Below are 55,426 nucleotides of genomic sequence, written 5' to 3'. Positions count from 1 at the left end.
GCCACGACGAGGTAGCAGGACGCCCGGCCGACGCGTTCCGGGCCGGCGAACGGATTGGCTTCCCGCACGGAACCGAACATCACGCCGCCCGTCTCGCGCCAACGGAGCTGGGCGTGCTCGATCACGCTGGGATCGTCGGCACTGGGCACCACGAGCACCTCGGTGAAGCCCAGCGCTGTGAGGAAGGTGCGGGCACGTCCCGCATCGGCGAAGGTCAGGGAGTGGAAGAGCTGAGGCTTGGTCTGGGTCATGGCGCCGAGGCTACGGTGCGGCACGCCAGGACTTCTTGAAGATTTGGGAACTCCTCGGCTGAGGCCTTCGGCGTGCGGCCAGCCATCGCCGACCATTCCCGGGTGAAGTGCGCCTGGTCCGCGAACCCGGCGCGATGAGCCGCTTCGCTGAAGCTGACACCCTGCTGCACCAGCTCGCGTGCGCGATCGAACCGTCCCAGCCGGTTCAGCTGCTTGGGCGGGAGCCCCGTCTCCGAGCTCACTCGTTGGTGGAGGTGACGGCGGGACCATCCCACCTCTGCGGCCACCGCGGTGACCGACCATCCGTCAAGAAGCAGGCCGGTTGCGTGTCTGATGTCGGAGGCTGGAGCGTCGTCGGTGATGCGCCTCAGCAGCAGCTCCTCGAGCAGGGCCAGCCTGGCGGGCCAGCCAGGGGCTGCATCGAGGCGCTGGTGCTCGCTCTCGCTGAGACCGCGAGGGAGGTCATGCAGCGAGACCGTGTCGCCGACCAGTGCGGCCAGCGGCAGCCCGAAGAGGGCCCGGACCCCTGTTGGCGTCAACGAGACGTGGATGCCGCGCTGCAGACCGTGGGTCCTGACCAGTGCCGGACGGAGATGAAGGCCACTGATCGAGCACCACTCGCGGCGGGAGACGGAAGGCTCGTGCAACCATCCGAGGTCGAGCGGCTCGTCGAAGGAGATGATCAGCGTGGCCGCTGGACTCGGAAGACCGAGATGCACGGATTGAGGGTCCAAGGCGTAGTCATAGGCCACCAGCGGTCCCGCCAAACAGGCGCGCAGCGCCCGATGGACTGGGCGCAGGACGGTCGGCACGCGACTAGACTAGGTCGCCGTGATCCTCCAGGACAGATCACTCCACCCGCGTGGATCCTCACGCGCAGGCACAAGCCAGGAACGGAGCTGCGAGGTTTGAGGCATGGATCACGGCACTGTGGAGTGGCAGATCAGTCCTGATGTCTACCACACCGAGCTCGATGCTCGGCACTCCGCCGCCTTCGGCGGACAGCCGGACGGCACCGCGTGGACGGCACGACTCAGGCGCCACAGCCTGTTCTGGGTCGTGGCCCGGTACCGAGGACGCCCGGTGGGCTTCGTCAGCTGACTACGAGCCACACCTTGTTCCCTTCTATGAGGGCCGGTGCGGGATGAGTCCAACATCCGCGGGCCTGATCGAACTCGTGTGGCTCCAGCGCCTGGCTGCCGCGGCGGCCAGTCCCCCGCAACCCTGAGGGTCGCGACGTCGATCGCGAATTTGGCCGACTTTCGGGCATTTTCCGGATCGACGGCACGGATTTCAGGGTTGGTCGCCTGTCCCAGGGGTGCTGGGCGCCAGACCCGAGCGGCGCGCTCGGCCTGTACGAGTCCTTGGGCTACCGCCCGACAGCCAGCACGTGCATCCACCAGCTCCAGGAGCCGGGCGCCTGACCCGGGGCCAGCCCAGCAGGCAGACCGCGACCCCGTGAGTCCGCGCGCAGCCTCATGTGCATGCTCCGGAAAAGCAGAAGGACCCGGATCAATGATCCGGGTCCTTCTGCTCAAGTAGCCCCGACGGGATTCGAACCCGCGCTACTGCCTTGAGAGGGCAGCGTGCTAGGCCGCTACACAACGGGGCCCCAGCTGCTCGTTTCCGAGCGGTGACGAGTCTAGCAAGAAATTCCTGTGACCAGCAATTTCACCTCGTCAGCAGGGGTACCAGGACTCGAACCTGGACTAACTGAACCAGAATCAGTCGGGCTGCCAATTACCCCATACCCCTTCGTCTCCCCCTGAGGGGCAACGACGTGAAACTCTAGTGGACCTCAGGCCCCAACGCCAAATCGGCTGCGGCCCCTGAGCTGCGAGGTACGGGTGGCCAGGTTCAGCCGCCCACCCAGCCACCAGGCCAGGGCCGCGAAGATGGCGAAACCGGTCAGGTCGCTGGCGGCCTGGGCCCAGCCGATGGACTGCACCGCACGGGCCTGCGCGACGCCCCCGAACAGGGCCGCCCAGCCGAAGGCGAAGACATTGTTGGCCACATGGCAGGCGATCCCCGCCTCCAGACCACCGGTGCGCAGCACCAGAAGCCCGGCCAGCAGCCCGAAGCCGAAGCGGTCCACGAACAGGGCCGGGTTCTGCACGCCATGGAAGAGCGCGAAGACCAGCGCCGAGCCGATCACCGCCACCCACCGGCCGTCGATGCGCCAGCGTCCGGCCGGGATGGCCAGTCCGGCCGCCATGGCCCCGAAGGCCTGCATCAGGTAGCCGCGGAAGAAGTACTCCTCCCCCGCCGCCTGCAGCGGTGCGGTCAGGCAGACCACCAGGATCCACAGCCAGGCCCGGTGCTGCGGATCGGGCTGCCAGGGCTGGCCGAGGCGGCCCAGCAGCACGATGGCATTGAGCACGACGGCGGCCACCGGCAGACAGAGCAGCAGGTAGCGCCAACGCATCCCCGGCTGCACGCTGGTGACCCAGTGCGGTGCCCGGCCGTGCAGGAAGCGCACCAGCGCCATGGTGATCAGCACCAGGCAGGCGATGCCCAGGTGGGCGCCCACCAGGCCCGCCAGGTGGTGATAGGCCAGCGCCTCGCGCGACCAGTCGATGAAACGTCCGGGGCTGTCGGCCAGCGACCAGCCGATCCGCACCACGAGCTGGGCCACGAGCTGGGCCACCAGGCCGTAGAGCACGATGCCCAGCAGCACCCCGACCAGGGGGCGCACCGGGACCTGGCCCGGCTCGGTGAGCACCTGGGAGTAGTCGACGCCCGGCAGCGGGTCCTCACCGGTGGCCGGCGGAGCGCCCCCGGCGCGCCGGGAGGGCTGGCTCACTGCTCGGCCACGACCGGGTTGCCCAGCTCACCGATCGACTGGATGCTGACCACGACGCGCTGGCCCGGCTCGATGGGCCCGACACCGGCCGGGGTGCCGGTGAGCACCACGTCGCCGGGCAGCAGGGTCATCGACTGGCTGATGTGGCTGACCAGCTCGGAGATGCCGCGCACCATCAGGGCGGTGGAGTCGTCCTGGCGGGTCTCGGCGGCGTCCATGTCACGGGGATCACCCACGACGGTGGTGACCTGCAGGTCGCCGGCCTCGGCCAGGTCCAGGTGGGTCACGATCCACGGGCCCAGCGGGCAGAAGGTGTCGGAGCCCTTGGCGCGGGCCCACTGCCCGTCGCTGGCCTGCCAGTCGCGGCAGGTGACGTCATTGGCGATGGTGTAGCCGAAGACCACCTCGTGCACCCGCTCCACCGGTACCTGCTTGCAGATCCGGCCGATCACCACGGCCAGCTCGCCCTCGTGGTGCAGCTCCTGGGCCCCGGCGGGCTTGACGATCGGGTCGTCGGGGCCGATCACCGAGGTGTTGGGCTTGAGGAAGATCAGCGGGTTCTCCGGCACCTCGCCACCCATCTCCTGGGCGTGGGCGGCGTAGTTGCGGCCCACCGCGACGATCTTGCTGCGGGGGATCACCGGGGCCAGCAGCCGCACCTCGTCGAGCGCATGGCGCTCGCCGGTGTAGTTGACCGGGCCGGCCAGCGGGTCACCGGTGATGGCGGCGACGGTGTCAGGGTGCTCACCGTTGTCTTCGGCGAGTTCCACGATGCCGAACTGCGGCTCGGAGGCGTCCAGGGCGTAACGGGCAATGCGCATGCGGCAAGGCTATCGCTCCCCCGCCCGGACCCGGCAGAGCGCGGGGCGCGGGGCGGGCAACCAGGCCGGGCGCGCCACCACGACCGGCCGCCTGCGATACTGCCTGCATGGCCACCTTTGACGCGAATGCCTTCAGTGCCGTCGAGCTGATCCGCACCAAGCGGGACGGCGGAGTGCTCTCCGACGAGCAGATCGACTGGTTGATCACCGCCTACACCGAGGGTGTGGTGGCCGACGAGCAGATGAGCGCCATGGCGATGGCGATCCTCTTCCGCGGCCTCGACGCGCGCGAGCTGCCGCGCTGGACCCAGGCCATGATCGACACCGGCGTGCGCCTGGACTTCTCCTCGCTCAGCCGCCCCACCGCCGACAAGCACTCCACCGGCGGCGTCGGCGACAAGATCACGCTGCCGCTGGCCCCGCTGGTGGCCGCCTGCGGCGTGGCGGTCCCCCAGCTGTCGGGCCGCGGCCTGGGCCACACCGGCGGCACCCTGGACAAGATGGAGTCCATCCCGGGCTGGCGCGCCACGCTGGGCAATGACGAGATGATGCGCCAGCTGGAGGATGTGGGCGCGGTGATCTGCGCCGCCGGCGACGGCCTGGCACGCGCCGACAAGAACCTCTACGCGCTGCGCGACGTCACCGGCACCGTCGAGGCCATCCCGCTGATCGCCAGCTCCATCATGAGCAAGAAGATCGCGGAGGGCACCGGCTCGCTGGTGCTCGACGTGAAGGTGGGCACCGGCGCCTTCATGAAGACCCGCGAGGACGCCACGGAGCTGGCCCGTCGCATGGTGGAGCTGGGCCAGGCCGCCGACGTGCGCACCGTCGCCCTGCTCACCGACATGTCCACCCCGCTGGGCCTGACGGCCGGCAATGCCCTGGAGGTCACCGAGTCGGTGGAGGTGCTGGCCGGTGGCGGTCCCGCCGACGTGGTGGAGCTGACCGTCGCCCTGGCCCGCGAGATGCTGCAGGCCGCCGGCTCGGACGCGGACCCGGCCAAGGCCCTCAAGGACGGCTCCGCGATGGACGTCTGGAAGCGGATGGTGCGTGCCCAGGGCGGCGATCCCGACGCGACGCTGCCCGTGGCCAAGCACTCCGACGAGGTGCTCGCCAGCGAGGACGGCGTGCTCACCCGGCTCGACGCCATGGCCGTGGGCGTCGCCGCCTGGCGACTGGGGGCCGGCCGCGCCCGCAAGGAGGACGCGGTGCAGTTCGGCGCCGGCGTGGTGATGCACGCCAAGCCCGGCGACCGCGTCACCAAGGGCCAGCCGCTGCTCACCCTGCACACCGACACTCCCGAGGCCTTCGACCGGGCGCGCCAGGCGCTCGAGGGTGGCATCGAGGTGGGCCCGGAGCCGGTGGAGCGCCAGCCGCTGCTGATCGACCGGATCGGCTGACCTCCTCGCGCTGTCGCCGTCCCGGCGGGCCACCGGGGCCGCCGGGCCCATGCTCGACGACCTGCCCGCCGGCGCCCTGCCGCTGAAAGGCAATGCCACCCAGGACCTGGTGCGCCAGCTGACGCGCCGACGCCGCGACCTGGAGCAGTGACGCGCGCTACTGCTTCGGCTGGTGCGTGCCGTAGCCGTTCACGAGACCGTGGAGGTAGGCATCGGCCAGCGCCTCCCAGCTGGACTCGATGACATTGCCGCCGACGCCGACGGTGGTCCAGGTGCGGGAACCGTCGGACATGTCGATCAGGGTGCGAGTGACGGCATCGGTCCCGCCGGTCTCCATGATCCGCACCCGGTAGTCGAGCAGCTTGAAGCGTTCCACCTGCGAGAAGACCGGGGCCAATGCCTGGGTCAGCGCGTCGTCCAGGGCATCGACGGGACCATTGCCCTCCCCCACCACGGCCAGCCGCTTCGGCCCCGTCTCGGGATCCTGGGCGACCAGCTTCACCGTCGCCTCGGAATAGGTCTCCCCCTCGGCCTCACCGGGACGGTGCTCGGTGAGCACCCGCCAGCTGCTGATCTCGAAGGGGGCCTCCAGCTCGCCCAGCTGGGAGCGCAGCAGCAGCTCGAAGCTGGCATCGGCCGCCTCGTAGGAGTAGCCGGCGGCCTCGCGTTGCTTGACCGCCTCGGTCACCCGCGCGGCGAGCTCGCGGTCGGACAGGTCGAAGCCGAGCTGTTCGCCCTTGATCTGGATGTTGGCGCGCCCGGACATGTCGCTGATCAGCATCCGCATGTCATTGCCCACCACCATCGGGTCGATGTGCTGGTACAGGTCCGGGTCCACCTTGATCGCGGAGGCGTGCAGACCGGCCTTGTGCGCGAAGCTGGAGTGGCCCACATAGGGCTGACGCGCGTGGGGCGCCTGGTTGGTGATCTCCGCGACGGCATGGCTGGTGCGGGTCAGCGAGGCGAGCTGGCGCTCGCTGAGCAGGGGCCAGCCGAACTTGAGCTGCAGGTTGCCGATCACGGTGGTCAGGTCGGCATTGCCGGTGCGCTCGCCGTAACCGTTGATGGTGCCCTGGACGTGCATCACCCCGGCCTCCACCGCCGCCAGCGAGTTGGCCACGGCGCAGCCGGTGTCGTTGTGGCAGTGGATGCCCAGGTCGACGCCGATGGCGCCGGCCGCGGAGACCACGTCGCCCATCTGGCTGGGCAGCATGCCGCCATTGGTGTCGCACAGCACCACCACCTCGGCGCCGGCCTCGGCAGCGGTGCGCACCACGTCCAGGGCGTAGCCCGGATTTGAGCGGTAGCCGTCGAAGAAGTGCTCGCAGTCGACGAAGACGTGGCGGCCCTGGGAGACCAGATGGCTGACCGTGTCCTGCACCATCGCCAGGTTCTCCTCCAGCGTGGTGCGCAGGGCGTCGGTGACGTGGCGGTCGTGGCTCTTGGCGACGATGCAGACGTATTCGGTGCCCGCGTCCAGCAGGGCCTGGGTGAGCGGATCGGTGGCGGCGCTGCCACCGGCCCGACGCGTGGAGCCGAAGGCCACCAGGTGGGCGCTGCGCAGCTGCAGCTGGTCGCGGGCGGCGGCGAAGAAGGCGGTGTCATTGGGATTGGCGCCCGGCCAGCCACCCTCGATGAAGCTGACCCCCAGCTCGTCGAGCAGCCCCGCGATGCGCAGCTTGTCGGCCACCGAGAGCCGCAGACCCTCCTGCTGGGCGCCGTCGCGCAGCGTCGTGTCGAACAGGTGGAAGGTCTCGGGTGCCAGCGGCAGCACCTCACGGCTCGTCATCCCAGGGTCCTCTCGCGGGGGTCCGCCCCAGTCTGATGCCACCCGCCACACGAGACGCGAGGTCTCGCGTGATGGACTCAGCAGACCTTGCGGGTCCAGCCGAAGGGGTCCTCCGCGCGCCCGTACTGGATGTCCAGCAGGGCCTCGCGCACCGCCAGTGCGCGGGGCTGGTCGAGTTCGGGCAGGGTGTGCACCTTCTCGTCCACCTTCAGGCTGTTGATCGGGGTGACGACAGCCGCGGTGCCGCACGCGAAGGCCTCGGTGACGCTGCCGTCGGCGATCCCGGCCAGCAGCTCGTCCAGAGTGATGCGACGCTCCACCGGCTCCAGGCCCAGCTGCGGGGCGAGCTTGAGGATGGAGTCGCGGGTGACGCCGGGCAGGATCGAGCCGGTCAGCGTCGGGGTGACGAGCTGACCGTCGGCGGTGACCACGAAGAAGTTCATGCCGCCCAGCTCGTCGATGTGGCTGTGGTCGGTGGAGTCCAGGAAGAGCACCTGGCTGCAGCCGTTGGCATAGGCCTCACGGGTGGCCTGCAGGCTGGCGGCATAGTTGCCGCCGCACTTGGCCGCGCCGGTGCCGCCCGCCCCGGCGCGCGAGGAGGTGCGGCTCACCCAGATGTCCACCCGGCTCACGCCGCCGGAGAAGTAGGCACCCACCGGGGAGGCGATGATGCAGAAGGTGGCTGTGTGGGCGTCGCGCACGCCCAGGAAGTTCTCGTTGGCGATCATGAAGGGCCGCAGGTACAGGCTCTGCTCGTGTCCGCCGGGCACCCAGCGCTCGTCGGCGCGGACCAGGGCCTCGACGCTGGCCACGAAGTCCTCCTCGCCCAGCACCGGGAGCGCCAGCCGCTCGGCCGAGGAGACGAAGCGCGCGGCATTGGCCTCGGGGCGGAAGAGCCAGACCGAGCCGTCGGCGCGACGGTAGGCCTTGAGCCCCTCGAAGATCTCCTGGGCGTAGTGGAAGACGGCACTGGCCGGGTCGAAGCTCATCGGGGCGTAGGCCACCAGCTTCGCGTCGTGCCAGCCCTGCTCCACGGTCCAGGTGGCCAGCACCATGTGGTCGGTGAAGTGGTTCCCGAAGCCGGGGTTCGCGAAGACCTCGTCCAGGTGGGACTGGTCGGCGGGCGCGATGTCGGGGGCTGCTGCGAAGTCGAAGGCCATGGGCTGAAACTACTACGACCGTCCCTTGCTGAGACCGCGCTTCCGGGCTGTGGGCGCTCCACTAGCCTCGAGGCCATGACTGACGCACAGACCCCCACCATCGCCGTCATCGGCGGCGACGGCATCGGCCCCGAGGTGACGGCAGAGGCGCTGAAGGTGCTCAAGGCCGCCGCCGGCGAGCAGGCCTTCAGCTTCGTGGACTACGACCTGGGCGCCGAGCGCTGGCTGCGCACCGGCGAGGTGCTGCCCGACTCCGTGCTCGACGAGCTCAAGGGCGTCGACGCCATCGTCCTCGGCGCGGTGGGCGCAGCGCCCGGTTCCACCCAGATTCCTTCGGGCCTGCTGGAGCGCGGCCTGCTGCTCAAGCTGCGCTTCGCGCTGGACCACGCCGTGAACCTGCGGCCCAGCAAGTTCTACCCGAACACCTCCACCCCGCTCTCGGCCGCGGTCACCGACCAGGGCCCGATCGACTTCGTGGTGGTGCGCGAGGGCACCGAGGGCCTCTACTGCGGCAACGGTGGCGCGGTGCGCGTCGGCACGCCGCAGGAGATCGCCACCGAGGTCAGCGTGAACACCGCCTACGGTGTGGAACGCGTGGTCCGCGACGCCTTCGAGCGCGCCACCCGCCGTCGCAACAAGCTCACCCTGGTGCACAAGCACAACGTGCTGGTCAACGCCGGTGGCCTGTGGCGCCGCATCGTCGAGGAGGTCGGCGCCGACTTCCCCGGTGTGGAGACCGACTACCTGCACATCGATGCGGCCACCATCATGCTGGTCACCAACCCGCAGCGCTTCGACGTGATCGTCACCGACAACCTGTTCGGCGACATCCTCACCGACGAGGCGGCTGCCGTGACCGGTGGCATCGGCCTGGCCGCCAGCGCCAACATCAACCCTTCGCGGGAGTACCCGAGCATGTTCGAGCCGGTCCACGGCTCCGCGCCCGACATCGCCGGGCAGGGCATCGCGGACCCGACCGCCGCGATCAGTTCGATGGCGCTGCTGCTCGACCACCTGGGCCGGGAGCAGGACGCGCGACGCATCGAGCAGGCCGTCGAGGCCGACATCGCGGCCCGCACCGGCAAGCGCTCCACCAGCGAGGTGGGCGACGCCATCGCGGCCGCCCTGTGAGCCGCCACTGAGGCACGGCCACGAGAGACCGCACAAGACACAAGCACGAGGCCACGATCCAGCACGGATCGTGGCCTCGTGGCGTTGCGGGCCGGTGTCCTCAGGGCACTCGGTCCAGGGCGACGGCGGTGGCGACGGCCGCCAGGGCGGCCTCGTGGCCCTTGTCCTCCGACGATCCGGGCAGCCCGGCGCGGTCCAGTGCCTGCTGCTCGTCGTCGCAGGTGAGCACCCCGAAGCCGACCGGACGCCCGGTGCGCACCGCCACCTCGGTGAGCCCGAGGGTGGCGCCCTGGCAGACGTAGTCGAAGTGCGGGGTGCCGCCACGGATCACCACGCCCAGCGCCACCAGCGCGTCGAAGCGGTCGGCCAGCGCGCTGCAGGCCCCGGCCAGTTCGAAGGTGCCGGGCACGCGCACCAGCTCCACCTGGGTCACGCCGCAGTCGGCCAGGCCACGCAGGGCGCCGTCCACCAGGCCGTCCATCACCGTGGTGTGCCAGCTGGCGGCCACCACCGCCACTCGCAGGCCCGGGGCCTGCACCTCGATCGTCGGTGCTCCGCTTGCGCTCATGCCGTCTCCTCCTGGATCTGCTCGGTCTGGTCGTGCTGTGTCTGGTCATGCTGGGTCGGGTGGTGCGGGCCCTGGTCCACAGGGTCACAGGACCCCTGCCCGGTGCCGATGCGCGCCGGGAGCTGGTGACCCATCCGGTCGCGCTTGGTGGCCAGGTAGGCCAGATTCTGCGGGGTGACGCCCACCACGACGCCCTGCACCCCGGCCACCTGCAAGCCGGCCCGGCGCAGCGCCTCGGCCTTGTCGGGATTGTTGCTGAGCAGGGTGATCGGGCCCACGCCCAGGGCGTGGAGCACCGCGGCCGCGGCGCCGTACTCGCGGGCATCCACGGGCAGGCCCAGCTCGGTCTGGGCGTCGACGGTGTCGCTGCCCTCGTCCTGGCAGGCATAGGCGCGCAGCTTGTCCAGCAGACCGACACCGCGCCCCTCATGGCCGCGCAGGTAGACCAGCACGCCGGGCTGCTCGGCCAGCATCTGCTGGGCGGCCTCCAGCTGGGCGCCGCAGTCGCAGCGCGTCGAGCCCAGCGCGTCACCGGTGAGGCATTCCGAGTGCACCCGCACCAGGCTCTGCTCGCCGAGCCCGTGCGGACTGACCAGGGCGACGTGCTCCGCACCGGTGAGCAGGTCCCGGAAGCCGACGGCGGCGAAGTCGCCGTGCCGGGTGGGCACCACGGTGCGGGCCACCTCGGCCACCCGGTCGTGCACCTGCCGCCACCTGGCGAGCTGCTCGATGGTGACCACCGGCAGCTGCTCACGGCGGGCCAGCTCGTGCACCTCGGGGGCCCGCATCATCGCCCCGTCGTCGCGCACCAGTTCGGCGATCACGCCCACCGGCGCCAAGCCGGCCAGCCGGCACAGGTCGACGCAGGCCTCGGTGTGGCCCCGGCGCACCAGCACTCCCCCGTCGTGGGCCCGCAGCGGGACGACGTGGCCGGGCCGGGTGAAGTCCTGCGGACCGGCCTCCGGGTCGGCCAGCAGCCGCGCGGTCAGCGCCCGGTCGTGGGCGCTGATCCCGGTGCTGGTGCCGCGGGCGGCATCCACGGTGACGGTGTAGGCGGTGCGCAGCCGGTCGGTGGAGTCGGGCACCATCAGGGGCAGCTCCAGCCGGTCGGCCCAGTCCTGCGGCATCGGGGCGCACAGGTAGCCGGAGCTGTGCCGCACCGTCCAGGCCACCGCCTGCTCGGTCAGCGTCTCGGCGGCCAGCACCACGTCGCCCTCGTTCTCGCGGTCGTCGTCGTCCAGCACCAGCACCGGACGCCCGTCACGCAGTGCCGCCAAGGCCTGCTCGATGCTGCTCATCGGTTCGCCTCCAGCTGCGCCAGGCGAGCCTCGAGGCCGGCCAGTAGCGCGTCGAGCTGGGCGGCCAGGTACTTGGCCATCACGTCGGCCTCCAGGTTCACCACCGTGCCCACCGGACTGTCGCCCAGCGTGGTCACCTCCAGCGTGGTGGGGATCAACGAGACCTCGAACCAGTCCCCACCCACCGCGGAGACGGTGAGCGAGACGCCGTCGACCGCAATGGATCCCTTCTCCACCACGAATCCGGACAGGGATTCGGGCAGGCTGATCCGCACCACCTCCCAGCGGTCACCGGGGCGCCGCTCCAGCACGACGCCGGTGGCGTCGACGTGGCCCTGGACGACATGGCCGCCCAGCCGCGCGTCGGCGCGCAGCGCCCGTTCCAGGTTGAGCGGCGAGCCCTCCTGCAGCCGCCCCAGGCTGGAGCGCGCCAGGGTCTCGGCCATCACGTCGACGGCGAAGCTCTGACCGTCGTGCTCGACGACGGTGAGGCAGACCCCGTTGCAGCTGATCGACTCGCCGGGGGCGGCATCGGCCACCACTTGCGGCCCGCTGATCCTCATCACCATGCTCTGTTCGCCGGGGCGTACCTCCAGCACCCGGCCCTTCTCCTCCACGATTCCCGTGAACATCAGTCCTCCTTGGTTCGCTGCCCCGTCGGCAGCCCTGGCGTGTGGTCCGTCGTCTTCTCGTCGTGCTTCGTGCCGTCCCGCGGCGCCTCCGGTGGCGCTGGATCGCCGTCAGCCCGGGGCCGCAGCACCAGCAACAGGTCCTGCTCCACCTGCTCCACCCGCTCCAACCGCAGCCGGGCAGCCTGCTCGATACCGGCGATGCCCAGGTCCGCGACGGCCGCGGTCCCGGCGCCCAGCAGGACCGGCGCCAGGCAGGCCAGCACCTCGTCCACCAGCCCGGCGCGCCAGAAGGCGGCCGCCAGTCGGGGCCCTCCCTCCAGCCAGACGTGGTGCACCCCCTCGGCGGCCAGGGCGGTGAGAGCCTGCTGGGGATCTCGGGTGGCCAGGTGGCGGAAGCGGCCGTCCGCGCCGCGCACCCGGGCCTGCCCGGGCACCTCGGCCAGGCCCATCACCGCTCGCAACGGCTGGTGCTGCAGCAGCTCTCCGGCCGCGTCACGGGCGGTCAGCCGCGGGTCGTCGCGCTGCAGGGTGCCGCTGCCCACCACGACCGCACCGCAGCGGGAGCGCAGCTCACCGACGCGCGCCCGCAACGCCGCACCGGTGATCCACTGGCTGCTGCCGTCGGCCGCCGCACTGCGCCCGTCCAGCGTGGCGGCGAACTTCCAGGTCACGAAGGGCCTGCCGTGGCGGGCGAGGTGGGTCCAGGTGCGGTTCAGGGCATGGGCCCGATCAGCCAGCAGGCCGCCCTCCACCACCAGTCCCGCCCGACGCAGCCGCTCAGCACCGCCGGCGGCCACCGGATTGGGGTCGTGCTGGGCGTGCACCACGCGGGAGATGCCGGCGGCGACAAGGGCGTGACTGCAGGGCCCGGTACGGCCGGTGTGGTCGCAGGGTTCCAGGGTGACGTAGGCGGTGGCGCCCCGCGCCGCCGCCCCGGCCTGCTGCAGGGCCACCACCTCGGCGTGGGCCGTGCCGGCTCCCCGGTGCCAACCACGCCCCACCACCTCCCCGTCGGGGGTGGCCAGCACGCACCCCACCCGGGGATTGGGATCGGCCTCGGGGCCCTGGCGCGCGAGCTCCAGGGCCATCGCCATCAGGGCATGGTCGGTCTGGTGCGGGATGGTTGGCTGGTGCATCGGGCCTCCGGTCGTCGTCCTCGACGTGCACCGGGGCGCGCGCGGCATGCACCGACCTGGCAGTCGGGCACCGGCCCCTCACCCCACGGCAGCAGCCGCGGGCGCAGGGACGCGCCGTCGCAGGGGTCGCCCATGGACGACCCCACGTGTTTCCTCCCATCCGGACTTTCACCGTCGGTCCTGGAATTCCACCAGGTCAACCGTGCGCTGGCTGCGCACGGGTCGCGGACTCTCACCGCCGGTTCGGACTTGCACCGACCCCGGAACACGTTGCGGCCAGCATGCCACGTGACCGGGCCGCCGGGCGGGTGGTTCGGGGAACGGGACTAGCGGCCCTTGGACTGCGAGGGCCAGGCATTGATGGTGCAGCCGTCCAGCCGGATGCTCTGCTGCATCATCACCGGGGCGACGCTGCCGGAGGCCGGACAGCCGACGTGGCCCAGGCCGATGTAGTGGCCCACCTCGTGGTTGACCATGTAGGCGCGGTACTCGTCACTGCCCGCCTGCTGCCAGGTGGGAGTGCGGTAGCGCCATCGGTCGGCATTGAGGATGACCCGCTTGCCGTTCTGGCAGCTCCACGTCGTGCGGACGTCGAGCGGCTTGCACATGGCGTCGGTGGTGTCCGGGCTGGCCAGGAAGATGGTCAGGTCGGCCGTGGACTCGTCGGAGACCAGGCTGAAGGAGTTGCCGGTGGTGCCCACCCAGCTGCGCTCGTCGTCGAGCACCCGCTCCACCTGCCGCGCCACCTCGGTGACGTCCAGGTCCAGGTTGGTCTCCAGCTTCACCACGTAGCGGTGCGGCCTCGCCCTGCCCGCATGGGTTGTGGGCACGTCGAGCGAGGCCGTCCGCCACTCACGGCTGCCCCTGTCCTTGCTCGTGACGATGCCAGCCATGCTCGGGGTCCGGCTGGGCGAAGCGCTCGATGAGGAGGAGGCTCCCGACGACGAGGGGGCTCCCGCTGACGATGGCGTCGCAGAACTGGACGCAGAGGTCGCGGGTGCGAGGGTCTGGGCCGGTGTCGTGCTGGCCTCGGCCGCGGGCACCGCCGCGTCCGGCTCGTCGGCGCCGCAGGATCGCAGCAGCGAGAAGAGCAGCAGCAGGGCCAGGACGACGGTAGCGGCGAGCACCACCTTGCCGCGCTGGGTCAGTCGCAGCTGCGCATCGCCCGACGTCGGGCGGGGTCCGTTCTGGGGCACGCCGCCAGCCTAGGACCCGGGGAGCGGACCCGCAGACGACGCGCGGGCCGCCTCCGATGGGAGGCGGCCCGCGCGAGATGGCTCGTGCGGCCGGACGGTCAGGCCCGGTCGGACTCAGGCCCGGGCATGGTCCTGCTGACCGGGGAGCTGGTCCTCGGTGCGGCGGCTGATCATGTCGGACAGGTCCACACCGGTGGTGTCCTTGATCAGCTGCATGGTCTGCACGATGTTGTTGGTGACCTGCTTCGGCACGGCGCCCGCACCATCGGTGGAGATCACCGTCAGCTTGTCGATCCCGGCCATCGGGGAGGCCACCTCGCGGGCCACCTGCGGCAGCACCTCGACCAGCATCTGCAGCACGGCGGCCTCGCCGTAGCGGGCATAGGCCTCGGCCTTCTTGTCCATCGCCTCGGCCTCGGCCTGGCCGGTGGCCAGGATGGCAGCCGCGCGGGCCTCGCCCTCGGCGCGGACGGCCTCGGCCTCGGCGATGCGTCGGGCCTTCTCCGCCTCACCCTTCTTGGCACCCTCGATGGCCTCCGCCTCGGCCAGCGCGGTACGGCGGGACTTGTCGCCGACACCCATCAGGCGCGCCTTCTCCGCCTCGGCCTCCGCGGTGGCGATGGCCTGGGCCTTGGCGGCCGCGGCCTGGAAGAGGGCGGAGTTCTTGTTCGCCTCGGCCTCGGTCTCGCGACGGTAACGGTCGGCGTCGGCGGGCTTGCGCACCTCGGTGTCCAGCTGGCGATCCTTCAGGGCCGCCTGGCGCACGGCCACCTTCTCCTGCTCGGTGAGGATGGCCTGGTCACGGTCGGCCTGGGCCAGCGGACCGGCGGCGGCGGCCTGCGCGCGGGCGGCATCGGTCTCGGCCTGGATCTCGGCCTGCTTCAGGGCCAGCTCGCGGTTGGCGATCGCCACCTGCTGCTCGGCGGCCAGCCGGGCCTGCTCGGCCTCCTGGCGGGCGGCGGCCTCGGCGACCGCGGCCATCCGCTGCACCTTGGCGGCCTCGGGGCGGCCCAGGTCGGTCAGGTAGGTGCCGTCGTCGGTGATGTCCTGGATCTGGAAGGTGTCCAGCACCAGGCCCTGGCCGGTGAGCGAGGTCTCGGACTCGTCGGCCACGCGCTGGGCGAAGGCGGCCCGGTCGCGGATGATCTGCTCGACGCTCAGCGAGCCGACGATGGAGCGCAGGGCACCGGCGAGGGTCTCCTGGGTGAAGGTCTCCACCTCCTCCTGCTGGGTCATGAAGCGCTGCGCGGCGGCGCGGATAGAGTCCTCGTTGCCGCCCACCTTGACGATGGCGACGCCGTCCAGGTTCAGCTTGATGCCCTGGCCGGAGACGGCACCGCGGATCTGCACCGGGATGCGACGGCTGGACAGGTCGAGCACGCCCAGGCGCTGCACGAAGGGGATCACGAAGACGCCGCCGCCCATCACCACCTTCTGGCCGGACAGGTCGGTGGAGACGACGCCGGTCTCCAGGTTGCGCACCTGCTTGCCCTTGCGACCGGTGACGATGTAGGCCTCGTTGGGGCCGGCCACCTTGTAGCGGCTGGCCACCAGCAGGCCGAGCAGGACCAGCAGCACCACCAGGCCGACGGTGGCCAGGGCTGCGATGGAGATTCCGAACATGTTCTTCCGTTCCTCGTGTGGTCTGGTGGGTCGTGTGGTTCAGGCCTCGAGGGCCTCGACGGGCCGGACCTCGACGGCCGTCGCGGATAGGACGTCGCTGACCCAGACCCTGGTTCCCTCGCCGAGCGGCTGCTCGCAGCGGGCATTGATCTTGAGCGGATGTCCCCCGGCATGGATGCGCACCTCGCCGTAGCCGGCGGCAGGAACGGCGGAGATCACCACGCCCTGCGCACCTCGCAGCGAGGAGGTGGAGGGGACGCCGCCCTCGCCCTGGTTCTTGAGCCGGCCGGTGGCCCAGCCGACCAGCGCACCGATGGCCAGGCCGGCCGCCAGGCCTCCGCCGATGGCGATGGGCTGGCTGTGCAGCAGGTCCAGCAACAGCGCTCCCGTGAAACCGAAGGCCCCGATGAAGCCGGCCAGGGCGGCGGTGGAGAAGAACTCGCTGTCCAGCACCCCGAGGTGGAGGCCGTCGAGCAGGTCACCGAGCAGCAGTGAGAGCACCAGCAGCACGATGCCGAGCGCGCCCACCAGCAGGAATCCAGTCATCGAGCCACCTTTCGCCTCTGATCATCCCACCGCTCGGGTCAGGCGGCCAGGAAATGTCGAGCCGGGCTGGAGGTCTCAACTGGTGACCTCGGCAGGGGGCCTGACCCGCCGCCTGCAAGACTGGCGCAATGAGCACCCCCGACCAGGTTCCCGAGCTTGTCAGCAGGGCTTTGCGGACCTCGCTGAGCAGTGGTTGGCAGCAGACCACCCGGCACGAGTCGGGGCGGCTGCTGGCCACTCTGGCGGCCTCCCGTCGTGGGATCGTGGCGGAGATCGGCACCGGCTCCGGGGCCGGGGTGGCCTGGCTGCGCAGCGGTGCTCCCGCGAGCACCCGGGTGGTCTGCGTGGAGCAGGACCCGCAGCAGGCAGAACGGGCCGCGCAGGCCCTGGCGGGGGCCGAGATCGACGTGCTGGTGGGCGGTTGCGAGGTGCTGCGGCGCCACGCCCCCTTCTCCCTGCTCTACTTCGACCGTGGCGTGGCCGAGACCGTGGGCCTGGACCTGGCCTGGGAGCTGGTGGCCGACGGCGGCATGGTGGTGGTGGACGACTTCCTGCCCGACACCAAGGCCGGCCGCTCCACCGAGTGGTCCTGCACCCCGATGGCCGCCGCGGACCCGGTGCGCCAGGACTGGCTGAGCGATGCGCGCTTCACCTCCACCGAGGTGAGCGTGGCCGCCGACGTCTCCATGGTGATCGCCACCCGACGCGCGGCCGCCTGACCCTTCAGCCCTGCGGCACCGACCAGCGGGCCCGGGTGAGCAGCAGCACGGCCAGCCCTCCCACGACGAGCACCCCCGGCACGCCGACGATGGTGCCCCAGGCCCAGCGCAGCTCACCGGGCGCCACGAAGAGCGCCGGCAGGCCGGCCGAGGCATTCAGCGCCCCGTGACCCACCGCCGCGGTGAGCACCGACCCGGTGCGCAGCCGCAACCAGGCCATCAGGACCCCCAGCGCAGTGCAGAAGCAGGTGAACAGGAGCACGCCGGCCAGGAAGGGGACCTGGTGGGAGTACTCGTAGCCCATCGCGATCAATGGGGCGTGCCACAGCCCCCAGATGGCGCCCACCAGCAGCACCGCGCGGCTGCGGCCCAACGGCATCAGAGCGTCCAGCAGCCATCCCCGCCAGCCGACCTCCTCCCCCAGGGCGAACAGGCCGTTGATCGTGAAGGCGGCCACCGGAATGCTGGCCAGCTGCAGCGCCAGCAGCACCCAGGCCGGCGGACGGTCCTCGCGCGGCAGCTGGTCCATCACCGGGCCCAGGCCCGGCAGACCGGCATCCAGCGGCAGCCAGCCGGCCAGGTCGGCCAGTGTGACCACCAGGCCGCTGGCGAGCAGGAGCAGCAGGATGCTGGCCAGCCCGAAGCCGAGGATCCGTCGGGCGGCAGCATCACTGAAGGACTCCCGACCCAGGCCCACGCTCCGCGCCCAGGGGCGGCGCCGCATCCGGCAGGCCACCAGGCTCGCCACCATCGGGGTGAACATGATGACGGGCAGGGCGATGGCAGCAGCCTTCTGCTGCAGGCCTCCGGTGAGGGCCAGCACCAGCTCACCGGCCCAGGCCAGTCCGAAGGCGACGGCCAGGAAGACGGCGACCGCCCGGCGATCGACCCGTCCACCCTCCACGCCGTGTTCCGGGCGCCCCTGGGCCAGGTCCGTGGCCGCGGCGCTCATCGCGCGCTCCGCGAGATCAGGGTGTTGACGACGCCGGCGGCCTCGCGGGCGCGGTCGACGGTCACGTAGAGCGGGCCCTTGCCGGCGCGCTCCAGCACCAGCGCCTCGCCCTCGGCCGTCACCAGTCCCCAGGCACCGCTGCCGTCCAGCCGGCCCCGGTAGCCCCAGCCACCGAAGTCGCCCATCGGCGAGGCGGTGCCGATGGTGGCCTCCTCGATCTGTTCCAGGGGCAGTCGCACCCAGGGCACGAGCCCCAGGCCCATGGCCCGCACGCCGCGCGCGTCGATGGTGACCCGGCAGCGCAGGGCGCTGAGCAGCAGCGCCATCGGCACCTCCAGGGCGAGCATGAACAGGCCCATCGAGCGGTTGCCCATGGCCCAGAAGACCGCGCCCATCACCAGCATCGGCAGCAGGCCCAGCACGGCCGAGACCCAGACCCCGGTGCTCGCCCGGGTGCTGCCGGTCCAGGCCAACGTGGTCCCCGGGGCCACCCGGATCCGGGGCGCGTCGACCGCGGGCGTGGCGGTGGCGACGTGGTGGGCCGTGTCGCGGGTGGTCAGCCAGACCAGCAGGCCGCAGAGCAGACCGGCGCCTGCCCCGGCCCAGGCCGGCCAGTTCACGTCCGTGGCGGTGGCGGCCTGCTGGCCGCGCTGGGCCCAGGTGCTGCCGAAGAGCACCACCGACACGAAGGCGGCCAGGCCGGCGGCCACCGGCCCGAGGGCGCGCAGTTGGCGGGTGCCCGCCCCCAGGGCGAGCACGATGCCGGAGAGCAACAGGGGGAAGAGGGTGGCGACGGCCAGCTGCACCCGCAGGGAGCTGAAGCCGTCCGGCGTGCCATCGGCGGACCAGTGGCGGGCCACCGGGTCGGGCAGCTCGGCACGCACGCCCCAGACCAGGCCGAGGCCGGCCAGCACGCAGACCAGGCTGACCAGCAGCGGGATCCATACCGCCCGCGCAGGAACGGAGGGGCGAACAGGGGTGGTGGAACTCGACATGGGGATCACTTCCGGCTCTCGAGGATGCCGACGGTCTGCTCGATGCTCAGGCCCAGGCGGCGCGCCTGCTGCAGCAGCTGGTCGGCCAGGTGCTCCAGCTGGACCAGACCGGGGTCGTCGGCGATGACCACCGCTCCCCTGCCACGTCGCAGCTCGATCAGGCCCTCGTCGCGCAACTGCTGGTAGGCACGCAGGACGGTGTGCAGGTTGACCTCCAGGCTGGCGGCCAACTCCTTGGCGCTGGGCAGCCGCTCACCGGTGACCAGTTGCCCGCTGGCCACGCCGTGGCGCACCTGGGCGGCCAGCTGCTCGAACAACGGCTGTGAGGAGCCCGGGTCCACCTGCCACAACATAGTTCTATTATGACTAGAACAACCAACACCTGCAAGGCGGCCAGGGCATGACGACGGCCCGGCCCGGCGGGGTCTCCCCCACCGGGCCGGGCCGATCTGTCAGCTGTACAGGATCAGCGCTCGGCGCTGCCCTCGACGTAGTCGCTGTCGGCCGGCTTCACCCAGGCCATCAGCTTGCGCAGCTCGCGGCCGGTGGCCTCGATCGGGTGGGCCTCACCCTTGGCGCGCAGGTCCTTGAACTCCGGGGCGCCGGCATCCTGGTCATCGATGAAGCGCTTGGCGAAGTTGCCGTTCTGGATGTCGGCCAGCACCGCCTTCATGTTCTCCTTGACGTGCGGGTCGATGACGCGCGGGCCGGAGACGTAGTCGCCGTACTCGGCGGTGTCGGAGACGCTCCAGCGCTGCTTGGCGATGCCGCCCTCGATCATCAGGTCGACGATCAGCTTGAGCTCGTGCAGGCACTCGAAGTAGGCCACCTCGGGCTGGTAGCCGGCCTCGACCAGGGTCTCGAAGCCGTACATCACCAGCTGCGAGGCGCCGCCGCAGAGCACGGCCTGCTCACCGAACAGGTCGGTCTCGGTCTCCTCGGTGAAGGTGGTCTGGATGCCGCCGGCGCGCAGGCCGCCGATCGCCTTGGCGTAGCTCAGCGCGAGCGGCCAGGCATTGCCGGTGGCGTCCTTCTCCACGGCGACGATGACCGGCACGCCACGGCCGTCGGCGTACTCGCGACGCACCAGGTGGCCGGGGCCCTTGGGGGCGACCATGCACACGTCGACGCCCTCGGGCGGGGTGATGTAGCCGAAGCGGATGTTGAAGCCGTGGGCGAAGAAGAGCGCGTCGCCGGGCACCAGGGAGGGCTCGATCTCCTCCTTGTAGAGCTTGCGCTGCTCCTGGTCGGGGGCCAGCACCATGATCAGGTCGGCCTCCTCCACGGCGTCGGCGACGCTGAGCACGCGCAGGCCCTCGGCCTCGGCCTTGGCGCGGGACTTGCTGCCCTCGCGCAGGCCGACGCGCACGTCCACACCGGAGTCGCGCAGGCTCAGCGCGTGGGCGTGGCCCTGCGAGCCGTAGCCGATCACCGCGACGGTGCGGCCCTGGATGACCGAGAGGTCGGCGTCGTCGTCGTAGAACATCTTTGCCATGTGGATGGAACTCCTTGGTTGTAGCGTTCCCGCTCCCCTGGCCGGGGTGGCGGGACAGACGGGGTGGCCCTAGGGCCGGTTCTTGTCGGTGATGGTCCTGCTGCCACGCCCGAGCGCGACGATGCCCGACTGCACCAGCTCGACCACGCCGAAGGGCTGGAGCATCTCGAGCATCGCGTCGAGCTTCTCCCGGCTGCCGGTCGCCTCCACCGTAATGGACTCGGGACCGACGTCGACCGTCTTCCCACGGAACAGACCGACGGTGTCGATGATCTGGCTGCGGTTCTCCATGGTGGAGCGCACCTTGACCAGGATCAGCTCGCGCTGCACGGCATTGCGCTCCAGCTCGACGACCTTGATCACCTCGACGAGCTTGTTGAGCTGCTTGACCAGCTGCTCCAGCACGATCGGGTCGTCCACCTGGGCCACCAGGGTCATCCGGGAGAGCTCGGGACGCTCGGTGGGACCCACCGCGAGCGACTCGATGTTGAAGCCGCGACGGCTGAACAGCGCCGCGGTGCGGGTCAGCACGCCGGGGGCGTTGTTGACCAGGACGCTGAGCGTGTGGGTGGTGGTGGTGCTCACAGGACTTCCTCTTCCCAGTCGGGGGCCATGTCACGGGCGATCTTGATGTCGTCATTGCTGGTGCCGGCGGCCACCATCGGCCAGACCATGGCGTCCTTGTGGACGACGAACTCCACCACGACCGGGCCGTCGTTGATGCTCAGCGCCTTCTGGATCACCTCGTCGACCTCCTCGGGGGTCTCGGCGCGCAGGCCGACGCAGCCCATCGCCTCCGCCAGCTTGGGGAAGTCGGGGATCCGCTCGGAGTTGAGGTTGGTGTTGGAGTAGCGCTGGTCGTAGAACAGCGTCTGCCACTGGCGCACCATGCCCAGCACGTTGTTGTTGATGACCGCGATCTTGATCGGGATGTCGTTGAGCGCGCAGGTGACCAGCTCCTGGTTGGTCATCTGGAAGCAGCCGTCGCCGTCGATGCCCCAGACCACCGTGTCCGGCGCGCCGGCCTTGGCGCCCATGGCCGCCGGGACGCAGTAGCCCATGGTGCCGGCACCGCCGGAGTTGAGCCACTTGCCGGGCTTCTCGTGGGGCAGGAAGTGGGCCGCCCACATCTGGTGCTGGCCAACGCCGGAGACGTAGATGGCGTCCGGGCCGGTCAGCTCGCCGATCCGCTTGATGACGTACTGCGGGCTCAGCTTGCCGCCGGTCTCGCTCTCCCAGCCCAGCGGGTAGCGCTGCTTCAGCGAGGCCAGGTTCTGCTGCCAGGGGCCGAGGTCGGCCAGCTCGACGCCCTCGATGGCGCTGTTCAGCTCGCGCAGGAAGGCGCGGGCGTCGCCGACGATGGGCAGGTCGGCCACCCGGTTCTTGCTGATCTCGGCCGGGTCGATGTCGGCGTGGATCACCTTGGCCAGCGGGGCGAAGCTGTCCAGCTTGCCGGTGACGCGGTCGTCGAAGCGGGTGCCGACGGCGATCAGCAGGTCGGACTGCTGGATGGCACCGACCGCGGCCACGGTGCCGTGCATGCCGGGCATGCCCATGTGCAGCTCGTGGCTGTCGGGGAAGGCGCCGCGGGCCATCAACGTGGTGACCACCGGGATGCCGGTGGCCTCGACCAGCTGGGCGAGCTCCTCCGCGGCGCGGGCCTTGATGACACCACCGCCGACGTAGAGCACCGGACGCTTGGCCTCGGCGATCATCTTCGCGGCCTCACGCACCTGTCGGACATGCGGCTTGGTGGTGGGCTTGTAGCCGGGCAGGTCGATGCCGGAGGGCCAGACGAAGGGGGCGCTGTTGGTGAGCGCGTCCTTGGAGATGTCCACCAGGACGGGGCCGGGGCGGCCGGTCTCGGCGATGTGGAAGGCCTGCTTGACCGCGGTGGGGATGTCCTCGGTGCGGGTGACCAGGAAGTTGTGCTTGCTGATCGGCATCGTGATGCCGCGGATGTCGGCCTCCTGGAAGGCGTCGGTGCCGATCGAGGCCGAGTTGACCTGGCCGGTGATGGCGACCATCGGCACGGAGTCCATGTAGGCGTCGGCGATGGGGGTGACCAGGTTGGTGGCACCCGGGCCGGAGGTGGCGATGCAGACGCCGACGCGGCCGGTGGCGGTGGCATAGCCCTCGGCAGCATGGCCGGCGCCCTGCTCGTGGCGCACCAGGACGTGGCGGATCTTGGAGTCGTAGAGCGGATCATAGGCGGGCAGGATCGCGCCGCCGGGGATGCCGAAGACCACCTCCACCCCGAGGCGCTCCAGGGAGGCGACCAGCGCCTGCGCGCCGGTCATCATCGTCTCGTTGGCGGCCTTCTCGGGTGCCATGGCGGTCCCTTCCTCGGTGGTTCGCCCGGTGGGGTCTCCGGGTGTGACGAAACTGCTTCCTCCAACAAAAAACCCCCGTTGCCCGACGGCAAACGAGGGAAGCGCTGCGACCAGTGGTGCGGTGGGTCTCAGCGCTCGGCGACTACGAGGAGGAAGAAGTGCATGGCCCCAATCTCCCGCACCCGCTCGACGGTCGTCAACGCCCAGCCGCTTTGTCCCACGATCCGGACCGGATGGGCCCGGCAGGACGACAGATGGGCCGCCCCGCCGGTGCGGGACGGCCCATCTGGTGGACAGCGTCAGGCGCGGTGGGCGCCGTCAGAGACCAGCCGGTCCGCGGCAACGCCCGCGCCACGGCCCGCCTCCAGCAGCTTGGCGATCCGCATCAGGGCCCAGCCCACCAGACCGGACAGCAGGCCCAGCCCCATCACGAGGGCGGAGACGCCATAGGAGACGATCGAGGTGAACAGCGAGGCGCGCAGGAAGGAACCGTTCATGGCGGAGGTACGCGCCTTGGTCCACTTCTCCACCGCAGCGGTGTCGCCGGCGGCCTCGGCCTTCTTGATCTCGGCCCCCAGCTCGGCATAGGTCTTGTTCTCGGCCCCGTGGAGGGCGTGCTCCTTGATGATCTCCGCCTGGCTCCAGGCAGTGAACGGTCCGCCCACCTTCTTGCCCGCATTGCTGCTGGCGTCGGCGGGGACGGTGATGTTCTCGCTCTTCAGCTGGCTGGTGACCACCGCCCAGGTGGTCGCCCCGGCGAGCAGCATGATCAGGCCGGCGATCAGGGAGAGCAGTCCGATCAGCTTCACGGGCTTGGCGTTCATGGCATTGCCTTTCGCTAGCGCAGCGGACGATGTCCCCACCACTCCGCCGCTGGATGACAGAAGGCGGCACCGCCTCCCGACCACCTCAGGTTAAACCTCTACGACAGACCGTCGCAACGGACACCCCCAGTGCTGGAGCAATCTTTCCGAATTCGTGATCTTGCGACCGTCAACCATTCAATCGGTGATGTTACCGCTGGTCAGGAGTCGATGATCTGGGTCAGCACCTCGTCGGGGTCGTCCGTGACGCCCTTGCGGAAAAGCGCTCCGAGGCCGGGGTCAGCACCGAAACGCGGCACCAGATGGACGTGCAGGTGGAAGACCTCCTGGCCTGCCACCGGACCGGCGCTGGAGAGCATGTTGATCCCGTCGGCATCGAGGCGCTCCACCAGCAGGCGTGAGACATGGCTGATCGCCGGGGCGATCTCGGACAGCACCTCGGCATCACCGGTCAGGTCGTCGACATGCCGACGAGGCACCACCAGGGTGTGGCCCTTGTGCCAGGGCTCGATGTCCAGGAAGGCGAACGCATGCTCGTCCTCGTAGACCTTCCGGGCGGGGATGTCACCGGCCACGATGCTGCAGAAGAGGCAGTCCATGGCCACTTTCCTACCATCTCGGCGGGCACAGGCCCCAGCCCGGGCGGGGCCGGGGGGCTGGGTGCCGGCCCGTCGCGCTCAGCGCACCGCCACCCCGGCCTGCCTCAGGCCGTCCTTGACCTGGCCGATGGACAGGGTGCCGTAGTGGAAGACGCTGGCCGCCAGCACCGCATCGGCCCCGGCCCGGGCCGCCTGGACGAAGTGCTCCACGGTCCCGGCGCCGCCGGAGGCGATCACCGGCACGTCCACCGCCTCGCGCACCGCTGCGATCATCTCCAGGTCGAATCCGTCGGTGGTGCCGTCGGCATCCATCGAGTTGAGCAGCACCTCGCCCGCCCCGCGGTCCACCGCCTCACGCACCCAGGCGATCGCGTCCAGCCCGGCGGCGGTCCGGCCGCCGTGGGTGGTGACGCCGAAGCCTGAGGGCTGGCCGGCCTCGCGCCGGGCGTCCAGCGAGAGCACCAGCACCTGGTTCCCGAAGCGACGGCTGATCTCGTCGATCGCCTCCGGGCGTCGGATCGCCCCGGTGTTGATGCCCACCTTGTCGGCACCGCAGCGCAGCAGCGCGTCCACGTCCTCGACGCCGCCCACTCCCCCGCCGACGCAGAGCGGGATGAAGACGGTCTCCGCGCAGCGGGTGACCATCTCGCGGGTGGTGGCGCGCCCCTCGCTGGAGGCCGAGATGTCCAGGAAGACCAGCTCGTCGGCGCCGGCCTCGCCGTAGGCGCGGGCCAGTTCGACGGGATCCCCGGCGTCGCGCAGGTTGGTGAAGTTGACCCCCTTGACCACGCGCCCGTCGTGGACGTCGAGGCAGGGGATGACGCGCAGGGCGAGGCTCATGGCGCCCACCCTAGCGAGGAGGCCGCGGCCTGCCCGCTGCCGTTCGGGGCGCGGGCGCTCAGCGGTAGTGGCGGTCCGCCGGGTCGGGGCGGTCGACGTCCACCGTGCCCTCGCCCCAGAACTCGCCGGCGGCATGACGCTTGCCAGAGGCCAGCTTCTGCTCGGCGGCCTGGTGCTTGGCGGCCAGGTGGGCGGCGCGGGCGCGCTGGGTGTCGCTGTGCACCTCGAGCGCGGAGCCGTGGGCGCCATGGCCATCCGCGTGCTCCTCGCCATGGCCCTTGCCGTGGCCGAAGGGCAGCAGGGCCATGATGGCCACCAGCACCGAGCCCACCACCAGGCCGATGATCGCCGAGCCGATGGTGTTGGTCAGCCAGCCGAGGGTGCCGGCCAGGGCATGGGGCACGGCGTGCTCCACCTGGTGCTGCAGGTGGTGCACGAACTCGTAGGGCCAGTGCAGGCCGAGCTCGTCGGCGCCCACCATCAGGATGTGGCCACCGACCCAGAGCATGGCGGCCAGGCCCACCGTGGACAGGATGGACAGGATCACCGGCATCGCCTTGACGACGAGCTGGCCGGAGCGCAGGCCGCGCTGGGTCATGTGCAGGCCGATGTCGTCCAGCTTCACGATCAGGGCCACCACACCGTAGACCAGCGCGGTGATCAGGAAGGCGACGGCCACCAGGGCGGCGGCGCGCATCCAGAAGGACTCGTCGGCCACCTCGTTGAGCGAGATCACCATGATCTCGGCGGACAGGATCAGGTCGGTGGTGATGGCGCTGGAGACCATCTTGTCCTCCTGCTCCTTGCCGGAGGCCGCGACCGGGACGTCCCCGGCCTCCTCGTGGTGACCCAGCAGCATGCCCCAGATCTTGTGGGCGCCCTCGTAGGACAGGTAGCAGCCGCCCAGCATCAGGATCGGGGTCAGCAGCCAGGGCGCGAAGGCGCTGAGCAGCAGCGCGATCGGCAGGATGATCACCATCTTGTTGCGGATCGATCCCATGGCGATCCGCTTGATGATCGGCAGCTCGCGGTCCGGGGTGAGGCCCTCGACATAGCGGGGGGTGACGGCGGTGTCGTCCACCACGACGCCGGTCGCCTTCAGGCTGGCCTTGGTGGCAGCAGCACCGATGTCGTCCACGGACGCGGCGGCGAGCTTGGCGATCGCGGCCACGTCGTCCAGCAGGGCGGCAAGGCCACCGGCCATGTCGGTCTCCGTTCGTCGGGTTCGTCTGGGGTTCAGGCGCCGGCGGGAGCCGTGCACGGTGAGTCTAACGGCGCGACGACGGCGCACCGCCATCGTCCGGGGCAGGTTCGCTGTGGGCTCAGTCCTCGTCGGGGTCGAACTCCACGACGCCGCGACGCATGGCGTCCATCACCTGGTGGCAGGTCCGGCGGAGGTCACCCGGGCCGGCGGCGCTGGCCACCTGCCCGGCCATGTCGATCACCTGGCGGACCCAGCGCACGAAGTCGCCGGCGGGCAGGCCGCACTTGTAGAGCACGCTGGCCAGTGGCATGCCGTCGGCCCAGTCGTAGGCGGCCTCCGCGAAGCCGATGTCGGGCTCGGGGCCCCGGTCCAGGCGGTGGTCGCGCTCCACCAGGCTCACCTCGCGCCACTTGCGGCGCAGCTCGCCCTGCGCCACCTCGGTGGCACGGTCCGGCATCCGCGACATCCGGCCGTTGTCATTGCGCCGGGTCTCGTAGACCAAGGAGCTGAGCACCGCGGCGAGCTGCGGGGCGTCCAGGCCGTCGAAGACACCGTCACGGATGCACTCGGCCGCCACCAGGTCGAGTTCCGAGTAGAGCCGCGCCAGCATCCGGCCGTCCTCGGTGACCTCGTGGTCCTCGCTGCCCAGGTAACCCAGGCTTTCCAGCACCGAGCAGAGCTTGTCGAAGCGCTTGGCGATGGTGTTGCTGCGCGCCTCGGCCCGGGAGCGCGCCTGGTCGCGGTCACGTTCCAGCCGCATCGCCCGCTCCGCGAAGCGGGCATGGCTCTCCCGGTCGGGGCAGGCGTGGCAGGGGTGCGCCTTGATCTGGCTGCGCAGCTCCAGGATCCGGGCGGTGAGCTCGGCATCGGCCCGGGGGCCGTCGATCTGCTCCACCTGCGGCTGCAGCGCCTCCAGCTTGGCCAGGAAGGCGGAGGCCAGCGCCTTGCGGCTGGCGGCCTGGCGCGGGTCGAACTTGCGCGGGATGCGCAGCTTGCCGACGCTGCGGGTGGGTGTGGGGAAGTCGTTCAGGGTGAGCCGGACGAACTGTCGGTCCTCGGTGACCACCATGGGGTGCGGCTCGTGGCCCCGCCCGCCGCGGATGCCGGTGTCGACCACCGCGGCCCAGCCCTGGTGGCGCCCGCCGGGCACGTGCACCACGTCGCCGACCTCCAGCTCCAGCATGGACTGCAGCGCCTCGGCGCGACGGTCGGCCTTGCGCAGCCGGGCCTGCTCGGCCTCCAGCCGGCCCACCTCCTCGCGCAGCCGGGCGTACTCGGCGAAGTCGCCCAGTTCGCAGCCGGCCGCCTCCAGGTAGCGGTCGATGTCGGCCTGGTTGCGGGCGGCATTGCGGGCCAGCCCCACCACGGAACGGTCGGTCTGGAACTGGGCGAAGCTCTGCTCCAGCATCGCGCGGGCCCGCTCGCGGCCCAGCCGGCCCACCAGGTTCACGGTCATGTTGTAGGTGGGGCTGAAGCTGGAGCGCAGCGGGTAGGTGCGTCGCGAGGCCAGGCCGGCAACGGCCCGGGGGTCCATCCCGCTCTGCCAGAGCACGACGGCGTGGCCCTCCACGTCGATGCCACGACGGCCGGCACGGCCGGTCAGCTGGGTGTACTCCCCCGGTGTGATGTCGACGTGGCCCTCGCCGTTGTACTTGACCAGCTTCTCGATCACCACGGTGCGGGCGGGCATGTTGATGCCCAGCGCGAGGGTCTCGGTGGCGAAGACGATCTTGATCAGGCCGGCGGCGAAGCCCTCCTCCACCACGGCCTTGAAGGCGGGCAGCAGGCCGGCGTGGTGGGCGGCGATGCCGCGGCTCAGCGCCTCCAGGAAGACGTCATGGTCCAGGGCGCGCAGGTCCGCGGGCGCCAGGCCGTCGAGGTGGCGCTGGGCGATGCCGATCAGCCGGGTGGCCTCCTCGCTGGTGGTGAGGTTCACGCCGGAGGCCAGCAGCTGGCGCACCACCCCGTCGCAGCCCTGCCGGCTGAAGACGAAGCAAATGGCGGGCAGCAGCTTCGCCCGCTGCAGCTGGGTGGTCATCACGGCGCGGCTCGGTGTGAGCCTGGGCCCCTGCTGGCGGTCCCGGCCGGGTTCGACGCGGGCGCGCGCCGCGGCACCGCCGAACTGGCCGGAGCCATAGGCCACGGTCTTCTTGCCCTTGCCGTTGCGGCCGCGGGGGCGTCGCGAGTCGTCGCGCACACTGCGAGCCTCGGTGCGTGAGAGCTTGAGCAGCTCCGGGTTCACCTTGGCGGCCCGCTCGCTGGGCAGGGCGGCGGCGGTGGGCGCCTCGCCCTCGAACAGGTCGTGGATCTGCTTGCCGGCCATCACGTGCTGGAAGAGCGGCACGGGGCGGCGCTCCGAGACCACCACCTGCACGTTGCCGCGCACCTCGTCGAGCCAGTCGCCGAACTCCTCGGCATTGCTGACGGTGGCCGAGAGGCTCACCACCTGCACGCTGGGCGCCAAGCCCAGGATGACCTCCTCCCAGACGGCACCACGGAAGCGGTCGGCCAGGTAGTGCACCTCGTCCATCACCACGTACCCGAGGTTGTCCAGGGTGGTGGAGTTGGCATAGATCATGTTGCGCAGCACCTCGGTGGTCATCACCACCACCTGCGCCTCGGAGTTGATCGACGAGTCACCGGTGAGCAGGCCCACCCGGTCGGTGCCGTGGCGGCGTCCCAGGTCGTGGAACTTCTGGTTGCTCAGCGCCTTGATCGGCGTGGTGTAGAAGCACTTGCGGCCGGTGGCCAGGGCGCAGAAGACGGCGAACTCCCCCACCACGGTCTTGCCGGCACCGGTGGGGGCTGCCACCAGCACGCCGGCCCCGGCCTCCACCTGGGCGCAGGCGCGCAGCTGGTAGTCGTCCAGGCTGAAGGGATAGCCGGCCGCGAACTGCTCCAGCAGCGAACCGGGCTCCGGCACGAAGGGTTCGACGGGCGCGTCGAGGTCCACGGCGTCGCCCGTCTCCTGGTCGCCGGTCTGCTGGGGAAGCTGCTGGTCAGCGAACTCGCTCATCGCCTCGACCCTAGCCGCTGCCACCGACAAGCGGGGTGGGCTTGCGCCGTCGGCGGAGCGGCGGCAGTGGTCGCCGTCAGGGGACGAACAGGTGCAGCGCTCCCGGCACGGCACGGACGGTCACCGGCGCGGGCCCCAGCTCCTCGCCGTCGGCCATCGCGAACATGGCCTGGCCCGCCTCGTCGGTACCGGCGACACGCACCTCGCGGGCCCGCAGGTGCTCCACGGCGGGGTCCTTGACGTAGCCGCCGGTGAAGGCGCTGGGCAGCAGCCGCAGCAGGGTGGCGCGGCTCACCGGGTGGATCAGCATCACCTCGAGCAGGCCGTCGGTGACATCGGCGCGGGGGCAGATGTTCATGCCGCCGCCGAAGTAGCCGGCATTGCCCACCGCCACGAACATGGCGGGCAGCTCACGGACCGCGCCGTCGATGGTGAGCCGGTAGTGCATCGGCTCGAAGGTGCGCAGCTCGGCCAGGGCGATGCCGGCATAGGCCAGCGGGCTGGCCGGACCCAGCGACCAGGGGAAGGCATTGGCACGCCGGTTCACCCGGGCGTCGTAACCGGTGGAGACCACCGAGCCGACCCAGCGCCGCTCGGCTCCTTCGCGCAGGGCGCCGGTGACCTCCGCCAGGTCCACCAGGCGGGTGCGGCCGGCGGCGATGGCACGGCTCGCGGCGGCCACGCTGCGGGCGGCACCGGTGCCACGGCAGAAGTCGTTGCCGGTGCCCACCGGCACCACACCCAGCGGTACCTGGGTGCCGGCGCAGGCATTGAGCCCCAGGTGGGCCATGCCGTCGCCACCCACCACCACCAGGGCGTCACCCGGCTGCGAGGCGGCGACCGCCTGCACGGTGCGCAGCCGCGCGTCGGCATAGCTGGTGGACTCGTGGACGTGCAGCCGGTGGCCGGCCCGGCGCAGCCGCTGCACCAGTGAGGGCAAGGCCTTCGCGCCCCGGCCGCGCCCGGCGGCAGGATTCGCCACCAGGCGGATGGTGCGGCCGGTCACGTCAGTCCGGGAGCACGATCTCGTCGCCGCGGGCGGCGCGACGACGGTCGTTGGCACGGCAGATGACCTCGCTGATGATGTACATCAGGGCCATCGGCGCAGCCAGGGCGCACATGCTGAAGGGATCGGTCGACGGGGTGGCCACGGCGCCGAAGACGAAGCACAGGAAGATCGCGACCACCCGGAAGCGACCCATCGTGGCGCCCTTCAGCACGCCCACCAGGTTGAGCGCGATCAGGATGACCGGCAGCAGGAAGCTGAGGCCGAAGACCATCAGCATCATCATCTCGAAGTTGAGGAACTTCTGGACCTCCTGGATGTTCCACAGGTCCGGGGTGTTGGGCGTGAAGCCCAGCATCACCGCGAAGCCCTTGGGAGAGATCCAGTAGCCCAGCAGCACCCCGGAGATGAACAGCGGGATGCCGCTGCCCAGGAAGGCGAGCGCATAGCGCTTCTCGTTGCGCAGCAGGCCGGGCGCGATGAAGGCCCAGACCTGGTAGAGCCAGACCGGGCAGCTGATGATCAGACCGGCGTAGAGGGCGATCTTGAGCCGCAGCAGCAGCGGTGACTCCAGGCCCTCGGCCGAGATGATCACGTTCGCCTCCGGGTTGGCCGCCCGATAGGTGTCGATCGCGATGTAGAAGGGCCGCAGCACGATGGTCAGGATCTGGTCACCGAAGACCAGGCAGACCACCATCGTCACCAGGATGGCCGCCACCGCGACGATCACGCGGTAGCGGAGCTCCTTGAGGTGGTCCACCAGGGCCATCGACCCGTCGTCGGACGGCTTCGGCGGGTGCAGCCAGGAGAGCCTGCGCGCCCGGGGGCGCGCCTCGGCGGTGGTGCTCACGGTCAGTTGATGCGCTTGTCGGCCTCGTCGACGCGACGCAGGTCCTCCGCGATCGGGGCCGTGGTGCCGGTGGTGGCCGGCGGCTGGGCCTTGCCGACCTCCTTGAGACCCGCGGTCTCCTCCTTGAACTCGCGGATGGCACGACCTGAGGCCTTGCCGACGCCGGCCAGTCGGGTACCGCCGAAGAGCAGCACGGCGATCACCAGGACGATGAGCAGTTCCTGCCAGCCAAGTCCAAACATGTCTATCTCCAAGTCTCGGACCGGCCCGTGGGCCGGTCAGCCTGTCCGGTGCGCTCGCCCGGACGCCGCGATGGTGCTCAGCGCAGCCCGTCGTCGGACCGCGACTGCAACTGTACTTGTCCCAACAGCTCGGACAACTCGCCCAGCGTACGGCCCTGGGCCGACAGTTCCGCCACCAGGGCCCGCCCCTTGCGCCACAGGTTCCACAGGCAGCCGGCCAGCACCACGAGGTTGAGCAGGCCGATGCCGCACCACAGCAGCAGCCAGCCCATTCACGCCTCCCGGGCGTCGTCAGCGAACCAGGAGCGGTTCAGCTCCAGCGCCTCGCGCGCCACCCGTACGGCATCGCGCCCGGCCTGTTCCGGCTCGACGACGCGGGCATGGCCACCCAGGCGCAGCAGCAGGCCGCGCAGCCAGGAGGGGTCGGCGACCGGCACCTCCGCCACCCAGATGTCATCGTCGGTTCCGCAAGGATTCACGCTGCGCATCGGGTAGTACTCGGTCACCCAGCGGGCCTCCGGGTCCAGCTCCAGCCTCACCACCGCGCTGCCCTCGAACCAGCCCGGGCTGGGCTGCGGGGCAGGGCCGTGGTCGGCGGCGGGCTCGTCCAGCACCGTGGCCTCGGCGATCCGGTCCAGCTTGTAGGTGCGCCAGGCCTCCCGCTCGTGGCTCCAGGCCTGCAGGTAGGCGGCCCCGTCCACCAGGTCGATGCGCACGGGATCCACCACCGGGGTGGAGGTGCGTCCGCGCGCCAGCCCGTCGTAGACCAGCCTCACCCGGGCGTGCCGGTCGATGGCGCTGGTGAGCTGCTCGCGGACCTGCTCGCTGCCGCTGGCCACCCGGATCGCCACCCGGCTGGCCTCGCCCTGGCTGGTGAGCGCCTCCAGCTTGGCCAGCGCGCTGCCCACGGCGCGTGCGGTCTCGCCGGTGGCCACCTCGGCGACGGCGCGCAGCGCCACCACCAGGCTCATCACCTCGTCGAGGGTGAAGCGCATCGGGCGGGAGAGATAGTCGGCATTGGACAAATGGATGGTGCCGGACTCCTGCGCCGCGTCCATGTCGATCTCGATCAGGTCGCCCGGCAGGCCGCCGGGCAGGCCGCACATCCAGGCGACCCGCAGGTCCTTCATCAGCTGTGCCTCGGTGATGCCGAAGGCCTGGGCGGCGGTGGCCACCGGGATGCCGGGATGGGCCTGCAGATAGGGCACCAGGGCCAGCAGCCGGTTCACCTGCTCGCTCGAGGTGCTCATCGTCCCTCCTCGGGATCGGCGGCGACGGGGTGGGCGTCGACGACGGCCTGCAGCTGGGCCGTCACCTGCTCGCGCAGCTGGCGAGGTTCCAGCACCAGGACATCGGCCCCGGCGGCGCAGATCTCGCCGGCCAGGTCGCCCCGGCTGGCATAGGGCACCCGCCAGGCGCGGTAGCCGCCCGGTAGCGGCAGCTCGGTCTGCTCCTCGGTGCCGCGACGGGTCAACGAGGGGGCGTGGCCGTCGAGGACGGCCAGCAGGGCGGTGGAATCGGGGCCGGAGGGCTCCAGGCGGCGGGCCAGCTCGGCCAGGTCCACCTGCGGCACCTCGTAGGCCTCGCGGCGGTCCGCCAGCACCGGTTCACTCGTGATCCGCGACATCTTGAACATCCGCGGCTCGCCCTTGTCCACGTCCTGGCCGATCACGTACCAGGCACCCTTGCGCCAGGTGACGCTCCACGGCTCGAGGGTGCGCACGGCATCACCGCGGCGGTAGCGGAAGCTCACCCGGCGACGCTGCAGGGTGGCCTGCCAGATCGCCTCGAAGGCGGGCTCGGCCGCACTCACGCTGGGCTCCAGGGCGGCCAACCGATCCGTGTCCGGCTCGACCCCGGCGGCGCGCAGCTTGGCCAGCGCGTTGACGGTCTGCTCGGCGACGCTGGCCTGCTGCCAGACCCGGGCGGCGGCCGCGAGGGCGGTGGCCTCCTCGGGGCTGAAGTCCACCGGGGGGAACTCGAAGTCCGCACGACGGATCCGATATCCGGGCTCGTCGTCGAAGAGGGCCTCGTTGTGGCCGGTCTCCACCGGCACGCCCATCGCCCGCAGCTCGTCCTTGTCCCGCTCGAAGGTGCGCTCGAAGGCGGCGTCGTTCATGCCGGCATACCCCTCGACGATCTCGCGGATCTGTTCCTTGGGCAGGAATCGACGGGCCGACAGCAGGCAGATCGTGAGGTTCACGATGCGTTCTGACTTGCGGGGCGCCATGGGGACCTTCCGGAATGGTTGCCGTCATGTACGGGCAGGCCCGAGGCTACCAGCGCGGTCGAACAGGTGGGCGAATCAGGGGGCGTGGCGGGTCGCCGGCCGTGCGGCGCGCGACGGCGGGTCCGCGCGGTGCGCGAGGATGGGGGCGTGACTCCTGCCGCCGGCCGTTTCGCGCCCTCCCCCACCAGCGACCTGCACCTGGGCAACCTGCGCACCGCCCTGCTGGCCTGGCTCTTCGCGCGCAGCGAGGGCCGGGGCTTCCTGCTGCGGATCGAGGACCTGGACCAGCAGCGGGTGGCGGCGGCCCCTGAGGTGGCCGCCCGCCAGCTCGACGACCTCGCTGCGCTGGGTCTGGACTGGGACGGCGAGGTGGTGCGCCAGTCCGAGCGGCTGGAGCTCTACCGCGAGGCCGCGGCCGGCCTGGAGACCTACGAGTGCTTCTGCACCCGACGAGAGATCGCCGAGGCGTCGCAGGCTCCCAACGGCGGGCCGGGAGCGCCGCAGTGGCGGCCCTATCCCGGCACCTGCCGCGACCTGTCCCAGGCCGAGCGCGCCCGTCGCCGCTCCGAGCGGGCCCCGGCGTTGCGGCTGCGCGCCGACGTCGAGCGGTTCAGTGTCCACGACCGCCACGCCGGCCTGGTGGCGGGGCCGGTGGACGACTTCGTGCTCTTCCGCGCCGACGGCACCCCCGCCTACAACCTGGCGGTGGTGGTGGACGACGGGCTGCAGGGAATCGGGCAGGTGGTGCGCGGCGACGACCTGCTGGACTCCTCCCCGCGCCAGGCCTGGCTGACCAGTCGGCTGGGCTTCGCGGTGCCCGACTACGTGCACGTCTCGCTGGCGCTGAACCAGCAGGGCCAGCGACTGGCCAAGCGCGACGGGGCGGTCACCCTGGCCGACCTGGCGGCGCAGGGCATGACCAGCGGCGATGTGCTGCGGCTGCTCTGCCGCTCCGCCGGGCTGCCGGAGGCCGACCGCGCCGAGCAGGTGCTGGCCGCGCTCCGTCCCGGCCAGCTGGAGGCCGGTCCGGTGTGGACCCCTTGGGTGGTCTGAGCCCGGACGCGCCGAGGGCCCGTCGGGAAGCATCCCGACGAGCCCTCGCGAGGCCTGCTTCAGCTCACTGCTGCGCGCCCTGCTGGGCGTAGAGCACGTCCACCACGAAGACCGCGGTGGTGTTGGCGGGCACCTTGTCGTTGCCGGCAGCACCGTAGGCATCGGCGGGCGGTGAGACGATCAGCACCCGGCTGCCGACCGGCTGGTTCACCAGGCCCTTCTGCCAGGACGGCTGCAGCTGGGAGAGCAGGGCGGTCTCGGGACCGGTCGGGTAGTCGTCGGCCAGCAGCTTGCCGTCCTTCCACGCATAGGCGCGGTAGTTGACGGTCACGGCATCGGTGGCGGCCACCTTGCGGCTGCTGGCGCCCTTGATGAGCGGCTGCACGGTCAGCGTGGTGGGGGCGGCGGTCTTCGGGACGGTGACCACGGGGAAGCCCTTGGCGTCGTCCTTGACCGTGGGCAGGCCCGCCTTCGGCGCGACGGCGGTGCCGGTGGCCTTGGTGTAGGGGGCGGAGAGGATGTCGATCACGAAGACAAGGTTGTCGCCCTTGAGGATGCCGGCCTGCGGATTGCCGTCGGCGTAGCCGTCCTCGGAGGTCATCATCACCAGGACGCGGCTGCCCACCTTCTGGCCCTCGATGGCCTTGGTGAAGCCGGGCACCACCTGCTGCAGCGAGAAGCTGGCGGGCTGCTTGTGGCCGAACTGGTCGGTGAAGGAACCGTCGAAGGCCTTGCCGGTGCGGGCGTTGACACCCTGGTAGTTGACCTCGACGCTGGATCCCTTGGCCACGGTCTGCCCGGTGCCGGGGGTGAGCACCTTGACGGCGGTCTTCTCGATGGCGATCGGCCACTTGGCGGTGATGGTGGGCGCCTTGCCGACGGTGGTCGGGGTCACGGTGACGGCGTCCAGGTTCTTCACCACGGTGGGCTTGACGGTGGGGGTGGCGGCAGCGCTGGGCGAGGCGCTCGCCGCGGGACTGCTGGCGGCCTGGCTGGCCTGCTGAGAGGCACTGGCGGCCGGGCTGACGCTGGTGCTCACCTCGGTCTCGTCGTTGCCGCAGGCGGTCAGCGAGCCGGCCAGCGCGAGGGCCAGCAGGGAGCCGGCGATCCGTCGGGGGGTCAGGTTCAGGGTCTTGTGCACGGGCCCGAGGCTACCCGATGGGCACGGAGCCCCCGAAGCTCCCCGAGGCGCCCGGAGCGCCGCCACCGTGGGAGGCGCCGGGCCCCCGCGAGCTGCGGAAGCTGGCCGATCCTGCCGCCCGGGGCTCGGTGGCCATCCGTTCCAGCAGCTCGTCGACGGCCTGGTCGGTGGTGGCGAGCGGATCGGGCACGACGACGGTGCCGTGCTCCAGGTCGTGGCAGGAGAAGCGCATCCAGTCCACCCCGAAGCTGCGTCGGTGGCGCTGGGCCGCCTCGACGAAACGGGAGCGGAGCACCGCCCTGGTGGTGGCCGGTGGCCGGTCGACGGCCACCTCTGCCGCGCCGTCGGTCAAACAGCGCTCCACCTGGCCGCGGGCCTCGGCGACCCGGGCCAGCCCGCGCCCGGCCCGCACGTCGTGCCAGGCCAGGTCGAGCTGGGCCAGCCGGGGATCGTCGGGGCGCATCCGGTGACGTTCGGCCTGGGCCAGCAGCAGGCGCCGCTTGGCCACCCAGTCCACCTCGCGCTCGACGCGTTCCAGCGCCTGGTCCTCGATGGCCTCCAGCACCCGCCCCCACAGCCGGTGCGCCTCGCGCAGCTCCTCGTCGTCGGCGTGCTCGGCGGCCAGTTCCCAGCAGTGCCGCTGCACCGCGACGGCGGCCATCCCGTCGCTGGTGACCGGGGTGCGTCCGGTGATGTCGGCCGCCACCTCGCGGATCACCCGGCCCGGCTCGCGCACCACCAGGTGGTCCAGCCGCCGGCCCGACTCCAGCACGCGCAGCACCAGCTCGGTGGCACCGATCCTGACCAGCGTGGTGGGCTCCAGCATGGTGGAGTCCCCCACGATCACGTGGAGGCGACGGAAGCGCTCGGCATCGGCGTGCGGCTCGTCGCGGGTGTTGACCATGGGGCGGCTGCGGGTGGTGGCCGATCCCATCGGGTCCCACATGTGCTCGGCGCGCTGCGAGACCAGGAAGCACCCCACGCCCATCCGGTCGCGGCTCCAGTGGCCCGCCCCGCAGACCAGCTGCCGGGTGACCAGGAAGGCGGTGAGGTGGCCCACCAGGTCCTCCAGCTCTCCCCCGGCCACCGTGCGGGAGACCTGGTAGTTCTCGTGGCTGCCGTAGGAGTTGGCATGGGAGTCAACGTTGTTCTTGAAGACCGAGACCCGGGCCTGGCGGCCTTCCGCAGTCAGGGCCTGCTCGGCCCGCTCGGCCAGCCGGTCCAGCACCAGGTCACCGGCGCGGTCCTGGGCCAGCAGCTCGGTCAGGCTGGAGCACTCGGCGGTGGCGTACTCGGGGTGGGAACCCACGTCCAGGTAGAGCCGCCCGCCGTTGCGCAGGTAGACATTGGTGGCCGCATTGGCCTCCACCACGGGCGCGAAGAGCAGGTGGGCGGCCTCGTCGGAGCCCAACCGGCGCCAACCAGCAGAGCGGCCGGCCCGCCCCTCGGGCAGACCGGCCGTCTCGACGCGCACCTGGAGCCCGTACTCGGTCTCCAGGCCCCGGACGCGCCTCATCTCACATCTTCACCAGGTCGAGCAGGACGCCCATCTCGTCGCGGGTGAGCTCGCGGGCCTCGCCGATCGGCAGCTGGCCCAGGCGCACCGGGCCGATGGCGGTGCGGCTCAGCTTGCGCACCGGGTGGGCGACGGAGTCCATCATGCGGCGCACGATGCGGTTGCGGCCCTCGTGCAGGGTGATCTCCACCAGCGAGCGGGTCTCGGAGCGCATCACCAGCTTGACCTTGTCCGGCTTCACCGGGCCGTCGTCCAGGCGCAGGCCCTTCTCGAGGCGACGCAGGGTCTTGTTGTCCAGCAGGCCCTCCACCTCGGCCAGGTAGGTCTTGGGCACCTTGTACTTGGGGTGCGCCATGCGGTGGGCGAACTCCCCGTCATTGGTGAGGATGATCAGGCCCTCGGTGTCGGTGTCCAGCCGACCGACGTGGAACAGGCGCAGCTGCTGCCAGCTGGTCTTGTCGAACTGGATGTCGCCCAGCGTGGGGCGGCCCTCCGGGTCCTCCATGGTGGAGACGACGCCGCGGGGCTTGTTCACCACCAGGTAGGCGTGGCGACGGGGCGGCGGGATCCGCATCCCGTCGACGCGGATGGTGTCGCGCTGCGGGTCCACGCGCAGACCCTGCTCGGTCACCAGGGCGCCGTTGACCTCGACGCGACCTCCGGCGATCATCGCCTCGGCATGGCGACGCGAGGCGATGCCGGCCGCGGCCAGCACCTTCTGCAGCCGCACCAGCTCGGGCTCGTCCTCGGCCTCGGGGCGGTCCTCGCGGGCCGTCTCCTCGGGCTCCGCCTGCTCGGGGCGGTGCTGCTCCAGGTCGATGTTCTCGTCGACCTCACGGTCGTCGTGCTCAGTCATGCGTGCTGTCGTCCTCGTCCTCGGCCGCGACGTGGTCGTCGGCGGCATCGTCCTCCACCGTATCCGGACTTGACCCCTCGGCGGCATCGGCTGACTGCTGGCTCTCAGCCCCACCGGGCACTTCGGCCTGTCCCGACCCGGATGTCTGCTCGGTGGGGGCGCCCTGCTCGGTGGGTGCGGTGACCAGGTCGGCCAGCTCGGCCTCCAGGGCGGAGGCATCGGGCAGGTGCGGTGCCAGCGGCGGCAGCTCGTCGAGGCTGGCCAGCCCCATCCGCTCCAGGAAGTAGTCGGTGGTGGAGAAGACCATGGCGCCGGTCTGCTCGTCGGCGCCGGCCTCGGTGACCAGGCCGCGGGCCAGCAGGGTGCGCACCACGCCGTCGACGTTGACGCCGCGCACCGCGGAGACCCGGGCCCGGCTGATCGGCTGCAGGTAGGCGATCACGCTGAGCGTCTCCAGTGCCGCCTGCGAGAGCTTGTTGGACTGCCCGGAGACCACCCAGGCGCTGATCAGCTCGGCATGCTCGGCGCGGGTCCAGTAGCGCCAGCCGCCGCCCACCCGGCGCAGCTCGAAGCCGCGCTGGGAGCGGTCGTAGAACTCGCGCAGCGTGGTCAGGGCCAGCTCCACCACCTCCACCGACTCCTGCACCGCCTCGGCCAGGGTCTCGGTGGTCATCGGTTCGTCGGCCATCAGCAGCAGGGCCTCCAGCGGTCCCTCCACCGCCTCGGCGCGCTCCTCGCGGCTGGCCGGTGCCTGCTCCTGCTCGCTCATGCGTCCTCGCTCGTCTCGTCGTCGGTGGCCGGTGCCGGTTCCTCGTCCGGCGGTTCCCCGCCGGTCTGCTGCTCACCCGTCTGCTGCTCGCCCGTCTGCTGCTCCTCGGACCGGTCGCCCTCTCCCCCGTCGAACTCGTCGGAGATGGTGACCTCGGTGTCCTCGTCGCCGGTCCAGCGGATGGTGAGCTCGCCCAGCGGGGTGAGCTGCTCGAAGCTGACGGCCCGGTTGCGGAAGAGCTCCAGCAGGGCCAGGAAGCGCGCCACCGTGGTCAGCTTGTCGGCATCGCCGGTGAGGGCGCGGAAGGTGATGGTGCCGGTGCGCTGCAGCCGGTCGACGATGAGGCCGGCCTGCTCCTGGACGCTCACCGTGGAGCCGTGCAGGTGCTCCAGGCTCACCTCGGGCGGCCGGGAGGGGGTCAGCGCGCGGGCGGCGAGCTGGGCCAGCCGTTCCGGGCCGGCCGGGATGGTGACCTCCGGCAGCAGGCCGGCGAAGCGCGGCTCCAGGCCGCCGGGCCGGGCGAAACGCAGCGTCTCGGCCTCCAGGCGCGCGGCGAACTCACCGCTCACGATCTTGAAGGCGCGGTACTGCAGCAGCCGGGCGAAGAGCAGGTCCCGGGCCTCCAGCAGCGCGAGGTCCTCGGGGTCCTCCACCTCGCCCTGGGGCAGCAGCCGGGCGGCCTTGAGGTCCAGCAGGGTGGCGGCCACCACCAGGAAGGAGCTGGTCTGCTCCAGGTCCCAGACCGCGCCGCCGGCCTTGACGTGGGCGATGAACTCGTCGGTGACCTTGCTCAGCGCGATCTCGGTGACGTCCAGCTTGTGGCGGCTGATCAGCTGCAGCAGCAGGTCGAAGGGGCCCTCGAAGTTGTCCAGCACCACCTGGAAGCCCTTGTGGGCGCCGTCGGACTCGACGGTGAGCTGGTCGGCGGGCGCGGCCACGCTCAGCCTTCCAGCCGGCGCACGAGCTCGCTGTCGGCGCCGTGCTCGGCCAGCTCGGCCAGGGCGATGGCGACGGCGGCCCGCACGATCCTGCCCCGGTCGGCGCGCAGGCCGTGCTGGGCGCGCAGTTGCAGCCGAGCCTGCTCCAGGCCCAGCAGCTCCTCGCTGCTGACGTAGACGGTGATCTTCTCGTCGTGGCGCACCCGGCCGGTGGCCGAGGGTTCCTCCTCGGCCGCCGCACCCCGTGCACCCCGAGCCGGGGCAGCAGGCGCGGGCGTGGTCGGTGCCGGTGTCGCGGAGGCTGCGGAGGCGGCCTTCTTGCGCGGCACCTGGCGTCGGGTCTCCGGGGAGACGGCCTCCTCGAAGGGCGGCACGACGGCCTTGCGGCGACGGGCCGGCTTGCGCGCCGGCGGCGTGGCCGCGGGTGCGGGGTCCACGGCTGCGGCGTGGTGGTCCTCGTCGGTGGGCCGGAAGAGCTCGTTGGCGCCCGGCAGGCTCACTCGTCGTGGCATCGCGCCAGGACCTCCTTGGCGAGCTGGCGGTAGGCCTGGGCGCCCGGCGAGCTGGAGGCATAGGTGGTGATCGGCTCACCCGCGACGGTGGTCTCGGGGAACTTGACGGTGCGACGGATGACGGTGTGGAAGACCGACTCGCCGAAGGCGTCGACCACCCGCTCCAGCACCTCGCGGGAGTGCAGGGTGCGGCCGTCGAACATGGTGCCCAGGATGCCGAGCACCTTGAGGTCGGGGTTGAGCCGGTCGGTGACCTTGGTGATGGTGTCGGTGAGCAGGGCGATGCCACGCAGCGCGAAGAACTCGCACTCCAGCGGCATCAGCACGTAGTCGCTGGCGGTGAGCGCATTGATGGTCAGCAGGCCCAGCGAGGGGGCGCAGTCGATCAGGATGACGTCGTAGTCACCACGGACCTTGCGCAGCACGCGGTCCAGGGTCTGCTCCCGGCCCACCTCGCTGACCAGCTGGATCTCGGCGGCCGAGAGGTCGATGTTGGAGGGCAGAATGTCCAGGCCATCGACGGTGGTGGGCGCGATCACCTCGGAGGGCTCGTAGTCCTTGCTGAGCAGCAGGTTGTAGATGCTCACCTCGAGGGTGTGCGGGTTGACGCCCAGGCCCACCGAGAGCGAGCCCTGCGGGTCGAAGTCCACCAGCAGGACGCGACGGCCGGTCTCCACCAGCGCGGCGCCCAGGTTGATGGTGGTGGTGGTCTTGCCCACGCCACCCTTCTGGTTGCACATGCTGATCACGGTGGCGCGCTTGCGGCCGGGGGCCGGCGGGGTGGGCTCGGGCAGATCGGGCATGGTGCGGCCGGTGGGGTCCTCCTCGCCCGCCGCGGTCTGCACGTCGTTGACCTTGCGACCCAGGCCGCCGCCCGGCACCTCGAAGAGCGCGCCGTCATTGCTGCGGGACTGGGTGGTGTCGGTGGAGTCCACGATCTGCCTCTCGGTTTGGCTGTGCTGGCTGCGGTCGCTGGCGGCCGCCCTCGGGGCAAGACTAGTGCTTTGTCGACACGCTGCGGGCCGTGGCGGGCCGTCGATCCGCACCGGGGGCATCACCGGTTCAGCGGGCCCGGGGGTGGGCGGTCAGGTAGACCTCGCGCAGGTGCTCGACGGTGACCTGGGTGTAGATCTGGGTGGTGGTCACCGAGGAGTGGCCCAGCAGCTCCTGCACCACCCGGACGTCGGCGCCGCCGTCGAGCAGGTGGGTGGCGAAGGAGTGGCGCAGGGTGTGCGGCGAGACCTCGGTGGTGATGTGGGCGGCCTCGGCGTGCTTGCGCAGCACTGCCCAGGCGCTCTGCCGCGACAGCCGGCGCCCCAGCGAGTTGAGCAGCAGCGCGGGCCCCGGGGTGCTGGCCTTCGCCTGCCAGGCCGGGCGGCCACGCACCAGCCAGGCGTCGACGGCCTCGCGGGCGTAGCTGCCCAGCGGCACGACGCGCTGCTTGTTGCCCTTGCCGAGCAACCGCAGCCCGTTGCCGGGATCGGAGAGGGTGCGGCTCAGCTCGTCGACGTCCAGGTCGCAGACCTCGCTGATCCGGGCGCCCGTGCCGTAGAGCAGCTCCAGCAGGGCGCGGTCGCGCAGTCCCTCGGTGGTCTCCACGTCGGGGGCGTCCAGCAGGGCCTGCACCTGGTCCAGGGCCAGCGCCTTGGGCAGTCGCTTGCCCAGCCGCGGGACGCTGGCCTCGGTGGTGGGATCGGTGGTGGCCAGGCCGTCGGAGACGGCGAAGCGGTGCAGGTTGCGCACCGCCACCAGGGTGCGGGCCACCGAGGCCGGGGCCTGCGGCGGGCGGTCCTCGTCTCCGGTGGTGAGCCAGCGTTGGAAATCGGCGACGTCGGCCGGGGCCACCTGCGTGGCCTCGGCCACGCCCCGCTCGGCCAGGTAGGCGTCGTAGCGCACCAGGTCACGCCGGTAGGCGGCCAGGGTGTTGGCCGACAGGCCACGCTCCACCGCCAGATGGTCCAGCCAGGCGGGCGCGAGGCGTCGCAGCGCGCCCCACTCGCTCACGCCCGGTCCGTCTCGTCCCGCTCGTCGGCGTGCGCCAGCTGCTCGCGCTGGGCATTGCGCGCGGCCCAGACCTCGCGGGCCGGCCACGGTGCGTCGGCCGGGCGCAGCTGGTCCAGGGCACCGGAGAGACGGGCGGTCTGCAGCGCCAGCACGCCGCTGACCAGCGAGGGAGACTGCATGGTGCCCGCCATGATCGACGCCACCAGCTCGTCGAGCGGCACCCAGCTGGTCTCCATGTGGGCCTCCTCGTCCTCGACGACGAAGCCCTCGGGACGCGGCGCCTCGGACAGGCCACGGGCCAAGTAGACCCGGATCGACTCGTCGCAGCCGCCGGGTGTGGAGAAGATGTCCACCAGCACGCGCCAGTTGGAGGCCTGCAGCAGGGCCTCCTCCGCCAGCTCGCGCCGGGCGGCGGCCAGGAAGTCCTCGCCCTCGGCGTCCAGCAGGCCGGCGGGCGGCTCCACCAGGCGCATGCCCACGGGATGGCGGTACTGGTGCACCACGGCCACCCGGTCGTCCTGGTCCAGCGCGATCACCGCGACCGCACCGGGGTGGGTCATGAACTGGCGCCGGAAGGGCTCGCCGCTGGGCGGCTGCACCTGGTCCTCGACGAAGCTGCACACCCGGCCGGTCCCCAGGACGCGGTGGTCGGTGATCTGCCAGGTCTCCGGGATGTCGACCGGGGTCGTCATCTCAGGCCTCCGTGTCGGTCTGGTCGGCCTCGGTGCTGGGCGCAGGGGTGTCGACGGGCAGCCGGGCGGCCACCTTGCGCTCCACGGCGGCCTTCACCAGGCCCTTGAACAGGGGGTGCGGGCGGGTGGGGCGGCTCTTCAGCTCGGGATGCGCCTGGGTGGCCACGAAGTAGGGGTGGACGTCGGCGGGCAGCTCGATGAACTCCACCAGCGCGGCATCGGGCGACAGGCCGGAGAAGACCAGCCCGGCCTTCTCGAGCTGCTCGCGGTAGGCATTGTTCACCTCGTAGCGGTGACGGTGGCGCTCCTCGACCCGGTTCTTGCCGTAGAGGCGCTGCACCACGCTGCCGCGCTTCAGCTCGGCCGGGTAGGAGCCGAGCCGCATCGAGCCGCCCAGGTCTCCCCCGCCGGAGACGATCGCCTTCTGCTCCTCCATGGTGGCGATCACCGGGTTGGCGCTGTCCGGGTCGAACTCGCTGGAGGCGGCGTCGGTGATGCCGGCCAGGTCTCGGGCCACCTCGATCACCATGCACTGCATGCCCAGGCACAGGCCCAGGATCGGCACCTGGCGCTCGCGGGCATAGCGCACCGCGCCGAGCTTGCCCTCGACGCCACGGATGCCGAAGCCGCCGGGCACGCAGATCGCGTCCACGTCGCCGAGCTGCTCCTCGGCACCCTCCGGGCTCTCGCAGGTGTCCGAGGCCACCCACTTGATGTTGACCTTGGCGCGGTTGGCGAAGCCGCCGGCGCGCAGCGCCTCGCTGACGCTCAGGTAGGCGTCGGGCAGGTCGATGTACTTGCCCACCAGGGCGACGGTGACCTCCTCGACGGGGTTGTGCACCCGGTCCAGCAGGTCGTTCCAGCGGGTCCAGTCGACGTCGCGGAAGCTCAGGTTGAGCCGGCGCACCACATAGGCGTCCAGGCCCTCGGAGTGCAGCACGCGCGGGATCTCGTAGATGCTCGGCGCGTCGATGCAGGCCACCACGGCCTCCTCGTCCACGTCGCACATCAGCGCGATCTTGGACTTGATGCCCTCGCTGAGCGGGCGCCCGGCGCGGCAGACGATGGCATCGGGCTGGATGCCCACCTGGCGCAGCGCGGCCACCGAGTGCTGGGTGGGCTTGGTCTTCATCTCGCCGGAGGGCCCGATGTAGGGCACCAGGGAGACGTGCAGGAAGAAGACGTTCTCGCGGCCGATCTCGTGGCGCACCTGGCGCGCGGCCTCCAGGAAGGGCTGGGACTCGATGTCACCGACGGTGCCGCCGATCTCGTGGATCACCACGTCGATCTCGGGGCTCTCCATGGAGAGCATCTCGTCCTTGATCTCGTTGGTGATGTGCGGGATCACCTGCACCGTGTCGCCCAGGTAGTCGCCACGGCGCTCCTTGGCGATCACCGAGGAGTAGACCTTGCCGGTGGTGACATTGGCCTCGGCGGACAGGTTGCGGTCCAGGAAGCGCTCGTAGTGGCCGATGTCCAGGTCGGTCTCGGCGCCGTCCTCGGTGACGAAGACCTCACCGTGCTGGAAGGGGTTCATGGTGCCCGGATCCACGTTGAGGTAGGGATCGAGCTTCTGCATCGTGACCCGCAGTCCTCGCGCCACCAGGAGGCTGCCGAGGCTGGACGCCGTCAGGCCCTTCCCGAGCGAGGAGGCGACGCCTCCGGTGACGAATACGTGCTTGCTTCTCTTGGCGTCTCCCACGGGATTCCAGCCTACTCGCAAAAGCGGGCTGGCCTCGCATCGGGGCGAAAGTCGCGGGTGTCGTGGCGAGCTGCTGACAGACTGGGCGCATGGACCTGCCGCTGCCCCTGCCGATCTCCCCCATGCTGGCCAAGGCTGTCGCCGAGGTGCCCGCCGCCGACAGCACCGAGGGTGGCTGGAGCTACGAGCCCAAGTGGGACGGCTTCCGCTGCCTGGTCTGCCGCGACGGCGAGGAGGTGGAGCTGCTGAGCCGTTCCAGGAAGCCGCTGACCCGCTACTTCCCCGAGGTGGTCGAGCTGGTGCGCCGGCACTTCCCGGAGCGCTGCATCGTCGACGCCGAGCTGGTGGTGCGCGCCGGTGAGCCGGGAGCGCAGAAGCTGGACTGGGAGTCGATCAGCGCGCGGATCCACCCGGCCGCCTCCCGGATCGCCCGGCTCAGCGCCGAGACCCCCGCCGAGCTGGTCTGCTTCGACCTGCTGGCGCTGGGTGAGCAGGACCTGACCGCCCTCGGCTACCGCGAACGTCGCGCCGCCCTGGAGCAGCTCTTCGAGACCGTCGACTCGCCCGCCGTCCACCTCACCCGCTGCACCGGCGACGAGCAGGTGGCCCGCCAGTGGTTCGAGAGCTTCGAGGGGGCCGGGTTGGACGGCGTCATCGCCAAGCGCAACCTGGGCCCCTACGAGCAGAACAAGCGGGCCATGCTCAAGGTGAAGCACAAGCGCACCGCGGAGGCCGTCGTGCTGGGCTACCGGGTGCACAAGTCCGGCCAGGGTGTCGGCTCGCTGCTGCTGGGGATGGTGGACGAGACCGGCGAGCTGGTCAACGTGGGCGGCATCGGTGCCTTCAGCAACGAGATGCGGTTGGCCCTGGTGGACCAGCTGGCCCCGCTGGTGCTGCGCGAGCAGGACGGTTCGATCCGGCACGCCGAGACCGCGCGCTCCCGGTTCAGCGCCTCCGGCGACGCGGACTTCGTCCCGCTGGAGCCGCGCGTGGTGGTGGAGGTGGCCTTCGACCAGCTGGAGGGGCGCCGCTTCCGCCATGCCGTGACACTGCTGCGCTTCCGACTCGACCGGGAGCCGGACAGCTGCCTGCTGGAGCAGGTGGAGCGTCCCATCGCCTATGACCTGGACGACGTGCTGGCCGAGTGATCCACGGCCCCGGTGCTGACCGGCGGCGGTTCGCCGGTCTGCCCTGCCACAGGGCCGAGCGGTTCGGGGCTCAGGCCTGCCCGGCCGCCTCCAGCAGCTCGCGGGCATGGGCCAGCGAGGACTCGCTGGAGGAGATGCCGCCCATCATCCGGGCCAGCTCCTCGAGCCGTTCCTGGCCGGTGACGCGACGCAGGCCGCTGGTGGTGACCTGGCCGTTGGTGGACTTGCTGACCACGTGGTGGGCATCGGCGAAGGCGGCCACCTGCGCCAGGTGGGTGACCACGATCACCTGGCAGTGGGTCGCCAGCCGGGCCAGCCGACGGCCGATCTCCACGGCCACGGCACCGCCGACGCCGGCATCCACCTCGTCGAAGACGCAGGTGTGGGCGCCGGGCGCCTCACCAGCATCGGCGTCCACCAGCACCACCTCCAGCGCCAGCCGGACCCGGGAGAGCTCACCGCCCGAGGCCACCTTGCCCAGCGGGGCCGGCGGCGAGCCGGGGTTGGCGGCGAAGACCAGGCTGACCTGTTCGGCGCCCCAGGGGCCGAGTTCGTCGAGCGGTCGCAGCTCGAAGCCGAGCCGGGCGTGCGGCATGGCCAGGGCGGCCAGTTCCGCCTGGACGGCGGTGGCCAGCTGCTCGGCGCCCTCGGTGCGTCGGCTGGTGATGGCGGCGGCCTGCTCGGTCAGCGAGGCGTCCAGTGCCTGCAGCTCCTGGCGCAGCTGGTCGATCCGCTCGTCGGAGCCGGTGAGCTCGGCCAGCCGGGCGGCGGAGCGACGTGACCAGTCGAGCACCTCGTCGATGCTGCTGCCGTACTTGCGCAGCAGGCCGGCCAGGGCGGCGCGGCGCTCCGCGATCGCCTCCAGACGGGCCGGGTCGGCCTCCAGATCGGCCAGGTAGCCGGCCACCTGGGCGGCGGCCTCGTTGAGCAGGAAACCGGCCTCGCGCATCTGCTGGGCCACCGGGGCGGCGGCGGGGTCCAGCGCCTCGGCCTGTTCCATCGCCTTGCGGGCCTCACCGAAGGCCCCCACGACGCCGGGGGCGTCGCCGTAGCCGTCGACCGATCCGCTCAGCGCCGTGCTGGCGGTCTCGGCGAGCTGGCGCAGGTCGTCGACGGCCTGCAGCCGGCCGGCCTCCTGGGCCAGCTCCTCGTCCTCCCCCGGTTGCGGGTCCACCGCGGCCACCTCGTCCAGGCCGAAGTGGAGCAGATCCTGCTCCCGGGCCCTCTCCTGGGCGCGCGTGACCAGCTCGTCGAGCTCGGTGCGCATCCTGGCGCGTCGCTCGTGGTCCTCGCGGTAGGCCTGCAGGGCGCGGGCGTGCTGGGCGCCGCAGAAGCGGTCCAGCACCTCGCGTTGGCGCTCCGGGCTACCGAGACGCACCTGCTCCGACTGGCCGTGGATGGTGGCCAGCTCGCCGGCCAGTTCCGACAGGTTGCCGATCGAGCTCTGGGCCCCGCCGACGAAGGCGCGGGAACGTCCTGAGGCGCTGACCTGGCGGGCCAGCAGCAGCTCGCCGTCCTCCACCACGCCACCGGCGGCATCGACCCGGTCGGAGACCTGCTCGACACCCGCGAATCGGCCCTCCACCAGGGCGCGCGCGGAGCCGTGGCGCACCACACCGGAGTCGCCGCGCTGGCCCATCAGCAGCCCGAGCGAGCTCACCACCATGGTCTTGCCGGCGCCGGTCTCGCCGGTGACGGCGGTCATGCCGGGGCCGAACTCGATGGTGGAGGTCTCGATCACGCCCAGGTCTGCGATCCGCAGCTCGACCAGCATCAGCGCCGACCTCGGAAACCCTCGACGGGCAGGGCGAACTTCTTGACCAGACGGGTGGTGAAGGGCTGCTCGGACAGTCGTGCGATGAGCAGGTCGTGCTGGTTGCGGCGCACCACGATCCGGCTGCCCGGCACGGCGTCGACGGTGCGGGCGCCGTCGGCCCAGACCGAGGCCGGGACGTCGCGCTCCAGGCTGAGCTCCAGCTCCACCGTGGAGGTGGGGCTGAGCACCGAGGGGCGGGCGAACAGGGCGTGGGCGCTGAGCGGGACCAGCTCGATGGCCTCCACGTCGGGCCACATCACCGGTCCCCCGGCACTGAAGGCGTAGGCGGTGGAACCGGTGGGCGTGCTCACCAGCACGCCGTCGCAGCCCCAGCGCGAGAGCGGGCGGCCGTCCACCAGGGCGAGCACCTCCACCATGCGCTCGCGGGCCACCTTCTCCAGCGAGACCTCGTTGACGGCGAAGGAACTCCAGCGCAGGCCACCGTCGGGATCGTGCACCTCGACGGCCAGGGTGAGGCGCTTCTCGACGGCATAGCTGCGCTCGGCCACCTGGCGCACCAGGTCCGGCACCTGCGAGGCCTCCAGCTCGGCGAGGAAGCCGACATGGCCCAGGTTGACGCCGAGCAGTGGCACCTCGCGGTGCAGGGCCAGCTCGGCAGCGCGCAGGATGGAGCCGTCGCCGCCGAAGATCACCACCAGTTCGAGCTGGTCGGCCCCGGCCAGCGAGCCCACCTCGACCTGCCCTTCCAGGGCCTCGACGACCGCGGCACGGTCGTCGTCGTCGAGGACGCACCGGATGCCCAGGCCGGTCACCTGGCGGATGAAGTCGACGGCGGTGTCCAGGGCCTCGGGGCGGGTGGGGTGCAGCATCACCGCCACGACGCGGCTGGATTCCGGGAGCTGGTGGGTCACGGGGCCCACCCTATCCGCGGGCACCGACATTTCCGCCGGCTCAGGCCCGCTCGAAGAGCACGAAGTACTCGATGTTGCCGGCCGGTCCGGGCAGCTGGCTGACCGAGCGCCAGGTCTCGGCCCAGCCCAGCGCCGCGGCGGCGTCCACCACGTCCTGGACCGCTTCCAGGCGCAGCTGTTCGTCGCGGACCACGCCGGCGGAGGTGAGGTTCTTGCGACCCACCTCGAACTGGGGCTTGACCATGAGCAGCGCCCTGCCGCCCTCGCGCAGGACACCGAAGAGCGGCTCCAGCAGCAGCTTCAGTGAGATGAAGGAGACATCGCAGACCACCAGGTCCACCGGAGCGCCGTCCAGGTCGCCGAGCTGCAGCTCGCGCAGGTTCAGGCCCTCGCGGACGTGCACCCGGGGATCCTGGCACAGCGGCTCGACCAGCTGTCCGTGGCCGACATCCACCGCGTAGACCTCGAGCGCGCCGCGGCTCAGCAGCACCTCGGTGAAGCCGCCGGTGCTGGCGCCGGCATCGAGGACGCGGGAAGGCACCTGCTCCCAGCCCAGCTCGTCGAGCGCCCCGAGCAGCTTGAAGGCGGCGCGGGAGGCCCACTGGACGTGCTCACCCATGGTGATCTCGGCCCCCACGGGGACCTGCTGGGAGGCCTTGGTGGCACGACGTCCATCCACCTGCACCAGCCCGTCCTCCACCAGCTTGCGGGCCAGGCTACGGCTGCGCGCCAGACCGCGCTCCACCATCTCGACGTCGAGCCGGGTGCCCTCAGCCATGGTGACCTGGCCTGAGCACGCCGGGGATCGGGGTCTGGACCGCGCCGCGACTGTCCTCCAGCACCGAGGTCAGCACGTCCTGGGCAGCGGCCAGCCGGTCGTGGTGCTCCTCCAGCGGCGCCTCCGCCAGCGAGGCGAGCTCGGCCATCGCCTGGTCCACCAGCCGGTTCCCGGTCTGGGGCGGCTGTTCACTGAAGGCTGGCTGCGGGTCGGGCTCACTCATGCGGACAACCTAGCCCAGAGCACGGACTGCCTGATTGGTCGCATGCCCTGATCCCGCGGACCTGTGGCAGGGTGGGCCTGTCACGTCCGCACCGGTGAGGATCCTCGATGACCACTTCGTCCACTGCCCGGGCCACGACGGCCCTCGGCCTGGCCCTGGCGCTCAGCAGCCTGGCAACGCCTGTCGCGCTGGCCGAGACCGCCAGCCCGACCCCGAGCCCCTCGGCCGGATCGGCCACTGCCTCCGACGGTGCCAGCAGCAGCCAGCAGGCCACCCCCGCCCCAGCCGCGACGGTCAGCGCCGAGGCGAGCACGGAGCCCACCACGACGGCGAGCCCGGAGCCCACCAGCGGCAGCCCGACCGTCCAGCCCTCGGTCACGCCCTCCGCTCTCCCGGCGACGCAGAGCCCGTCGAGCAGCCCCAGCGCCTCGGCCAACCAGAGCCCCGAGACCCGCATCGCGGCGATCAGTCGGCTGAGCATCACGCCGCCGGCAGCCACGCCGGTCTGTCTTCCGGCCACCGTCTCGGGAACAGCCGCCCCCGGAGCCACCGTCGTCGTCGACGGAAGCTACGGCGGGGTCCGCACCCTGGCCGTCGCCACGACGAAGGCCGACACCGCGGGGCGTTGGACGGTCCTGGTGCGTCATCACGAGTGCTACCTGGGCACCCATCTGGTGCGGATGCGCTCCGGCGCGTCGACGACCGCAGAGGTCTCGTACCAGCGCACCGGCACCAAGCCCACGTACACCATCGCCGCGAGCCAGCCAGCCCATCCGGGCGCCGGCTTCTACCGCCCCTGGGGGGCGGTGCTGGTGAAGGGACGCATCTCGGTGCTCACCAGCACCCGGATCACGCTGTGGCGACTCGACGCCAACAAGCGCAACCCCACCAAGGTGAACTCCACCATGTCCGACGCCAAGGGCAACTACGCCTTCCTCACCACCTTCCCTGCCGCCAACGACAGCTACTTCTTCGTGGACTCCGGCCGCGGTGCCTCTGCCCAGATCTCCCCGCTGCTGCGGATCCTGGCCGCCACCCCCCGGGCGACCGCGAGCGCACCCGCCCAGTTCCACGCCACGGACAACACCACCATCACCGGGCAGCACAGCCCTGCCGGCGCCCGCTACACCAAGGTGCAGGTCCTGCGCTCGGGTGTCTGGACCGACCAGCCCGGGCGGTGGTACTCCACGAGCACCGGAAGCTACAGCCTGCCGTTCACCTGGGAGCGGGGCTATGTGGGCACCTACCGGGCCCGGGTGGCGATCGCCCAGCCGAACGCCACCTGGCTGTACTCCCCCGCCGTCTCCATCCGCCGCTACGCCAACCTCCGCGCGGTGGTTCGCGCCACCACGGCCGCGGACGTCGCCAAGACCTACCGGGCCGGCTGCCCGGTGGGGCCGGCCAGCCTGCGGACGATCGAGATGAACTACGTCGGCTACGACCGTCGCCTGCTGCGGGGCGTGATGATCGTGCGCACCGACCTGGCGGACAACGTGGTGCGCGCCTTCACCACCGGCACCCAGGTGCACAACTTCCCGATCAAGAGCATGCGCAATCCCAACGACTGGGGTGGCGACGACGTGAAGATGATGGCGGCGGGCAACACCTCGGCCTTCAACTGCCGACGCGTCACGGGCAACCCGTACGCCATGTCGCCGCACTCCTACGGCAAGGCGATCGACGTGAACACCATCGAGAACCCCTACCGCGACCCCAACGGCCGCTGGTACCCCAGCGCCACCTATGCCTCCTACCGGCCGGCATCGGTGCGAGGACTGCTGGTCGCCACCTCCGGCCTCACCGTCGGGCTCAAGGCCCAGGGCTATGCCTGGTTCACGGGCTGGGACTGGCAGCACTTCGAGGCCTGATCCGATGACCTGTTCCCGCCCCCACCGTGTCCTGGCCGCAGCCGCCGGACTTGTCCTGCTCGCCGGCGGCTGCTCCAGCGACCCTGCTCCCACACCGTCGTCCACCGGCACCTCCGGTGGAGTTCCGACGGATACGGCCACTGCCTCGGAGAGCCCGTGGAGCCCTGGCCCCTCCGACGTCGACCTGCCGGCCCCCACCCCTCCGACGACGCCGGCCGCGTCGACGGCCGGTTCCCTGGCGCTGGCCAGCGTGCCGGTCCCGGACGGATGGAAGGCCGTGGTGCAGAAGGGCAGCATCGAGGAAGGCTTCCTGGGCAACGGGACGCCTGCCCACGCCCGCGATCCTCGCTATGCGGCCTACGAGATCATGAGCGTCGGTTGCGCCGAGGTGAAGCGTGACAGCTGGACCGATCCCACGCACGCCCTCGAGGTGAGCCTGGCCAAGGGCCCGGCCAAGGGGATGGCCGAGGCGATGGTCTTCGCGGACGCCCAACAGGCCCGAACCTGGTTCACGCAGTGGACGGCCCAGCTCAAGGCCTGTGAGGGCTCCAGCAACCCGAAGACCACCGCCAGCAGCACGACCGCGGACAGCTGGATCGGCCGACGCAGCTACGGTTCGGCCGACGGCTGGGCGGAGGTCGGCGCCGTGATGGACAACACCGTCCGGCTCTACCTGCTGGCAGATCCGGACGGTGCGATCACGACGCAACAGCAGCAGGCGCTGCTGGCGCAGGTCAGGGCAGCTCGCTGAGTTGGTCCACCACCTCGGCGGTGACGCCGGGATTGGCCCAGACCAGGTTCAGCACGGCCCACAGGGCGTCCAGCTGGCCCTCACGATCCGAGGGGATCGCGGCCAGCTGGACCGCGCCCTGGTCGAGGCGCGCCTCCTGGTCGCCGCAGCGCGCCACCTGAGCCTGCACCTCGACGGTGCGGGCCGGCTGGAGCAGGGCACGCAGGTCGTATCCGATGTGGGTGGGACGACCTTCAGGTCCCGCCTGCAGCAGGTCGTGCTTGCCGTGGGCGCCGGTGAAGACGAAGAGCGAGTCCATGCCGACCGCGACGGCACCCATGATGTCGGTGTCGATGCGGTCCCCCACGAAGACGGCCTGCTCGGTGCCCATCCGTCGCATGGTCTCCTGCAGCAGCGGCGGGAAGGGCTTGCCGGCCACCTGGGGGCTCACCTTCACGGTGTAGCCGACGGCGGCGATCTGGGCGCCGGCGCCGGGCACCAGTCCCTTGTCGGTGGGACGGGTGGAGTCGGTATTGGTGGCGAACCAGGTGGCACCCCGCTGCAGGGCGACGCAGGCGTCGTCGATCCGGGGCCAGGTCATCTGCGGGTCGTAGCCCTGGATGACGGCCACCGGCTCCTCCTCGCTCGTGGACACCGGCACCATCCCGGCCTGCTCCACCTCGGCAGCCAAGGCCTCGGTGCCGACCACCAGGACCTTGCTGCCCCGGGGCAGCTGCTCGGCGAGCATCCGGGCCCCCGCCTGGGCGCTGGTGACGACGTCCGAGAGCTCCGCCGGGACGCCCAGCCCCACGAGCTGGTCGACGACCACCTGCGGGCGACGTGCCGCATTGTTGGTGACAAAGCCCACCTGCGTGCCGCGACGCTTGAGCTCCTGGATCCCCTCCGGCGCACCCTCCACAGGGGCGGGGCCCAGGTAGACGACGCCGTCCAGGTCGAAGAGTGCTGCCTCGTAGGCCTCGACCAAGGGCGCACTCATCGCTCGTCCTCCTGGTCCGGCGCCGGGAGGTCCTCGTCCTGGGCCTCGCTCTGGCCATCCTCGGCGTTGGAGAAGACCGTGGCCTCGACGCGTCGCGCACTCCCCTGCTCGGTGGCCTCATCCTGCTGGACGGCGTCCTCGACGGGCGGCTGCCCGGGGTGCGCGCTCGGCTCGGGCGTCCCGGACGGAACGTCGGTGCCTTCGGCAGGATCCTCGTCGGCCGGCTCGTCGTCGTCGTGGACGCCCTCCCCACCGGGCAGCAGGTCGCCGTCCTCGTCCTCCTCGGGCTCATCCTCGCCCACCTCGAGCACGAAGCCGTCGAGCCGGTTGACCCGGTCGTCGACGTCGAGGGTGTGCTCGTTGTCCAGCTCACCCGCGGTGACGAACCACTTGCGGGCCGCCTCGGTGTCACCCTGGCGTTCCAGCAGGTCGGCATAGGCATAGCGCAGACGAGCCTGCGCCAGACGCGAGCCGGTCTGCTGGCTGATGCCGTTCTTGAGCAGGCGCAGGGCCTCGGCACGGTTGCCCATGTCGTCACGGGAGCCGGCCTCCACCAGCAGCATCTCCACCTGCTGGTCCGGGTCCATACCGGCGTCGGCGGCCTCGCGAGCCAACTTGAGCGCATTTTCCGGACGGCCAAGGGCGCGTTCGCAGTCCGCCATGACGGGGAGGAATTCAGATCCACCCGTCATGCGGCGCAGCGCCCGGTACTCGTTCAGGGCGACAGCGAACTCGCCTGCGGCATAGGCGGTCTCGGCGGTGGCCTCGCGCACCACGGGAAGCCGCGCGGCACGACGACGGGCGGCCTCGGCATGGCGGTAGGCCAGCTCGGGGTCGTCGTCGATCAGCTCACCGGCAGCCACCAGGTGGGCCGCGACCACCGAGCCGAGTTCCTTCGGCAGGCCACGCAGCTCCGCCCGGACTCCGAAGGGAAGGCTGCGCTCGTCGATGTCCTGCGGGGTCTCCGGCTCGTCCTCACGGGCGGCCAGGCCCGGCCTGACGAAGTTATCCTCGTCACGACGTCCCCTGTGGTCATCGCGGTCGCGGCCCCCGCGCTCAAAGGACGAGCCCTGCCGCTGGGAACGCTCACCGTGGCCGCCACGCTCCCCGCGCTGGCCCCGGTCACGATCCCCGTAGCTGCGACGCTCACCGTCACGGGAGCCTTGGTCGCGGTTGCCGTAGCCACGACGCTCACCGTCGCGGGACTGGTAGCCACGCTCGGAACGATCACCGTAGCTGCGACGCTCCCCGTCACGGGAGCCTTGGTCGCGGTTGCCGTAGCCACGACGCTCACCGTCGCGGGACTGGTAGCCACGCTCGGAACGATCACCGTAGCTGCGACGCTCCCCGTCACGGGAACCCTGGTCGCGGTTGCCGTACCCACGACGCTCACCGTCACGGGACTGGTAGCCACGCTCGGAACGATCACCGTAGCTGCGACGCTCCCCGTCACGGGAACCCTGGTCGCGGTTGCCGTAGCCACGACGCTCACCGTCACGGGACTGGTAGCCACGCTCGGAACGATCACCGTAGCTGCGACGCTCCCCGTCACGAGGACCTTGGTCGCGGTTGCCGTACCCACGACGCTCACCGTCACGGGGACCCTGGTCGCGGTTGCCGTACCCACGACGCTCACCGTCACGGGACTGGTAGCCACGCTCGGAACGATCACCGTAGCTGCGACGCTCTCCATCACGGGAACCCTGGTCGCGGCTGCCGTACCCACGACGCTCACCGTCACGGGACTGGTAGCCACGCTCGGAACGATCACCGTAGCTGCGACGCTCTCCATCACGGGAACCCTGCTCGCGGTTACCGTACCCACGACGCTCACCGTCACGGGAACCCTGCTCACGGCTGCCGTACCCACGACGCTCACCGTCGCCGGCGCCTCGTGAGGCCTGCTGCCCCCTGGAACCGCCAGTTCCGCGGAAGTTGCCGGAGCCATCCTCACGGCGGAGGCCCTCTCGACGGGGGCCACGCGAGTCGTCTCGCCGGCCACGCTCGTTCGAGGGGCGGTTGTTTCGGTCTTCAGCCATGGATCCATCCTGCCGCACCGAGCACTCGCTCGGTCACTAGTTGTCCGGGAACGTGAAAACACCCCTGGAGGAAAGATCATTTCTGATCCCCTCCAGGGGTGTTTGTAAGCCCG

Annotated in this window: 55 protein-coding genes, 2 tRNA genes and 1 riboswitch (1 of these 58 cut by a window edge); of the genes, 9 read left to right on the top strand and 48 right to left on the bottom strand. The window is 71.3% G+C overall.

Features of this window, described 5'->3' with window-relative positions; genetic code table 11:
• On the bottom strand, positions 1–251 hold the 5' portion of the coding sequence (locus ABD073_RS11980) for a VOC family protein (protein WP_343874912.1). It extends 157 nt beyond the left edge of the window; the window shows 251 of its 408 coding nt (coding positions 1–251); the start codon lies at positions 249–251; the stop codon falls past the left edge of the window.
• Positions 248–1,063 carry a helix-turn-helix transcriptional regulator gene (locus ABD073_RS11975; protein ID WP_343874909.1) on the bottom strand — a complete coding sequence of 272 codons (816 nt, stop codon included), beginning with the start codon at positions 1,061–1,063 and terminating at the stop codon, positions 248–250. The genes ABD073_RS11980 and ABD073_RS11975 overlap by 4 nt, the downstream gene beginning before the upstream one ends.
• Positions 1,064–1,166: 103 nt before the next feature.
• Here ABD073_RS11975 and ABD073_RS11970 point away from each other — a divergent pair, with 103 nt between their 5' ends.
• A complete protein-coding gene (locus tag ABD073_RS11970) occupies positions 1,167–1,352 on the top strand; it encodes a hypothetical protein (protein ID WP_343874907.1) in 186 nt (61 codons plus the stop codon).
• A gap of 438 nt (positions 1,353–1,790) precedes the next feature.
• On the opposite strand, the gene ABD073_RS11965 is transcribed toward ABD073_RS11970, so the two are convergent.
• The 4 genes from ABD073_RS11965 to ABD073_RS11950 form a co-directional block, all read right to left on the bottom strand.
• Positions 1,791–1,863 (bottom strand) — tRNA-Glu (locus ABD073_RS11965).
• 71 nt (positions 1,864–1,934) lie between these two features.
• Positions 1,935–2,006: transfer RNA gene (locus ABD073_RS11960), tRNA-Gln, on the bottom strand.
• A gap of 43 nt (positions 2,007–2,049) precedes the next feature.
• Positions 2,050–3,054, bottom strand: coding sequence for a CPBP family intramembrane glutamic endopeptidase (locus tag ABD073_RS11955; protein WP_343874904.1), 1,005 nt, complete (start codon positions 3,052–3,054; stop codon positions 2,050–2,052).
• Positions 3,051–3,875 (bottom strand): fumarylacetoacetate hydrolase family protein, encoded by an 825-nt coding sequence (locus ABD073_RS11950; RefSeq protein ID WP_343874901.1) that lies wholly within the window; start codon positions 3,873–3,875, stop codon positions 3,051–3,053. The genes ABD073_RS11955 and ABD073_RS11950 overlap by 4 nt, the downstream gene beginning before the upstream one ends.
• 107 nt (positions 3,876–3,982) lie before the next feature.
• Between ABD073_RS11950 and ABD073_RS11945 the strand changes: the two genes are divergently transcribed.
• Complete coding sequence (locus tag ABD073_RS11945) at positions 3,983–5,275, top strand: thymidine phosphorylase (protein WP_343874898.1); 1,293 nt, start codon at positions 3,983–3,985, stop codon at positions 5,273–5,275.
• A 157-nt stretch (positions 5,276–5,432) separates the two neighbouring features.
• Here ABD073_RS11945 and cimA read toward each other — a convergent pair whose 3' ends face one another.
• Both cimA and ABD073_RS11935 read right to left on the bottom strand, forming a co-directional pair.
• Complete coding sequence (gene cimA / locus ABD073_RS11940; protein WP_343874896.1) at positions 5,433–7,064, bottom strand: citramalate synthase; 1,632 nt, start codon at positions 7,062–7,064, stop codon at positions 5,433–5,435.
• A gap of 77 nt (positions 7,065–7,141) precedes the next feature.
• Entirely contained in the window at positions 7,142–8,224 is a 1,083-nt protein-coding gene (locus ABD073_RS11935) for a branched-chain amino acid aminotransferase (protein WP_343874895.1), read from the bottom strand.
• A gap of 75 nt (positions 8,225–8,299) precedes the next feature.
• On the opposite strand from ABD073_RS11935, the gene ABD073_RS11930 reads away from it, so the two are divergent.
• Entirely contained in the window at positions 8,300–9,355 is a 1,056-nt protein-coding gene (locus ABD073_RS11930; RefSeq protein ID WP_343874894.1) for a 3-isopropylmalate dehydrogenase, read from the top strand.
• A gap of 100 nt (positions 9,356–9,455) precedes the next feature.
• On the opposite strand, the gene ribH is transcribed toward ABD073_RS11930, so the two are convergent.
• From ribH to ABD073_RS11895, 7 genes are all read right to left on the bottom strand, one after another.
• The gene (gene ribH / locus ABD073_RS11925) at positions 9,456–9,923 is read right to left on the bottom strand and encodes a 6,7-dimethyl-8-ribityllumazine synthase (RefSeq protein ID WP_343874893.1); all 468 of its coding nucleotides are present in this window, start codon (positions 9,921–9,923) and stop codon (positions 9,456–9,458) included.
• On the bottom strand, positions 9,920–11,221 hold the full coding sequence (gene ribB / locus ABD073_RS11920; RefSeq protein ID WP_343874892.1) for a 3,4-dihydroxy-2-butanone-4-phosphate synthase: 1,302 nt from the start codon (positions 11,219–11,221) through the stop codon (positions 9,920–9,922). Before ribB ends, ribH begins: the two co-directional genes overlap by 4 nt.
• Positions 11,218–11,853: a riboflavin synthase gene (locus ABD073_RS11915; RefSeq protein WP_343874890.1), complete on the bottom strand. Its 636-nt coding sequence runs from the start codon at positions 11,851–11,853 to the stop codon at positions 11,218–11,220. The genes ribB and ABD073_RS11915 overlap by 4 nt, the downstream gene beginning before the upstream one ends.
• Complete coding sequence (gene ribD, locus ABD073_RS11910) at positions 11,853–12,989, bottom strand: bifunctional diaminohydroxyphosphoribosylaminopyrimidine deaminase/5-amino-6-(5-phosphoribosylamino)uracil reductase RibD (protein ID WP_386751510.1); 1,137 nt, start codon at positions 12,987–12,989, stop codon at positions 11,853–11,855. Before ribD ends, ABD073_RS11915 begins: the two co-directional genes overlap by 1 nt.
• Positions 12,990–13,131: 142 nt before the next feature.
• Positions 13,132–13,262: riboswitch (FMN riboswitch) on the bottom strand.
• 53 nt (positions 13,263–13,315) lie between these two features.
• Positions 13,316–14,185: a DUF3152 domain-containing protein gene (locus tag ABD073_RS11905; RefSeq protein WP_343874888.1), complete on the bottom strand. Its 870-nt coding sequence runs from the start codon at positions 14,183–14,185 to the stop codon at positions 13,316–13,318.
• Between the two features lie 114 nt (positions 14,186–14,299).
• A complete protein-coding gene (locus ABD073_RS11900; RefSeq protein ID WP_343874886.1) occupies positions 14,300–15,808 on the bottom strand; it encodes a flotillin family protein in 1,509 nt (502 codons plus the stop codon).
• Between the two features lie 39 nt (positions 15,809–15,847).
• Positions 15,848–16,354, bottom strand: a complete 507-nt coding sequence (locus ABD073_RS11895) for an NfeD family protein (RefSeq protein WP_343874885.1) — start codon at positions 16,352–16,354, stop codon at positions 15,848–15,850.
• 128 nt (positions 16,355–16,482) lie between these two features.
• On the opposite strand from ABD073_RS11895, the gene ABD073_RS11890 reads away from it, so the two are divergent.
• A complete protein-coding gene (locus ABD073_RS11890) occupies positions 16,483–17,073 on the top strand; it encodes an O-methyltransferase (RefSeq protein ID WP_343874884.1) in 591 nt (196 codons plus the stop codon).
• 4 nt (positions 17,074–17,077) lie between these two features.
• On the opposite strand, the gene ABD073_RS11885 is transcribed toward ABD073_RS11890, so the two are convergent.
• From ABD073_RS11885 to ABD073_RS11805, 17 genes are all read right to left on the bottom strand, one after another.
• Positions 17,078–18,025: a CPBP family intramembrane glutamic endopeptidase gene (locus ABD073_RS11885; RefSeq protein ID WP_343874883.1), complete on the bottom strand. Its 948-nt coding sequence runs from the start codon at positions 18,023–18,025 to the stop codon at positions 17,078–17,080.
• The gene (locus tag ABD073_RS11880) at positions 18,022–19,020 is read right to left on the bottom strand and encodes an SdpI family protein (RefSeq protein ID WP_343874881.1); all 999 of its coding nucleotides are present in this window, start codon (positions 19,018–19,020) and stop codon (positions 18,022–18,024) included. The genes ABD073_RS11885 and ABD073_RS11880 overlap by 4 nt, the downstream gene beginning before the upstream one ends.
• Positions 19,021–19,025: 5 nt before the next feature.
• A complete protein-coding gene (locus ABD073_RS11875; protein ID WP_343874879.1) occupies positions 19,026–19,373 on the bottom strand; it encodes a GntR family transcriptional regulator in 348 nt (115 codons plus the stop codon).
• A 113-nt stretch (positions 19,374–19,486) separates the two neighbouring features.
• Complete coding sequence (gene ilvC / locus ABD073_RS11870; RefSeq protein ID WP_343874876.1) at positions 19,487–20,515, bottom strand: ketol-acid reductoisomerase; 1,029 nt, start codon at positions 20,513–20,515, stop codon at positions 19,487–19,489.
• A gap of 69 nt (positions 20,516–20,584) precedes the next feature.
• The gene (gene ilvN / locus ABD073_RS11865) at positions 20,585–21,100 is read right to left on the bottom strand and encodes an acetolactate synthase small subunit (RefSeq protein ID WP_343874874.1); all 516 of its coding nucleotides are present in this window, start codon (positions 21,098–21,100) and stop codon (positions 20,585–20,587) included.
• Complete coding sequence (locus ABD073_RS11860) at positions 21,097–22,848, bottom strand: acetolactate synthase large subunit (protein ID WP_386751505.1); 1,752 nt, start codon at positions 22,846–22,848, stop codon at positions 21,097–21,099. Before ABD073_RS11860 ends, ilvN begins: the two co-directional genes overlap by 4 nt.
• A gap of 299 nt (positions 22,849–23,147) precedes the next feature.
• Positions 23,148–23,672, bottom strand: coding sequence for an aromatic ring-opening dioxygenase LigA (locus ABD073_RS11855; RefSeq protein WP_343874873.1), 525 nt, complete (start codon positions 23,670–23,672; stop codon positions 23,148–23,150).
• Positions 23,673–23,872: 200 nt separating this feature from the next.
• Complete coding sequence (locus ABD073_RS11850; protein WP_343874872.1) at positions 23,873–24,271, bottom strand: HIT family protein; 399 nt, start codon at positions 24,269–24,271, stop codon at positions 23,873–23,875.
• Between the two features lie 78 nt (positions 24,272–24,349).
• Entirely contained in the window at positions 24,350–25,111 is a 762-nt protein-coding gene (hisF, locus tag ABD073_RS11845) for an imidazole glycerol phosphate synthase subunit HisF (protein ID WP_343874871.1), read from the bottom strand.
• Between the two features lie 58 nt (positions 25,112–25,169).
• Positions 25,170–26,315 (bottom strand): DUF808 domain-containing protein, encoded by a 1,146-nt coding sequence (locus ABD073_RS11840; RefSeq protein ID WP_343874870.1) that lies wholly within the window; start codon positions 26,313–26,315, stop codon positions 25,170–25,172.
• Between the two features lie 118 nt (positions 26,316–26,433).
• Positions 26,434–29,331: a DEAD/DEAH box helicase gene (locus ABD073_RS11835; protein WP_343874868.1), complete on the bottom strand. Its 2,898-nt coding sequence runs from the start codon at positions 29,329–29,331 to the stop codon at positions 26,434–26,436.
• A gap of 76 nt (positions 29,332–29,407) precedes the next feature.
• Complete coding sequence (locus ABD073_RS11830; RefSeq protein WP_343874866.1) at positions 29,408–30,313, bottom strand: diacylglycerol/lipid kinase family protein; 906 nt, start codon at positions 30,311–30,313, stop codon at positions 29,408–29,410.
• Between the two features lie 25 nt (positions 30,314–30,338).
• Entirely contained in the window at positions 30,339–31,187 is an 849-nt protein-coding gene (tatC, locus tag ABD073_RS11825) for a twin-arginine translocase subunit TatC (protein WP_343874864.1), read from the bottom strand.
• Between the two features lie 2 nt (positions 31,188–31,189).
• A complete protein-coding gene (locus ABD073_RS11820) occupies positions 31,190–31,429 on the bottom strand; it encodes a Sec-independent protein translocase subunit TatA/TatB (RefSeq protein ID WP_343874862.1) in 240 nt (79 codons plus the stop codon).
• 77 nt (positions 31,430–31,506) lie between these two features.
• Entirely contained in the window at positions 31,507–31,701 is a 195-nt protein-coding gene (locus tag ABD073_RS11815) for a hypothetical protein (protein WP_343874861.1), read from the bottom strand.
• Positions 31,702–32,679, bottom strand: a complete 978-nt coding sequence (locus ABD073_RS11810) for a helix-turn-helix transcriptional regulator (RefSeq protein ID WP_343874860.1) — start codon at positions 32,677–32,679, stop codon at positions 31,702–31,704.
• Positions 32,676–33,659 (bottom strand): helix-turn-helix transcriptional regulator, encoded by a 984-nt coding sequence (locus tag ABD073_RS11805; protein WP_343874858.1) that lies wholly within the window; start codon positions 33,657–33,659, stop codon positions 32,676–32,678. The genes ABD073_RS11810 and ABD073_RS11805 overlap by 4 nt, the downstream gene beginning before the upstream one ends.
• A gap of 147 nt (positions 33,660–33,806) precedes the next feature.
• Between ABD073_RS11805 and gluQRS the strand changes: the two genes are divergently transcribed.
• A complete protein-coding gene (gluQRS, locus tag ABD073_RS11800) occupies positions 33,807–34,712 on the top strand; it encodes a tRNA glutamyl-Q(34) synthetase GluQRS (protein ID WP_386751501.1) in 906 nt (301 codons plus the stop codon).
• A 64-nt stretch (positions 34,713–34,776) separates the two neighbouring features.
• On the opposite strand, the gene ABD073_RS11795 is transcribed toward gluQRS, so the two are convergent.
• The 10 genes from ABD073_RS11795 to pyrG form a co-directional block, all read right to left on the bottom strand.
• Complete coding sequence (locus ABD073_RS11795) at positions 34,777–35,853, bottom strand: FKBP-type peptidyl-prolyl cis-trans isomerase (RefSeq protein ID WP_343874856.1); 1,077 nt, start codon at positions 35,851–35,853, stop codon at positions 34,777–34,779.
• Positions 35,854–35,863: 10 nt separating this feature from the next.
• Positions 35,864–37,369, bottom strand: coding sequence for a proteasome accessory factor PafA2 family protein (locus ABD073_RS11790; protein ID WP_343874855.1), 1,506 nt, complete (start codon positions 37,367–37,369; stop codon positions 35,864–35,866).
• Position 37,370: 1 nt separating this feature from the next.
• Positions 37,371–38,225, bottom strand: coding sequence for a pseudouridine synthase (locus ABD073_RS11785; protein ID WP_343874854.1), 855 nt, complete (start codon positions 38,223–38,225; stop codon positions 37,371–37,373).
• Entirely contained in the window at positions 38,218–38,994 is a 777-nt protein-coding gene (gene scpB / locus ABD073_RS11780) for an SMC-Scp complex subunit ScpB (protein ID WP_343874852.1), read from the bottom strand. Before scpB ends, ABD073_RS11785 begins: the two co-directional genes overlap by 8 nt.
• Entirely contained in the window at positions 38,991–39,932 is a 942-nt protein-coding gene (locus ABD073_RS11775) for a segregation and condensation protein A (protein ID WP_343874851.1), read from the bottom strand. The genes scpB and ABD073_RS11775 overlap by 4 nt, the downstream gene beginning before the upstream one ends.
• Before the next feature lie 2 nt (positions 39,933–39,934).
• Positions 39,935–40,261 carry a hypothetical protein gene (locus tag ABD073_RS11770; RefSeq protein WP_343875140.1) on the bottom strand — a complete coding sequence of 109 codons (327 nt, stop codon included), beginning with the start codon at positions 40,259–40,261 and terminating at the stop codon, positions 39,935–39,937.
• A 167-nt stretch (positions 40,262–40,428) separates the two neighbouring features.
• Positions 40,429–41,379 carry a ParA family protein gene (locus ABD073_RS11765; protein WP_386751498.1) on the bottom strand — a complete coding sequence of 317 codons (951 nt, stop codon included), beginning with the start codon at positions 41,377–41,379 and terminating at the stop codon, positions 40,429–40,431.
• A gap of 127 nt (positions 41,380–41,506) precedes the next feature.
• Positions 41,507–42,448 (bottom strand): site-specific tyrosine recombinase XerD, encoded by a 942-nt coding sequence (xerD, locus tag ABD073_RS11760; protein WP_343874849.1) that lies wholly within the window; start codon positions 42,446–42,448, stop codon positions 41,507–41,509.
• Entirely contained in the window at positions 42,445–43,140 is a 696-nt protein-coding gene (locus ABD073_RS11755; protein WP_343874847.1) for an NUDIX domain-containing protein, read from the bottom strand. Before ABD073_RS11755 ends, xerD begins: the two co-directional genes overlap by 4 nt.
• Position 43,141: 1 nt before the next feature.
• Positions 43,142–44,842, bottom strand: a complete 1,701-nt coding sequence (pyrG, locus tag ABD073_RS11750; protein ID WP_343874845.1) for a CTP synthase — start codon at positions 44,840–44,842, stop codon at positions 43,142–43,144.
• Between the two features lie 89 nt (positions 44,843–44,931).
• On the opposite strand from pyrG, the gene ABD073_RS11745 reads away from it, so the two are divergent.
• Complete coding sequence (locus ABD073_RS11745) at positions 44,932–45,990, top strand: ATP-dependent DNA ligase (protein ID WP_343874843.1); 1,059 nt, start codon at positions 44,932–44,934, stop codon at positions 45,988–45,990.
• A gap of 70 nt (positions 45,991–46,060) precedes the next feature.
• Here the strand turns inward: ABD073_RS11745 and recN are convergent, their stop codons facing one another.
• The 4 genes from recN to ABD073_RS11725 form a co-directional block, all read right to left on the bottom strand.
• Complete coding sequence (recN, locus tag ABD073_RS11740; protein ID WP_343874841.1) at positions 46,061–47,764, bottom strand: DNA repair protein RecN; 1,704 nt, start codon at positions 47,762–47,764, stop codon at positions 46,061–46,063.
• Complete coding sequence (locus ABD073_RS11735; RefSeq protein ID WP_343875138.1) at positions 47,764–48,636, bottom strand: NAD kinase; 873 nt, start codon at positions 48,634–48,636, stop codon at positions 47,764–47,766. Before ABD073_RS11735 ends, recN begins: the two co-directional genes overlap by 1 nt.
• A gap of 82 nt (positions 48,637–48,718) precedes the next feature.
• Positions 48,719–49,456 (bottom strand): TlyA family RNA methyltransferase, encoded by a 738-nt coding sequence (locus ABD073_RS11730; protein ID WP_343874839.1) that lies wholly within the window; start codon positions 49,454–49,456, stop codon positions 48,719–48,721.
• Positions 49,449–49,679 (bottom strand): hypothetical protein, encoded by a 231-nt coding sequence (locus tag ABD073_RS11725; protein ID WP_343874838.1) that lies wholly within the window; start codon positions 49,677–49,679, stop codon positions 49,449–49,451. Before ABD073_RS11725 ends, ABD073_RS11730 begins: the two co-directional genes overlap by 8 nt.
• Before the next feature lie 107 nt (positions 49,680–49,786).
• Between ABD073_RS11725 and ABD073_RS11720 the strand changes: the two genes are divergently transcribed.
• Complete coding sequence (locus tag ABD073_RS11720) at positions 49,787–51,547, top strand: M15 family metallopeptidase (protein ID WP_343874837.1); 1,761 nt, start codon at positions 49,787–49,789, stop codon at positions 51,545–51,547.
• A gap of 4 nt (positions 51,548–51,551) precedes the next feature.
• Positions 51,552–52,298 carry a hypothetical protein gene (locus ABD073_RS11715; protein WP_343874835.1) on the top strand — a complete coding sequence of 249 codons (747 nt, stop codon included), beginning with the start codon at positions 51,552–51,554 and terminating at the stop codon, positions 52,296–52,298.
• Here the strand turns inward: ABD073_RS11715 and ABD073_RS11710 are convergent.
• Both ABD073_RS11710 and ABD073_RS11705 read right to left on the bottom strand, forming a co-directional pair.
• Positions 52,282–53,274: an HAD-IIA family hydrolase gene (locus ABD073_RS11710; RefSeq protein ID WP_343874832.1), complete on the bottom strand. Its 993-nt coding sequence runs from the start codon at positions 53,272–53,274 to the stop codon at positions 52,282–52,284. The genes ABD073_RS11715 and ABD073_RS11710 overlap by 17 nt on opposite strands.
• Positions 53,271–54,155 carry a tetratricopeptide repeat protein gene (locus ABD073_RS11705; RefSeq protein WP_343874830.1) on the bottom strand — a complete coding sequence of 295 codons (885 nt, stop codon included), beginning with the start codon at positions 54,153–54,155 and terminating at the stop codon, positions 53,271–53,273. The genes ABD073_RS11710 and ABD073_RS11705 overlap by 4 nt, the downstream gene beginning before the upstream one ends.
• Between ABD073_RS11705 and ABD073_RS11700 the strand changes: the two genes are divergently transcribed.
• Positions 54,141–55,172 (top strand): hypothetical protein, encoded by a 1,032-nt coding sequence (locus ABD073_RS11700; protein WP_343874829.1) that lies wholly within the window; start codon positions 54,141–54,143, stop codon positions 55,170–55,172. The genes ABD073_RS11705 and ABD073_RS11700 overlap by 15 nt on opposite strands.
• Positions 55,173–55,426 lie beyond the last annotated feature (254 nt).

Origin of the sequence: Luteococcus peritonei (genome assembly GCF_039526385.1) — a bacterium.
In the GTDB taxonomy this organism is placed as follows: domain Bacteria; phylum Actinomycetota; class Actinomycetes; order Propionibacteriales; family Propionibacteriaceae; genus Luteococcus; species Luteococcus peritonei.
Note: the sequence above shows the minus strand (reverse complement) of the source record. Positions and strands in the feature narration are given on the sequence as shown.

Bases quoted from the DNA above. Each gene is read 5' to 3' on its own strand.
- ABD073_RS11745 (WP_343874843.1), top strand. From the start codon at position 44,932: ATGGACCTGCCGCTGCCCCTGCCGATCTCCCCCATGCTGGCCAAGGCT.
- ABD073_RS11890 (WP_343874884.1), top strand. From the start codon at position 16,483: ATGAGCACCCCCGACCAGGTTCCCGAGCTTGTCAGCAGGGCTTTGCGG.
- ABD073_RS11935 (WP_343874895.1), bottom strand. From the start codon at position 8,224: ATGGCCTTCGACTTCGCAGCAGCCCCCGACATCGCGCCCGCCGACCAG.
- ribH (WP_343874893.1), bottom strand. From the start codon at position 9,923: ATGAGCGCAAGCGGAGCACCGACGATCGAGGTGCAGGCCCCGGGCCTG.
- ABD073_RS11900 (WP_343874886.1), bottom strand. From the start codon at position 15,808: ATGTTCGGAATCTCCATCGCAGCCCTGGCCACCGTCGGCCTGGTGGTG.
- ABD073_RS11850 (WP_343874872.1), bottom strand. From the start codon at position 24,271: ATGGACTGCCTCTTCTGCAGCATCGTGGCCGGTGACATCCCCGCCCGG.
- ABD073_RS11720 (WP_343874837.1), top strand. From the start codon at position 49,787: ATGACCACTTCGTCCACTGCCCGGGCCACGACGGCCCTCGGCCTGGCC.
- ABD073_RS11885 (WP_343874883.1), bottom strand. From the start codon at position 18,025: ATGAGCGCCGCGGCCACGGACCTGGCCCAGGGGCGCCCGGAACACGGC.
- ABD073_RS11735 (WP_343875138.1), bottom strand. From the start codon at position 48,636: ATGCTGCACCCCACCCGCCCCGAGGCCCTGGACACCGCCGTCGACTTC.
- ABD073_RS11840 (WP_343874870.1), bottom strand. From the start codon at position 26,315: ATGGCCGGTGGCCTTGCCGCCCTGCTGGACGACGTGGCCGCGATCGCC.
- ABD073_RS11725 (WP_343874838.1), bottom strand. From the start codon at position 49,679: ATGAGTGAGCCCGACCCGCAGCCAGCCTTCAGTGAACAGCCGCCCCAG.
- ABD073_RS11715 (WP_343874835.1), top strand. From the start codon at position 51,552: ATGACCTGTTCCCGCCCCCACCGTGTCCTGGCCGCAGCCGCCGGACTT.
- hisF (WP_343874871.1), bottom strand. From the start codon at position 25,111: ATGAGCCTCGCCCTGCGCGTCATCCCCTGCCTCGACGTCCACGACGGG.
- ABD073_RS11790 (WP_343874855.1), bottom strand. From the start codon at position 37,369: ATGAGGCGCGTCCGGGGCCTGGAGACCGAGTACGGGCTCCAGGTGCGC.
- ABD073_RS11755 (WP_343874847.1), bottom strand. From the start codon at position 43,140: ATGACGACCCCGGTCGACATCCCGGAGACCTGGCAGATCACCGACCAC.
- scpB (WP_343874852.1), bottom strand. From the start codon at position 38,994: ATGAGCGAGCAGGAGCAGGCACCGGCCAGCCGCGAGGAGCGCGCCGAG.
- ribB (WP_343874892.1), bottom strand. From the start codon at position 11,221: ATGAGCAGCATCGAGCAGGCCTTGGCGGCACTGCGTGACGGGCGTCCG.
- ABD073_RS11950 (WP_343874901.1), bottom strand. From the start codon at position 3,875: ATGCGCATTGCCCGTTACGCCCTGGACGCCTCCGAGCCGCAGTTCGGC.
- ABD073_RS11815 (WP_343874861.1), bottom strand. From the start codon at position 31,701: ATGGGCTGGCTGCTGCTGTGGTGCGGCATCGGCCTGCTCAACCTCGTG.
- ABD073_RS11805 (WP_343874858.1), bottom strand. From the start codon at position 33,659: ATGGCGCCCCGCAAGTCAGAACGCATCGTGAACCTCACGATCTGCCTG.
- ABD073_RS11970 (WP_343874907.1), top strand. From the start codon at position 1,167: ATGGATCACGGCACTGTGGAGTGGCAGATCAGTCCTGATGTCTACCAC.
- ABD073_RS11785 (WP_343874854.1), bottom strand. From the start codon at position 38,225: ATGACTGAGCACGACGACCGTGAGGTCGACGAGAACATCGACCTGGAG.
- ABD073_RS11855 (WP_343874873.1), bottom strand. From the start codon at position 23,672: ATGAACGCCAAGCCCGTGAAGCTGATCGGACTGCTCTCCCTGATCGCC.
- ABD073_RS11930 (WP_343874894.1), top strand. From the start codon at position 8,300: ATGACTGACGCACAGACCCCCACCATCGCCGTCATCGGCGGCGACGGC.
- ABD073_RS11860 (WP_386751505.1), bottom strand. From the start codon at position 22,848: ATGGCACCCGAGAAGGCCGCCAACGAGACGATGATGACCGGCGCGCAG.
- ABD073_RS11730 (WP_343874839.1), bottom strand. From the start codon at position 49,456: ATGGCTGAGGGCACCCGGCTCGACGTCGAGATGGTGGAGCGCGGTCTG.
- recN (WP_343874841.1), bottom strand. From the start codon at position 47,764: ATGCTGGTCGAGCTGCGGATCGCAGACCTGGGCGTGATCGAGACCTCC.
- ABD073_RS11810 (WP_343874860.1), bottom strand. From the start codon at position 32,679: ATGAGCACCTCGAGCGAGCAGGTGAACCGGCTGCTGGCCCTGGTGCCC.
- ABD073_RS11915 (WP_343874890.1), bottom strand. From the start codon at position 11,853: ATGTTCACGGGAATCGTGGAGGAGAAGGGCCGGGTGCTGGAGGTACGC.
- ABD073_RS11875 (WP_343874879.1), bottom strand. From the start codon at position 19,373: ATGTTGTGGCAGGTGGACCCGGGCTCCTCACAGCCGTTGTTCGAGCAG.
- ABD073_RS11945 (WP_343874898.1), top strand. From the start codon at position 3,983: ATGGCCACCTTTGACGCGAATGCCTTCAGTGCCGTCGAGCTGATCCGC.
- ABD073_RS11710 (WP_343874832.1), bottom strand. From the start codon at position 53,274: ATGAGTGCGCCCTTGGTCGAGGCCTACGAGGCAGCACTCTTCGACCTG.
- cimA (WP_343874896.1), bottom strand. From the start codon at position 7,064: ATGACGAGCCGTGAGGTGCTGCCGCTGGCACCCGAGACCTTCCACCTG.
- ABD073_RS11835 (WP_343874868.1), bottom strand. From the start codon at position 29,331: ATGAGCGAGTTCGCTGACCAGCAGCTTCCCCAGCAGACCGGCGACCAG.
- ribD (WP_386751510.1), bottom strand. From the start codon at position 12,989: ATGCACCAGCCAACCATCCCGCACCAGACCGACCATGCCCTGATGGCG.
- ABD073_RS11820 (WP_343874862.1), bottom strand. From the start codon at position 31,429: ATGTTTGGACTTGGCTGGCAGGAACTGCTCATCGTCCTGGTGATCGCC.
- ABD073_RS11895 (WP_343874885.1), bottom strand. From the start codon at position 16,354: ATGACTGGATTCCTGCTGGTGGGCGCGCTCGGCATCGTGCTGCTGGTG.
- ABD073_RS11880 (WP_343874881.1), bottom strand. From the start codon at position 19,020: ATGTCGAGTTCCACCACCCCTGTTCGCCCCTCCGTTCCTGCGCGGGCG.
- ilvC (WP_343874876.1), bottom strand. From the start codon at position 20,515: ATGGCAAAGATGTTCTACGACGACGACGCCGACCTCTCGGTCATCCAG.